Origin of the sequence: Streptomyces sp. NPDC020597 (assembly GCF_044335095.1) — a bacterium.
GTDB lineage: Bacteria > Actinomycetota > Actinomycetes > Streptomycetales > Streptomycetaceae > Streptomyces.
Map to the genome: position 1 here is coordinate 503,849 of NZ_JBIRUL010000003.1, position 47,579 is coordinate 551,427.

A 47,579-nucleotide genomic window follows, 5' to 3' on the forward strand; every position below is an offset into this window, starting at 1 on the left:
GGTCTGCTCGGCCACCGTGCGGAACGTCTCGGCGCCGGGCACCGGCTCCGTCATGGGCAGCGCCCGGAAGACCCAGGTGCGGTAGGACCAGAACCGGAACAGCGTCGCGACCCCGATGCCGACGAACTTGAACACGTTGTTCTGCAGCGGGCTGTCCCAGCCGAAGCCGTACGTCGCGGTGAACAGCAGCCCGTTCTCGATCACCAGGCCGACCGCGCTGAACGCCATGAACAGCGTCAGTTCCCTCGTGCGTCCGCTCTTGTCGCGGTCACGGTAGGTGAAGTAGCGGAACCCCACGTAGTTGAAGACGATCGACACGACGGTCGCCAGCACGCTCGCCCGCACCACCTGCAGATCGGTGAGGTGGCGGACGAGGTTGAACACGCCGAGGTTGACCAGCAGTCCCGCGCCGCCCACGGCTCCGAACTTGGCCAGCTCGTGGACGAGCCTCTTCAGCCCCGAGGAACCATGCGCCATGGTCGTACAGGCCCCCGTCCGGGTTCGGTTTCGTCAACCCAGCCATGCTAACCACCACTCCTGCCGGTTTCCTGTGGTCCCGCTCACCGGACCGTCCCCGAGGGGGCGGATGCGGCGATACGGCGGGTATGAGCAGGTAAAGGCCCCGGTAAGAGGCGCGGGATCCGGCCGCGGCGGCGTGGCCGATACCCTGGGGGCGTGACGTTCCCGGTAGTCGGCATGGTCGGCGGGGGCCAGCTCGCTCGTATGACACACGAGGCGGGCATCCCGCTCGGCATCAGGTTCAAGCTCCTCAGTGACACCCCACAGGATTCCGCGGCGCAGGTCGTGAGCGATGTCGTCATCGGCGACTATCGCGATCTCGACACGCTCCGTGAGTTCGCGCGCGGGTGCGATGTGATCACCTTCGATCACGAACACGTTCCCACCGAGCATCTACGGGCGCTGGAGGCGGACGGCATCCCCGTCCGCCCGGGCCCCGACGCGCTCGTGCACGCCCAGGACAAGGGGGTGATGCGCGCCAGACTCGACGCGATCGGCGTCCCGTGCCCACGGCACCGGATCGTGACCGATCCGGCCGACGTGGCCGCGTTCGCCGCCGAGGGCGACGGCTTCCCGGTGGTCCTGAAGACCGTCCGCGGCGGTTACGACGGCAAGGGGGTCTGGGTCGTCGACTCCGCCGAGGAGGCCGAGGACCCCTTCCGGGCCGGCGTTCCCGTCCTGGCCGAGGAGAAGGTCGACTACGTGCGCGAGCTCGCCGCCAACGTCGTGCGCTCCCCGCACGGCCAGGCCGTCGCGTACCCGGTCGTCGAGTCCCAGCAGGTCGGCGGCGTCTGCGACACCGTGATCGCCCCGGCCCCCGGCCTGGACGAGGCCCTCGCGCTGCGGGCCGAGGAGATGGCCCTCAGCATCGCCAAGGAACTGGGCGTCGTCGGCCACCTCGCGGTCGAGCTGTTCCAGACCCGCGACGGCCGCATCCTCGTCAACGAGCTGGCGATGCGCCCGCACAACTCCGGCCACTGGTCGATGGACGGCGCGATCACCTCGCAGTTCGCCAACCACGTCCGCGCGGTCCTGGACCTCCCGCTCGGCGACCCGCGTCCGCGCGCCCCCTGGACGGTCATGGTCAACGTCCTCGGCGGCGACTACCCGGACATGTACTCCGCGTACCTGCACTGCATGGCCCGCGACCCCCAGCTGAAGATCCACATGTACGGCAAGGACGTGAAGCCCGGCCGCAAGGTCGGCCACGTCAACACCTACGGCGACGACCTGGACGACGTCCTCGAGCGCGCACGTCACGCAGCCGGTTACCTGAGAGGCACGATCACCGAATGAGCCCTGTCGTAGGCATCGTCATGGGGTCGGACAGCGACTGGCCCGTCATGGAGGCCGCAGCCCAGGCCCTCGACGAGTTCGAGATCGCGTACGAGGTCGACGTCGTCTCCGCGCACCGCATGCCGCGCGAGATGGTCGCGTACGGCGAGCAGGCGGCCGACCGCGGCCTCAAGGCGATCATCGCCGGTGCGGGCGGCGCGGCCCACCTGCCCGGCATGCTCGCCTCCGTGACCCCGCTGCCGGTGATCGGCGTGCCCGTGCCCCTGAAGTACCTGGACGGCATGGACAGCCTGCTGTCCATCGTGCAGATGCCGGCCGGCGTCCCCGTCGCGACCGTCTCCGTCGGCGGCGCGCGCAACGCCGGCCTGCTGGCCGCCCGCATCCTCGCCACGCACGACGAGGAACTCCTCGCCCGGATGCGGGAGTTCCAGCAGGAGCTGAACGACCAGGCCACCGAGAAGGGCAAGCGCCTGCGGGCCAAGGTCGAGGGCTCGAACGGCTTCGGCTTCGGGAAGTGACGGGCCACGTGAGCGAGCCGACCTCACTGGCCGCCGCCCGCGAGCTCCTGCGCGAGTTCCCGGTCGCCGACGGCCACAACGACCTGCCCTGGGCGCTGCGCGAACAGGTCCGCTACGACCTCGACGCCCGCGACCTCGACGCCGACCAGCGCGCCCACCTGCACACCGACATCCCCCGGCTGCGCGCGGGCGGGGTCGGCGCGCAGTACTGGTCGGTGTACGTGCGCTCGGACCTGCCCGACGCGGTGCCGGCGACGCTGGAGCAGATCGACTGCGTCCGGCGGCTCATCGCCCGCCACCCGCGCGACCTGCGCGCCGCGCTGACGGCCGCCGATATGGAGGCGGCCCGCGCGGAGGGCCGTATCGCCTCGCTGATGGGCGCGGAGGGCGGTCACTCCATCGCCAACTCGCTCGGCGCCCTGCGCGGGCTGTACGCGCTCGGCGTGCGCTACCTGACCCTCACCCACAACGACAACGTGGACTGGGCGGACTCCGCGACCGACCGGCCGGCCGCCGGCGGCCTGACCGCCTTCGGCCGCGAGGTGGTGCGCGAGATGAACCGCGAGGGCATGCTGGTCGACCTCTCGCACGTGGCGGCGACCACGATGCGGGACGCGCTCGACGCGACGAGCGCGCCGGTGATCTTCTCCCACTCCTCCGCGCGGGCGGTCTGCGACCATCCGCGCAACGTCCCGGACGACGTCCTGGAGCGGCTGCCCGCCAACGGCGGCATGGCGATGGTGACGTTCGTGCCGAAGTTCGTCCTCCAGGAGGCGGTCGACTGGACGGCCGCGGCCGACGACAACATGCGCGCCCACGGCTTCCACCCCCTCGACACCACCCCCGCGGCGATGAAGGTGCACCGGGCCTTCGAGGAGACCCGCCCCCGCCCGGTCGCCACCGTCGCCACGGTCGCCGACCACCTCGACCACATGCGCGAGGCCGCCGGCGTCGACCATCTCGGCATCGGCGGCGACTACGACGGCACGGCCTTCACCCCCGAAGGGCTGAACGACGTCTCCGGCTATCCCCGCCTGATCGCGGAGCTCCTCGACCGCGGCTGGTCGGCCGCCGACCTCGCCAAGCTGACCTGGCGGAACGCGGTGCGCGTGCTGGGCGCCGCGGAGGACGTGGCCCGGGACCTGCGGGCCACACGCGCGGCGTCCCACGCGACGATCGGCTCGCTGGACGGCTGACCCCCTCCGACACACCCCTCCGACGCGGGCGGGGGCGGCCGTCCCGCCCCCGTACCCCCGAACGCCCTGTCCACCGGGAAGAACGCCGCCCCCCGTGCGACGGTGACCGTACTGCTGATCGACGTACGGAGACCGTCATGGCCGACCTCCAGGACGAACTGCGGCCTCTTCCCGAGGCCGGCGAGCTGGACGCCGAGGCGCAGACGGCCCCTTCCCCGGGCTCCCCGTGCACGCGCGGGACGAACGGGACCGGGGAGTCCGGCGCCACCGCGCCGGGGGCCGTCCCGGAGCCGCAGCCCGAGCGGGAACACGGGCCGGAGCCGGGGTCCGAGCAGGAACGGGAGCGGGAAAGGGAGCGGGGGGCGCAGGACAGCCCGTTGGAGCGCGCCCGGGCCCTCCTCGCCGACCACCCCGTCGCCGACGGCTACAGCGGACTGCCGTGGGCCCTGCGGCATCTTCCCTGGTACGACCTCCAGCTCGGCGAGAGCGCCGTCGACACGGATGTGCCCCGGCTGCGGGAGGGCCATGTCGGTGCGCTGCTGTGGTCGCTGCATCCGCCCGAGGGCCTCGCCTCCGAACGGGCCGTCGGCGCGACCCTGGAGCAGCTGGACCACGCCCGGTCGGTGATCGCCGCCCATCCCGAGGGACTGCGGCTGGCGCTCAGCGCCGGGCAGGTCATCGACGCCCACCACTGCGGCCGGGTGGCCGTCGTACTGGGCCCCGCCACGGCCGCGGCGATGGACGGCTCCCTCGGCATCCTGCGCTCGCTGCACACCCTCGGCCTGCGCGTCCTGACCCTCGTCGGCGCCTCCTGGGCGGGTGAGTCGGGGCTGACCCGGTTCGGCGAGGAAGTGGTGCGCGAGATGAACCGGATCGGAGTGCTGGCCGACCTCTCCGGCGCCTCCGACGCCACCATGGGCCGCGTGCTGGCGCTGTCCAAGACGCCGGTGCTGTGCACCCGCTCCGCCGCCCGCGCGCTGCGCCCGCATCCCGGCAACCTGCCCGACGGGCTGCTCGCCGAGCTGGGCGCGGCCAAGGGACTGTGCCTGGTGCCGCTGACCGCCGAGCAGACCGGCCCGAGCGTGCGGGACGTGGCCGACCACCTCGACCACGTCCGCGCGATCGCCGGCCCGGACTGCGTCGGCCTGTCCGGCACCTACGACTCCGGTGCCGCCCACCCGCAGGGCCTCGCCGACGCCTCCGGCTACCCGCACCTCATCGCCGAGCTGCTGGGCCGGGGCTGGCCGGAGACCGACATCGCCCTTCTGACCTGGGGCAACATGCAGCGCGTCCTGCGCACGGCCGACTTCGCGGCCCGGGCGGCCCGTGACCGCAGGGACCCGCCCACGGCGGGAGTCGCGCAACTGGACGGCCGCCAGGACGCCTGACCCGGCGCGGCCCACCCGCCCGGCGCGGCCCACCGCCCCGCGCGGCCGGTGCGGCCTGTGCGGGCCGCCCGGTTCACGCGTCTTCGATGCGGCAGAGGCAGAACGGATGCCCGGCGGGGTCGGCGTACACCTGGAAGCCCTTCTTCTCCCGGTCCTCCAGGTCCAGCGGGCGGGCGCCGAGCGCCAGCACCCGCTCGTGGGCGGCGTCCAGCTCCTCCCAGGTGGCGCCGCCGTCGAGGTCAAGGTGGAACTGCTGCGGGTTGCGGTCCGCGCGCGGCCACTCCGGCGGCGTGTACCCCTCGACCCGCTGGAAGGCGATCCTGGTTCCGTCGGGGACGCGCAGCACGATCCAGTCGTCCTCGCCCTCCTCGCCCTCCCCGGCATCCAGCGAGCCGCTCAGGAGCGCCGCGTAGAAACCGGCGAGCGCGCGCGGATCGGGACAGTCGACGACGACGGAACGGAATCGGGCTACGGGCGGCACGCAAGCCTCCAGGAAGTCAGCACGAGCACAGGCAGAACGGGTGCCCGGCCGGATCGGCGTACACACGCCAGCCGCGCGAGCGGTCCTCCGCGTCCAGCGGCTTCGCGCCGAGGGCGAGCACGCGGCGCTCGGCCGCGTCCAGATCGGCCACCGTCAGGTCCAGATGGAACTGCTGCGAGTGCTCGGGCGCGGGCCAGGCGGGCGGCGTGTGCCCGGGGGCGGCCTGGAAGGCCAGCGACCGGCCGTCGGGCAGTCTCAGGTCGACCCAGTCGTCGTCGCCCTCCGTGCTGCCGCCCAGCACCTCGGCGTAGAAACCGGCCAGCGCGCGCGGGTCGGGACAGTCCAGAACGACGACGCCCAGTTCAGCGAGAGCCATGACGCTCCTCCTCGAGTCGAAGTTGCCTGCTCGCCGGTTACCCCTAGATGGGGGTAACCAGTAACCGTTACCGCATACTCTCGTATCACCGGTAACGTCGCAAGCATGAGTGAGCGATCGGCCGCACCCGGCGACCTGGCCCTCGTCGAGTCCCTGGTGAACACGCTGGACGTCGAGTCCGGCGCCGACGCGCTGGACACCGCGCAGGGCCGGGCGACGTTCGGGATCACCGAGGACGAGGCGGCGCACGCCCGAGAGCTGCGGGAGTCCCTGCGCGCCGCCCTGCTGGCCCACGCGGGCCATCCGCCGCACCGCGCGGTGACCCCGCTGGGCGACCTGCTCGCGGCCGCGCCCCTGCTGGTGACGGTCGACGCCCACGACGGCTCCGCCCGCCTCGCCCCCGCCCCGGGCGGGTCCGCACTGCTCGCCCGTACGGCGACCGCCGTGGCGCAGGCGCTCGTCGAGGGCACCTGGACCCGGCTGAAGGCCTGCGAGGCCGTCACCTGCCACTGGGCGTACTACGACCGCAGCCCGGCCGGGCGGGGCCGCTGGTGCTCGATGCAGGTCTGCGGAGCCCGGGCCAAGATGCGCCGCTACCGGTCGAAGTGACCCGCCGGTCGAAGCGATCCGCTGAGCGAAGCGACCCGCTGGGGGAAGGAGTTCACCGGCCGTCGCACAGGCCGGTGGTGCAGAATGCAGAAAGACGCCGGTTCGGCCGACTGAGCCTCGGCCGAACCGGCGTCGCCTGCACCCCCACACACACATGAGAGGGCCCCCGCAGTCCCCCGCAGTCCTCCGCGGTCTCCCGCAGTCCCCCCGGCGTCCCGTGGCGCCGCGCGAGCGCGCGGGTGTCGTCAGGCCGTCGGGCGGCCCATCCCCCGGTAGGTCCAGCCGGCCTTGCGCCACAGCTCGGGGTCGAGCGCGTTGCGGCCGTCGAGGATCAGCCGGGTCGTCGCCACCTCGCCGAGCGCCGCCGGGTCCAGCTCGCGGAACTCCCGCCACTCGGTGAGGTGCAGCACCGCGTCGGCGCCCCGGACGGCGTCGAGCGCCGAGGGGGCGTAACCGAGGGTGGGGAACAGCCGACGGGCGTTCTCCATGCCCTTCGGGTCGTACACGGTGACCTGACCGCCCTGCAGATGGATCTGCCCGGCCACGTTCAGCGCGGGGGAGTCCCGGACGTCGTCCGAGTCGGGCTTGAAGGTGGCGCCGAGCACGGCGACCCGCTTGCCCAGGAACGACCCGCCCCCCAGCGCCTGCCGCGCCAGCTCCACCATCCGACCCCGCTGGCGCATGTTGATCGAGTCGATCTCGCGCAGGAACGTGAGCGCCTGGTCGGCCCCCAGCTCGCCGGCCCGGGCCATGAAGGCACGGATGTCCTTGGGCAGACAGCCGCCGCCGAACCCGATCCCCGCCCGCAGGAACTTCTTGCCGATCCGGTCGTCGTACCCGATCGCCTCGGCCAGCTTGGCGACGTCGCCGTCGGCGGCCTCGCACACCTCCGCCATGGCGTTGATGAAGGAGATCTTGGTGGCGAGGAAGGAGTTCGCGGACGTCTTCACCAGCTCGGCCGTGGGGAAGTCGGTGACGACGAACGGGGAGCCCTCGCCGACGGGCGTCTCGTACACCTGCCGCAGCAGCGCCTCGGCCCGCTCGCTGCGCACGCCGACGACGATCCGGTCCGGGTGCAGCGTGTCCTGCACGGCGAAGCCCTCCCGCAGGAACTCCGGGTTCCAGGCGAGCTCGGCGTCCTCGCCGGCCGGCGCGAGCTCGGCGACCATGCGGGCCAGCCGGTCCGCGGAGCCCACCGGCACGGTCGACTTGCCGACGACCAGCGCGGGCCGCGTCAGATGCGGGGCGAGGGAGGCGATCGCGGACTCGACGTACGACATGTCGCACGCGTACTCGCCGTGCTTCTGGGGCGTGTTGACGCAGACGAAGTGGACGTCTCCGAACGCCCCCACCTCGGCCCAGTCCTGGGTGAAGCGCAGGCGCCCGCTGGAACCCTCGAACCCGGCGACGTGCCGACGCAGCAGCTCCTCGAGACCGGGCTCGTACATGGGCGTCTCACCGCGCTCGAGCATCTCGATCTTCTCGCGCACCACGTCGAGAGCGAGCACCTCGAATCCCAGCTCGGCCATGGCCGCGGCGTGGGTCGCGCCGAGATAGCCGGTGCCGATCACGGTGATGTTGAGGGCCATGAATGCTCCAGGTGGGGGATGCCGGTCGCTGCGCGCCCGAGCATAGTCGGGGCGTGCGGACGCCCTTCACCGGGCAGATCACGGGGCGGGACCCCTGTCGCCAAGGTCACGTATCACCAGGCTCGGCGACGTTTTAAAATTTGAGTTACTTAACGGTAATTAGCACGGTGACCGCAGCGTCTTTGGAGCGTGAGACACCTTGGCCGGATCGGCTGATTTCGACCTGTACCGCCCGTCCGAGGAGCACGACATGCTCCGCGACGCCATCCGTTCGCTCTCCGAGGCGAAGATCGCGCCGTTCGCCGCCGCGGTGGACGAGGAGGCACGCTTCCCGCAGGAGGCGCTGGACGCGCTGGTGGCCAGCGACCTGCACGCCGTGCACGTCCCCGAGGAGTACGGCGGCGCGGGCGCCGACGCCCTCGCGACCGTCATCGTGATCGAGGAGGTGGCCCGCGTCTGCGTGTCGTCCTCGCTGATCCCCGCGGTCAACAAGCTGGGCTCGCTCCCGGTGATCCTCTCCGGTTCCGAGGACCTGAAGAAGAAGTACCTGTCGCCGCTCGCCAAGGGCGACGCGATGTTCTCGTACGCGCTCTCCGAGCCGGACGCGGGCTCGGACGCGGCCGGCATGAAGACGAAGGCGGTCCGCGACGGCGACCACTGGATTCTCAACGGCGTCAAGCGCTGGATCACCAACGCCGGCGTCAGCGAGTACTACACGGTCATGGCCGTGACGGACCCGACGAAGCGCTCCAAGGGCATCTCCGCGTTCGTCGTCGAGAAGTCCGACGAGGGCGTCTCCTTCGGCGCCCCGGAGAAGAAGCTCGGCATCAAGGGCTCCCCGACCCGCGAGGTCTACTTCGACAACGTCCGCATCCCGGCGGACCGCATGATCGGCGAGGAGGGCACCGGCTTCGCGACGGCGATGAAGACGCTCGACCACACCCGCATCACGATCGCCGCGCAGGCCCTCGGCGTCGCGCAGGGAGCCTTCGACTACGCCAAGGGCTACGTCCAGGAGCGCAAGCAGTTCGGCAAGCCGATCGCCGACTTCCAGGGCATCCAGTTCATGCTCGCCGACATGGCCATGAAGATCGAGGCGGCCCGCCAGCTGACGTACGCGGCGGCGGCCAAGTCCGAGCGCCTCGACTCCGACCTCACCTTCCAGGGCGCGGCCGCCAAGTGCTTCGCCTCGGACGTGGCGATGGAGGTCACCACGGACGCCGTCCAGCTCCTCGGCGGCTACGGCTACACCCGCGACTACCCGGTCGAGCGCATGATGCGCGACGCCAAGATCACCCAGATTTACGAAGGCACGAACCAAGTTCAGCGCATCGTGATGGCGAGGAACCTGCCGTAGTCGTCCGCGCGGGAAGGAAGGCCCCGGGTGTGCCGGGGCCTTCGTCGTACGGCCGCTCAGTCCTCGAGCCCCTCCGAGATCCGGCGCTCGCGCAGTTCCATGATCGCCCGGCGGCGGGCCAGGCGGTGGGTGCGGCGGATCTGGGCTTCCTGGAAACGGCGCTCGTCGCGTTCCGTCTCGGGGAGGACCGGCGGGACCGTGCGCGGCCTGCCGTCGGCGTCGACGGCGGCGAACACCAGGTAGGCCGAGCCGACCTGGGTGGCCGGGGCGGACTCGTTCCAGCGCTCGGCCAGGACCCGCACGCCCACTTCCATCGACGTCCGGCCGGTCCAGTTGACCTGCGCCTTCACATGGACGAGGTCGCCGACGCGGACCGGCTCGAGAAAGGCCATCTCGTCCATCGACGCGGTGACGGCGGGGCCGCCGGAGTGCCGGCCAGCCACGGCGCCCGCCGCGTCGTCGACGAGCTTCATGATCACACCGCCGTGCACCGTGCCCAGGAGGTTGGTGTCGTTGTGGGTCATGATGTGGCTGAGGGTGGTGCGGGACGCCGACGTGGGCTTGCCCGGGATGTCCGGGGTGCTGCCCGACTCCGCTGCGGTGACCTGGTCTGTCATGTCCTCCACCTTATGGTGCGGGGGACAACCCGGGACTTTGTGTCAGCTTGGCAACAGCGGGGCCCTGATTCTCCGACGGCCCTTGTACGGCACACAGCACTGCCCTGCACACTGGTCCGCATGAACGATTGGCCCGAGGGATGGTCCGACAGGGACCGCGGCAACCGGTACGGCGGCGGCAGCGCGAACGCGCAGCCCGAGAGCCCGCGAGTCATGCGGCAGGTGCGCCGCGGCCCGGCCGCGCCGCCGCAGGGCGCCGGCGTCCCGCCGCAGCCGTCGTACGTCAACGGCCAGGGTTACGGCGACTACACCGACGCCCGCCAGACCGGTTACGACAGCGGCTACAACACGGGTCAGGTCTACGGCGACGGCGGCGACGGCGGGGGGAGCGGCGGATACCGCGGCGGTGAGCCGCGGCCCGCGCCGAACTGGCGCCGCCGCATCAAGTGGACGGCGATCACCGTCGTGACCGTGCTGGTCGTGACGGCGGTCGGCACCTACTTCTGGGCCGACGGCAAGCTCAAGCGCGAGGTCGACCTGTCGAAGGTCATCGACCGGCCCGAGGGCGGCGACGGCACGAACTACCTGATCGTCGGCTCCGACAGCCGCGAGGGCATGTCCGCCGAGGAGAAGAAGAAGCTGCACACCGGCTCCGCCGAGGGCAAGCGCACCGACTCGATGATGATCCTGCACGTCGGGTCGGGCGGCGACACCCTGATCTCGCTGCCGCGCGACTCGGACGTGGAGCTCCCGACGTTCGTCGGCTCGGAGTCCGGCAAGACGTACAAGGGCAGCGGCCGGCACATCAAGCTGAACGCCGCGTACGCGACGGACGGCCCCGAGCTCTTGGTCCGCACGATCGAGTTCAACACCGGCCTGCGCATCGACCACTACGTGGAGATCGGCTTCGCCGGCTTCGCGAGCATCGTGGACGCGGTCGGCGGCGTCGAGATCACCATCGACAAGGCCTTCAAGGACAAGTACTCGGGCGCAGACTTCCAGGCGGGCAAGCAGACGCTGAACGGCGAGGAGGCGCTTGCCTTCGTCCGCACCCGTCACGCGTTCGCCGCGTCCGACCTGCAGCGCACCAAGAACCAGCAGAAGTTCCTCGCGGCCCTCGCCCACGAGGTGGCCACTCCCGGCACGGTCCTGAACCCCTTCAAGCTGTACCCGACGATGAGCGCGGGCCTCGACTCCCTCATCGTCGACAAGGACATGGGTCTGTACGACCTCGGGTCCATGTTCTTCGCGATGAAGGGCGTCAACGGCGGCGACGGCACCTCGCTGAACATGCCGATCTCCGGCTCCTCCGGCGGCAACCTCGTCTGGGACAAGGCGAAGGTGAAGCAGCTGGTGAACGAGCTGAACAACGACGAGAAGGTCACCGTCACCGGCAACTGACCGGACCGGACCGGACCGTCCGGACCCACCCGCGTACGAGGACCGGACCCACCCGTGCACGAAGAGGGGCGCCCGCACCGGGCGCCCCTCTCCGTCCTCCGGCGGCGCGGCGTCACATCGTGGCGCCCGCCATCGTGCGGCACATCTCGGCGCAGCGGCGACAGGACTCGGCGCAGCGGATCATCTGGGGATCGTCCGGCATGGCCGTGCACGCCTCGGCGCACATGTCGCACGCCTTGGCGCACATCGCGCACATCTCGGTCGCCATGGGCGAGCGGCGCATCATCATGTCCGCGCACATGCGGGTCGTCTCGGAGCAGTCCAGCAGCGCGCGCATGATCTGCATCTGGGCCTGGCCGCCCATCTGCATGCAGGAGCTCATGGTCTCCTCGCACATGCTGTGGCAGGACATGCAGGCCTCGACGCAGTCCTGCATCTGGCTGCTCATGGCGTTCATGGTTCCGGGCTGGGTCATGGCTCCTCCTCGTGGTGAGGGGCCCGTGCGGGAGTGAGGGGGGCCGGGCGGGCCCGGTGCGTGCCCTTCCGTCCTACGCCCTCCCGCGGACCCTCGCCATCGGGGAGCCCCTGCCCCCGTGATCCGCGTCCTAGCCGCAGCCCACCTCGTCGCCGCGTACGACGGCGAACTCCCCGTGCTCGGCGTCGGCCGCGCGCACGGTGCGCACTCCCCGGAAGTCCGCGCCGGCGGTCACTCTCAGCGTCGGCCCGAGGCCTTTCACGGCCCGCAGTTCGCTGTGCGGCAGGGCGGTGGCGAGGGACTTCGCGGAGCGGTCCCAGCGCGGGTCGTAGGAGACGACCGTGCGCCGGACGGTCGGGTCGGCCGCGCTGACCGGTTGCCCGCTCGTGCGGAAGCCCGTCGCCGCGAGCGCCGCGTCCACCCGCCTGCCGAGTCCCGTGGTGTGCGTGCCGTTCTCCACCTGGACGCGGATCTGCTGCGGCGCGACGTCCACGCGCGCGACCCCGCGGTCGAGCCGCCGGCCGTGTGCGGCGAGGGGCTTGTCGTCGCGCAGGGCGCGGAAGAGGCGCCGCGACTTCACCGGGTCCCACTTCAGCGTCGAGCCGACGCCCTTCACGAGGTACGCCATCTCTCCGACGGGCACGGTGACGAACTCGGAGGAGGACGGGGAGAAGGCGCGCATCGCCCTCCCGAGGTCCAGCAGTTCGTCGGCGCCGAACCCCCGGTCGGCCCGTACCGAGCCGAGCACCGCCCGGGTCACGTCGCGGAACCTCAGCGGGTTGAGCAGGACCCCGGAGGAGGTGGCCCGGTCCAGCAGGGCCGCGAGGAACCGCTGTTGTCGCTTCATCCGGCCGAGGTCGGACGAGGCGTCCGTGTGCCGTGAACGCACGTACTGCAGGGCCTCGCCGCCTTCGAGGGTGTGCGCGCCGGGCTCCAGGTCCAGTCCGGTGTACGCGTCCTTCAGGTGCGTCGCCGTGCAGATCTTCACGCCGCCGAGGACGTCCACGGTCTTCATGAAGCTGGTGAAGTCGACCTCCAGATAGTGGTCGATCTTGACGTGCGTCATGTTCTCGACCGTGCGGACGGTCAGCTGCGGCCCGCCCTCCGCGTACGCCGCGTTGATCCTGATGGGGTGGCCGTGGTGCTCCTTGCCGGTGACCTGGTCGGTGTGCGGCGGCGTCTCGGCGTAGGAGTCGCGCGGGAGGCTGACCACGCTGGCCCGCTCCCGGTCCTCGGAGACGTGCACGATCATGATCGTGTCGGTGCAGTGGCAGGGAGCCCCGCCCAGGCGGTACCGGCGGCGCTCCTTCGCGCTGATCCGGTCGCGGCCGTCGGTGCCGACGAGCAGCACGTTCATGCCGTGGCCGGCCCGCGGGCGGTTCTTCATGTCCTTGAAGGGGTCGACCCGGGCGATGCCGGCGTCGAGGCTGCTGATCACCGAGTGGCCGATGCCCGCGGAGGCGAGCAGCACCACGGAGAGGGTGGTCGCCGCCCGGACGGCCCAGCGGGGGCGCCGTCGTCGGGCGGGGTGAGGGGGCACGCGGCGCTGCGGGCGGGGGCGGCGCGGGATCCGGGGCGGTGTGGTGGGCATACGGGCACCTCCGGGCGGCGGCCGTGGGTGGGGGGAAGCCGTTGGAACGGTAGGCCCATACGATCTGCCGACCGGTGCAGCACACCCGGCGGGGCGGGCGCTGTCCCCCGTTCGCGGTAACGTGAGCCCCCTATGAACGCCAAGCCCGACGTGCAGCTCCCCGCCGTGTCCGTCATCATGCCCGTCCTCAACGAGGAGCGGCATCTGCGCGGAGCCGTCCAAGCGATCCTCGCGCAGGAGTACGCCGGCGAGATGGAGGTCGTGATCGCCATCGGTCCGTCCACGGACCGGACGGACGAGATCGCCGCCCAGCTCGTCGCGGAGGACTCCCGCGTGCACACGGTCCCCAATCCCACGGGGCGCACGCCCGCCGCGCTGAACGCCGCGATCAAGGCCTCCCGCCATCCGATCGTGGTCCGCGTGGACGGGCACGGCATGCTCTCGCCGAACTACATCGCCACCGCGGTGCGGCTCCTGGAGGAGACCGGCGCGCAGAACGTCGGCGGCATCATGCACGCCGAGGGCGAGAACGACTGGGAGCACGCCGTCGCCGCGGCCATGACGTCGAAGATCGGGGTCGGCAACGCCGCCTTCCACACGGGTGGGCAGGCGGGTCCCGCCGAGACCGTGTACCTCGGTGTCTTCCGGCGCGAGGCGCTGGAGCAACAGGGCGGCTACAACGAGGAGTTCATCCGCGCCCAGGACTGGGAGCTGAACTTCCGGATCAGGGAGGCCGGCGGTCTCATCTGGTTCTCGCCGGAGCTGAGGGTGTCCTACCGGCCCCGGCCGAGCGTGAAGGCGCTCGCCAAGCAGTACAAGGACTACGGGCGTTGGCGGCACGTCGTGGCCCGCTATCACGAGGGCTCCATCAACCTGCGTTACCTCGCCCCGCCGACGGCGGTGTGCGCGATGGCCGCCGGGATCGTGGTCGGGGCCGTGCTCACCCCGCTGGGCTTCGTCGTCCCCGGCGGCTATCTGGCGGCGATCGTCGCCGGGTCGCTGCCGGCCGGCCGGGGTCTGTCGGTGAAGGCGCGTCTGCAGATCCCGCTCGCTCTCGCCACCATGCACATGTCGTGGGGCTTCGGCTTCCTGACCAGCCCGAAGGCACTGGCCAGGAAGGTCATCGCGTCCCGCCGGCCGGCGGTCCTCAGCGCGGGGTGAGCGCCGTCCGCGTCCGACGAGCGGGAGCGCAGGACGGCGGCGTCACCGGGTGGACCGGTGGCGCCGCCGTCCTGTCTCCCTGCGTGTCCCGACCTCAGGGGCCGGTCAGCTGCAGTGGAAGTAGCCGTTGCCCGGGACGTGGTCCTGGATGATGTTGTTGCCGCTCTTGTTCCACACGTCGGTCTCGACCGCTATGCAGCGGTCCTTCCCCTTGAAGGTCCAGCTCGCGTAGTAGAGGTAGGAGCCGTCGTCGCCCTTGACGTAGCCGTCCCGGTCCGTCCAGGCGGCCACGGCGATGCGGGTCTTGACGCCGTAGTACGAGCCGCGCTTCACGGCCGCGCCGCAGTTGTTCGTCCCGTCCCAGAACAGGTACGTAGTGGCGTACGTCGTGCCGTTGTAGGTGTTGTTCCAGCTGTCGATCTGGGAGCCGTTGCACCCGTACGTGGCAGCACTGGCGGCCGGGGCGGTGACCAGCGAGTAGCCGACGATTCCCGACAGCATGAGCGCCATCGAGGTGGTCTACGACAAGGGCATGACGTCGTACGCCGCCGCGGACGCGGACTCCTCCGCGGGCGGCACGGCCTACGTGCGGACCGCCGCCTACTGATGCCGGGAAAGCGCCGCCCACAGAGGTGATCGTGTCCGGCCGGGGGCCTGCCGTCAGGTGACGGCGGGCCCCCGTCGTCGTGCGCCCCGCCAGAGGTCGGGGGCGCTCCGGCGCCCGCGGACCATCGCGGTGGCCGGGGCGCCGGCCCCGGCTACCAGCGGTAGGGCGCGTACACGTCCATGCAGGGAGTGCTGTCCGACCCGTTGATGGCGTCGGCGTTGTCCGGGATGTCCCCGGCCTTCGGCGCCGACTTCTTCGGATAGGCCGTCCCCGAACGCCAGTCGGCGCCCACGATGACGGTGACCCCCGAGACGTCGCTGGTCCGTTCCACCGACGTCAGCGGGATGCCCAGCGCCTTGGCGACACGCTGGGCGTCGCCCTCCAGGTCCGCGCTGGGGTAGCGGACGACGGTCCTGTCCATGTCGGGCAGCGCCGAGGAGTCCGCCACCGCCTGTGTGAACCCCTTGCCCACGAGCTGCTGGGCGATCGTGCCGGCCCGCCGGGGCACCGCGGCCTGGGTGCCGGTCCGCGTGCCGTTCTCCACCTGTACGGCGATCTTGTCGTCGGCCGCCGCCGGGTCCTTGGAGACCTTCTCCCCGGTCGTCGGCTTCTTCGTGTCCGAGGCCGTGCCGTTGGCGTCGAACGGCACGTCGTCGCGGATCATCGCCCACACCTTCTCGGCGTCCGAGCCGGCCGGCACCACGTGGTTGCGGTCCTTCGGGTCCTCGACGTTCGGCATCGTCGTCATGGTGATGCGGTCCGTCGGCACCGTCTTGAGCTGCATGCCCAGGTCGTACAGCTTCTTGACCGTGCCGATCTCCTCGGAGACCTTCAGCGACTTCGTGGCCGCCTCGGCCAGGTCCATCAGCCGGCCCGTGTCGGTGAAGACGTTCTGGCTCTTCAGTGTGCGGATCATCGAGTTCAGGTACATGTGCTGAGCCCTGGCCCGCAGGAGGTCACTGCCCCAGGCGTGGCGTGTGCGCAGCCACTGGAGCGCCTGCTTGCCCTCGACGTTCTTCGTACCGGCCTTCATCTTCAGGCCGGAGCCCCCGCGGTCCCACACGTTCTGCTTCACGCAGACCTCGACGCCGCCGATGGCGTCCGCCATCCTCACCACGCCCGAGAAGTCGATCGTCATCCAGTGGTCGATGTAGACACCGGTGAGGTTCTGCCAGGTGGCCAGCGTGCAACCGGCTCCACCGCGGGCCAGCGACTCGTTGATGATGGTGTTGATCTTCGGGTAGGTCTTGCCGGTCTCCGCGTCCTTGCACCTGGGGATGTCGACCCGGGTGTCACGCGGGATGCTCACCACCGCGGCGCTCTTGCGGTCGGCGGACAGGTGAATGAGCATCTGCACGTCGCCCAGGGGCGGGTTGCCGCGGTTGTCCCTGCTGCCGCCCAGCGCCACGTTCTCGTCGGAGTTGCGGCTGTCGGAGCCGATCAGCAGGATGTTCAGCGGCGTCTGCCCGGCCGGGTTGGCCTCGGTCTTCTTCGCCTTCGAGTCGCCGCTGCTGCGCTCGCCCTTCTGGATGTTGCCGTTCAGGTGCTGGTAGTACAGGTATCCGGCACCGGCCGTCCCCGATATCACCACCGCGAGGACTATCGCGGACCAGCGAAGGACCCGCCGTCTGCGCCGTGGCCGGTCGGTTCCGTGCCCCTGTCGGCGTCGTCCGCTTCCGCCGGCGCCGCCCGCCTCGGCCGACGCGCTCCGGTCCTGCGGTGCGAGGGACATCGTGTCCTCGACTGCGGAACCCTCTTCCTGCTGCACCCTGCTCTGCCCCAACTTCGTGCCCCTCCCCACCCGTTATCCGACAGCTGCGTTCCCCGCCCGGAGTCCCCCGGATGGCGAGAGCGCACCCTGTCGGCCCACTCGTTCCGACACCCGTTCGCAACCTGTCAGACCCTTCCAGGCCCGAAGCCGGTTGGCCGCGCATCGGTAAAATCACGGTCCGGCACGGCCGCCCGCATGCTGCCGGATCGACGTGCCGTCGGCACGGCGGTGCCGGTTGTCAGACAGATGTGCGTCCCGAATGGTTGCGTTGCGCGCCGGACGACACCGCCGGGACACCGGCGGCCGGGCGCCCGAAGGCCCCGGCCGGCCGCTCCACGGGACGGGCGAGCGACCCGTGGGTCACTCGTTCCGCCGGCTCAGCTGGCGCACTGGACCTTGTCCGCCGTGGACTTCTGCACATCCGGTGTGGCCACCGTGGAGGAGTTCAACTTCACCCCGGCGCCCTTGAAGTCCTTGCCCAGGATGAGGGTCATCGTCGGCAGCCCCTGGGCGTTGGTGACGCTCTTGCCCGGCTTCAACGCCGCCCCCGACAGGCCCATGATGTCGGCCAGCCGGCGTGCCTGGTCCGCCTGTTCGGGCGCGTACTCGAGGGTCGTCGTGTCCTGGGCGGCCCCCGCGTTGCCCGCGTTCTCGGACTTGCTCACGTCCGCCTCGGTCTGCAGCCAGGTCAGCTCCTCCTGCGCGCTGCCCCCGGGGGCGCCGCCGTTGAGGATCCGCACGCGCACGTCCGAGGCGGCGGACTTCGTGCCCTTCAGGCGCGCGGCGACGGCGGCCTTCTCCTTCGCCTGCTCCTTCTTGACCTCGGTGAAGGACGTGTCGCTCTTGATCATCTGGAAGACCTGGGGCGCACGCGTCTGGTCGACGACGACGGTTGCCTTGACCTTCTCGGCCGGGTTGTCGACCACGGGCACGGTCAGGAACGTGATGTTCTTCGGGGGGACCTTCTTCAGCTGCAGCGCCACGTCCTTCAGCGTGCTGACCTTGCCGATGCCCGTGTCGACGGTCAGCGCCTTCGTGGCGGCCTCGGCCAGACTCACCAGTTTCGTGGGGCTGGTGAGGGTGTCGCTGGAGGACATCTTGCGCATGAGGGAACTCAGGAACTGCTGCTGCACCTTGATGCGGTCGAGGTCGCCCTGGTTGCCGAAGCTGTGCCGGGTGCGCACGAACGCCAGCGCCTGCTCACCCTCGACCACCGACTTGCCGGCGGGGAGCTTCAGCTTCGACTCCTTGTCGTCGACGGAGTGCGCGAGGCACACCTCGACCCCGCCCACCGCCGTCGTCAGCGTCTTCACCGCGTTGAAGTCCGCCATCATGAAGTGGTCCACGGGGATGCCGGTGACCTCCGTGACGGTGCGCATGGTGCAGCCCGCGTCCCGGCCGCCCTGGCCGAGGCTGGTGTTGAAGCGGACGTTCTGCGTGCCGCCGATGTCCTTCTCGCTGCCGTCGGGCTGCTTCGTCGGGCAGACCGGGACGTCGACGATCAGGTCGCGCGGAATGCTCAGCGCCGTCGCGTTCGTACGGTCCTTGGAGACGTGCAGCAGGATGTTGGTGTCGGCGTGACCGACGCTGCCCTTGTCGCCGTACCCCTCGTTGCCCTTGCCCGTGCGCTTGTCGGTGCCGATGATCAGGATGTTGAAGGCCTCGTCCTTGCTGAAGCCGCTCTTGCCCGCACTGCCGACGTCCGTCGTGGTGACGTTGCCTTCGAGGTGCTTGAGGTACAGGTAGCCCGCCCCGGCGACGCCGATCAGGACGAAGGCCATGGTGCCGCCGGTCCACACCAGGATCTTCTTCGCCTTCGACTTCTTCTTCACCGGCCGCCGGCCGCGCCGGTTCGCCGGCTCCTCCGGAGGCGCGCCGCGGCGCCTTCTCGGACCCGGAAGGTCCGAACCCTGCGCCTTCCGGGGCGACGACGACTCCCGGTCGGGCGCCACCGTACGGCCGCGCGCCCGGTCCGGGCCGGCGATCCGGTCCGCGGCGGATCCACGCGGTCCGGGGACGGTCGACTGCGCACCGGAGGCGCCCAGTCGCAGTTCGTATTCGCCGGTGTCCGGGTTGAGTACCCACTGGTCTGCGGGGTCGATGTCGTCCGCCCGCCCACGGCCTTGCGCGTCCACGATTGTCCGAATCCTCCGTCGGGGCCACGCGGCGCCTCTCCCCCCTCGAGGCGCTCGGGTCTCGGTCACTCGGTGCGCGACCCCGGGAAGGACCTCGCGGCCGGGTGCACCGGATCGCTCACACTATCCGCCCGGTTCGGCGTCGGGCGACGGCCGTGACGAAGTCCACGCCCCTACAAGCGGGCAATCCGCCCCATTTCCTGGAACTCCAGTTCCCCGGAAGAGCTCCCCTTGGTAAGCGCTTTACCCGCAGTCGTCCTCGGCGGCGGTGTTCCCGCGGAAGGTGGGAGCGGGCGGAGAGGGTGAAACCCTCCCGTAAGCCGTCCCCTCCGTTCCCTGTCGTCCGTACGGAGCGTGTTCGCCTGACTCCGAAGGGGGTGAGTTCGTGGGAATCTTCTGAGAAACCACGACCGGCGTGTCGGTCCGCAGCCGGTCGAAGAGTTTCCCCGCCTCGGAACGCACCAGTTGGTCACGGTTCGCGTCATGGACATATGACTCACGCGGAACCGTCAGAAACTGAACATTTTCGGTAGGGATGTGCCGCAGGCCGCGCACGAGTTCATACAGACCTCGCAGACTCGCCAGGTCCGGATCGGTGGTGAGCGAGGACGTGGCCGCGTCCAGCAGCGGATACAGCTTCACCGGGTTCAGCAGGACGTCATTGCTCTGCACCTTGTTGACGAGCGCCCCGAGGAATCGTTGCTGCCGGTCCATCCGCTCGGTGTCGCTGCCGTCCCCGAGTGACTTGCGGGCCCGCACGTACCCCAGCGCCTGCTCCCCGTTCAACGTGACCTTCCCCGCGGGCAGCCGCAGCTTGGCGGCCTTGTCGCTGATCGGCGCCTTCAGGCAGACCTGCACCCCGTCCACGGCGTCGACCATGTCCTTGAAGCCGCTGAAGTCCACGACGACGTGATGGTCGACGCGCACTCCGGTCAGCTTCTCCACCGTGCGGATGGTGCAGGCCGAACCCCCGCTCTGGAACGCGTAGTTGAACATGGCGAACGTCGGCTCCGCCCGCTTGCCGTCCCGCCGCAGACACTCCGGCACGTCCACCATCAGGTCGCGCGGCAGCGAGACGGCGGTCGCGCTGCGCCGCCCAGCGGCCAGATGCAGCAGGATCGTGGTGTCGGACCGCTCGGTGCCGGAGTCCCGCCCGTACTTCTCGTTCCCGTCCCCTGAACGCGTGTCCGACCCGATGAGCAGGATGTTCTGTGCGTCCTTCACCAGTGAGGTCGGCCGCTCCTTCGCGTACCGCGCGAGCTCAGCCGCCGCCGCGTCGTCGGGCGTGATGTTCCCGTCGAGCTTCACGTAGACCGCCCAGCCGGCCACCCCGACCCCCAGCACGGCCACCGCCCCCGCCGCCGCCCCGTACCGAAGCCACCGCCGGCGACGCCGCCGCGCGAGCCCCCGCCCGTCGGCGGACGCCCCCGCCCCCGGCCCGAGGGGCCCGCCCCCACCACCGGAGTACGTCACGTCGGATCCACCCCTCCCGCACGAGCGCGCAGAGCTGCTCCCCCGACGATCCCCCGAACCCCCGACCGGGGCCCCCGGAACCGAGCCGAACGAGTGACGCCGACGCCGTCTCGCCGAGGGCGCGCAAATTCAGCCCGTCCGGCGTTTGAGGACGAGGCCCGTTCAGGGCCGACGGCGGGGGCCCGGGGGCGGCAGCCCCCGCACACGCCCGCCGTCGCCGACGTCGACCTATGGCTACCGAGCCGTCGCAGACACCCGCTCCGCCTCGATCCGCCTCGCCACAACCTCCTCGTCGGCCTCCGCCAGGTTCCGGCACAGCACCACCGACCCCCCGCTCGCCAACGGCGCGTAGAGCCCGGCGCTGAGCCCCTCCCAGGTGTCGTAGGGCAGCCCCGACAGCAGTCGCGCCCCGGGCCCCGTCAGGCCCAGCCCCGACGCCTCCGCCCGGGCCCGTTCCACGATCTCCGCGCCGGTGAACTCCGCCCCCGCCACGATCAGCGCGGGCTCCTCGGGATCCACGGGGCCGTAGGGCGCGAAACGGTCCCCGAAGCTCGGGACGTTCACCGCGTAGTCGTCGTACCCCTCCGGAGGGCCGGGCACGAACCGGCGTCCGAGCGGGGCCAGCGACAGCGCGTACCGCTCGCCCCGGCAGGCCAGTCCCGCCTCGAACCGGCCGGGCCCGGCGACGACGACGTCGGCCCGTCCGGGGTCCCCCTCCATGTCCGCGACGGCGCCGACCGAGGCGCACGCCAGCAGCCACACCGCCGTCTGCCAGTGCGCGGGCAGCAGCAGTGCGACCCGGTCGCCGGGCTCGACGGAGAGTCCGTCCTGGAGGAGGTTGGCGGTCTTGGCCACCCAGTTGGCGAACGTGGCCACGGACAATTCGACCCGCTCGCCCGTGGCGTCGTCGTAGAAGGTCACCAGGGGTCGCGCGGGATCGGCGGCGAGCGCGGAACGCAGCAGGTCGGCAGGGGTGCGATCGGTGGCAGTCACCCGCGCAAGCGTACGCGCCGCACGCACCGGCACACCGGTCGCGGGGCCCGCTCCGGGCCACCGGTTCGGCGGAACGCATCCCGACGGTCCGTCAACTTCCCGATGGACAGAAATGTATGACTATGTCCAGGATCGGTGGCATGCGTGGATTGCTTGCTACCTCGATCGGTGTCACCTGTGCGGCGGCTCTCGCCCTCCCGCTGACGCCGCCCGCCAACGCGGCGACGGTGCGACCCGCGCCGACCGCGGAGGCGGCGACCACCGGGACGACCAGGGCCACGAGCCCCGACACCGCGACCACGGGATCCCTTCCCGACCGCCCGGAGCTCCGCGAGCTCCCCGAACTCCCCGACCGCTCCCGAAAACCCGACATCCCAGATATCCCCGACACCCCCGATCTCCCGGGCAGCACCCAGTCGCTGCCTCTGGCTCCCCTCGGCCGCGACCGCGCCCTCGCCGGCGCGGCGGTGGTCCAGGGGCTGCCGCGGCGGGACGTCCGCCACTTCTCCCTCCTCGGCGTCGTCTGGGACGACCCGGCCGCCGAACTGCACGGCCGCGTCCAGGTCCGGATCCGCCGGACCGGCGCCGACGCCTGGTCCGGCTGGCAGGACGTCGAGACCCACAACGCCGACCACGGAGCCGATCCCGGTACGGCCGAGAGCGCCTCCGGGCGGGTCCGCGGAGCCACCGCCCCGCTCTGGGTCGGCGACTCCGACGGTGTCGAGGTCCGCGTCCATCCCGACACCGAACGCCGTACGGAGGACACGGCCCGGGGCGCTCAGACCCTGACGGCCACCGCGCCTCTCCCCTCCGGCCTGCACCTGGAACTGGTGGACCCGGGGGCGGCGCCGCCCGCGCAGGCCCAGGCCGGCCCACCGCACGGCCGCGCGCCGGCCACCGGCACGCGGCGGGCGGGCACCGCCCCCGAGCCCCCGGAGGCGTCGCAGGACCTGGACGATTTCAACCCGGCCGATCCCGCCGATCCGGCCGATCCCGCCGATCCGGTGGACGCCGTGGACGAGGCGGACGCCGTGGACGCGGCGGACGAGGCGGACGCGACCGACACGAAAGCGGCGACCGGGCTGTCCGTCGAGGCGGCCGAGGCCTCCGCCGCCAACGTCGCCCTCGCCCCGCTCGGCGCCGAGCAGATCCCGGCGCTGGACCGTGCGGACACCGAACGCGAACTGCTCGACCTGCGCGGAGCCGAACTGACCGCGGCCCAGCGGGCGAAGCCGTACATCGGCCCGCGCCCGAGCATCGTCACGCGCCGCGGCTGGGGCGCCGACGAGAAACTGCGGGAGAGCGGTTTCCGCTACACGACGAAGGTGAAGGCGGCGTTCGTCCACCACACGGCGTCCGGCAACGGCTACTCGTGCTCGCAGGCCCCTTCCGTCATCCGGGGCATCTACCGCTATCACGTCAGGAGCATGGGCTGGCGCGACATCGGCTACAACTTCCTCGTCGACAAGTGCGGCAGGATCTACGAGGGCCGCGCCGGGGGAGTGGCGAAGCCGGTCCTGGGCGCCCACACCCTCGGGTTCAACTCCAACAGCATGGGGATCGCCGTCCTCGGCACCTTCACGTCCGCCAAGCCGAACTCCGCCACCGTCAACGCCGTCGCCCGGCTGACGGCATGGAAGCTCGGTCTCTTCGGGGCGAACCCCAAGGGAAAGACCTACCTGACGTCCGGGGGCGGCAACCTCTACGCGAAGGGCAGGAGCGTACGGCTGAACGTGATCTCCGGCCATCGTGACGGGTTCGCGACGGAGTGCCCGGGCAAACAGCTCTACGGCAAGCTCGGCTCCGCCCGCTCGACCTCGGCGGGCTACCAGGGCCGCTGACGCACCGACGCGCCGACACACGGAGGCACTGACGGCACCGACGCCCGAGGTACTGACGGCGCCGACGTACCGAAGTACCGACGTACCGAAGTACCGACGCACCGAGGTACTGACGTACCGAAGTAATGACGCACCGAAACGTCCTGGCCGACCGGTTCGCACCCGGTCGGCCTCGTCGTCCGCCGGGACCGGGACACAGGGCCGACGGCCTGCGGGTCGCCGCATGCCGGTCTGCATACACTGGCCGGCCGAAAGACAGTTCGGCCGGTCCCGGCAGGAAGCAGAGACGAAGGTGACAGAAGCGATCCTCCTGGTCGGCGGCAAGGGCACCCGGCTGCGCCCCCTCACGGTGCACACGCCCAAGCCCATGGTCAGGGCGGCGGGAGTGCCCTTCCTCGCGCACCAGCTGGCGCGGGCGAGAGCGGCCGGCGTGGACCACGTGGTGCTCGCGACGAGCTATCTGGCCGAAGTGTTCGAACCGTACTTCGGCGACGGCTCGGCGCTGGGCCTGCACCTCGAGTACGTGACGGAGGAGGAACCACTCGGCACGGGCGGCGCGATACGCAACGTGGCGTCCCGTCTCACCTCCGCCCCCGAGGACCCGGTGCTGGTCTTCAACGGCGACATCCTCACCGGGCTGGACATCGGGCGCCTGGTGACCACGCACGAGACGACGGGCGCGGACGTCTCCCTCCATCTGACCAGGGTGACCGACCCGAGGGCCTACGGTCTGGTGCCCACCGACGAAACGGGCCGGGTCCTCGCTTTCCTGGAGAAGCCGCAGACGCCCGAGGAGATCGTCACCGACCAGATCAACGCGGGGGCGTACGTCTTCCGCCGCGCGGTCATCGACACCATCCCGGCAGGCCGCCCGGTGTCCGTGGAGCGCGAGACGTTCCCGGGGCTCCTCGCGGCCGGCGCCCGTCTCCAGGGCATGGTCGACTCGACGTACTGGCTGGACCTGGGCACCCCGGAGGCCTTCGTCCGGGGCTCGGCGGACCTGGTCCTCGGGCGTGCCCCGTCCCCTGCGGTCCCCGGCCGGTGCGGCGACCGCCTCGTCCTGCCGACGGCACAGGTCGCGGCGGACGCGAAGCTGACCGGCGGCACGGTGGTGGGCGAGGGCGCGTTCGTGGCGGAGGGCGCGCGCATCTTCGGCACGACGATCCTCCCCGGCGCGGTCATCGAACCCGGCGCGGTGATCACCGACTCACTCGTCGGGACCCGGGCCCGGGTGGGCGAACGCTCCGTGCTCACCGGCGCGGTCATCGGCGACGGGGCGGTCGTCGGCGCCGACAACGAGTTCCGCGAGGGCGCACGGGTGTGGTGCGACGCGAGAATCCCGGCAGGCGCGGTGCGGTTCTCCTCCGACCAGTAGGCCCCGGCCCCGAGCCGAGCCCCCGGCCCCGAGCCGAGCCCCCGGCCCGCGCGCGACGCGCCCTCGCCACCCTGCGAAGCGTCCTCTCCCTCTGCGACGTGTCCTCGCCCCTTGTGACGCGCCCGCACCCTCGACGAGCGCCTCACCCTCGAGGCGCCGGGCCCCTCACAACGTCCCGATGTCCCAGCGAGGCATCTTCGGGGCCCGCCGGGCCGGCGTCCGCCCGCTCAACAGGATCAACCGGGCCGCGCGGTGCCGCTGCCCCGCGTACGGCTCCAGCAGTTCCAGCATCACCGAGTCGTCGGCGTCACGGTCCCCGGCCAGCGCCCATCCCACGATCCCCGGCAGATGCAGGTCCCCCACGGTCACCGCGTCCGCCGCGCCGTGACTGCGCTGCACGGTCTCCGCCGACGTCCACGGCCCGATCCCCGGCACCACCTCCAGCCGGGCCTGCGCCGAGGCCGGTTCCATCCGCAGCGACTCCTCCAGCCGCCGCGCCACCCGGACGGCCCGCAGGATCGTCGAAGCGCGCTTGTCGTCGACGCCCGCCCGGTGCCACTCCCACGACGGGATCAGCGCCCATGTCCGCGGCGCCGGCATCACCCACAGCCGTCCGTCGGCCGCGGGTCCGGGCGCCGGCTCGCCGAACTTGCGGACCAGCAGCCGCCACGCCCGGTACGCCTCGTCCGTCGTGACCTTCTGTTCCAGGATCGACGGGATGAGCGACTCCAGCACGAGCCCGGTCCGCGTCAGCCGCAGTCCCGGGCGCCGGTGCCGTGCAGTGGCCACCACGCGGTGGCGGGGCTCGAAGGCCTCCGGCTCGTCCGCGGCTCCGAGCAGCTCCGGCAGCTGCTCCAGCAGCCACTCGGCGCCCGCACCCCACGCCTCGGCGCGCACCGCCCCGTCGCGGGCGGCCACGCGCAACGTGCCCGGCCCTGCGGGGGTGAGGCTGGCCCGCCACACGGACCCGTCCGGCGTCGCCCGGAACGTCGGATCACCCGGACCGCGGCGCAGCGGCCCGAGCACCAGCCCGAGGTCGAGCGGCCCCTCGGGCGTCCAGTGCCGCACCCGCCCCGGCGCGGAAGCCTGCCGGGGCACCCCGGCGGGCACGCCGACATGACCGCCGCGCACGGTGGTGCGGGTGGGCCGGGGAGAGAAGCGTCCTGCCACGAGTGAGGTCCCGGTTCGTACGAGAAGGAGCCGGACGAGAGTATGCGCCGGACGAGAGTATGCGCCGGACGAGGATATGCGCCGGACGAGGATATGCGCCGGACGAGAGGCCGGGGGCCGGGCGCCGGACGGGAGCAAGGGTCGGACGAGGGGGCGGTCAGCGCACCTCGACGAAGTCGGCCACCTCCCGCTCCCCGCGCGCCCGCGGCTCCCCGGCCGCGTGGCCCACCGCCACCGCGCCCATCGGGTCCCAGCCCTGCGGCAGTTCGAGGACCTCCCGGACCACGTCCCGGCAGAACATCGTCGACGACACCCACGCGGACCCGAGGCGCTCGCCGGCCAGCGCGACCAGGAAGTTCTGCACGCCGGCGCCGGCCGCCACCACGAACATCTCCCGCTCGGCCGCGTCCCGCCGGGCGTCCCCGTAGGTGTGCGAGCCGTCCGTCACCAGACAGGGGACGACGAGATACGGCGCGTGGCGCAGGACGTCGCCCCGCCGCACCCGCCTGGCGATGGACTCCTCGGACTTCCCGTCCCTGCGCAGATCGGCGATCCACGCGTCCCGCATGGCGTCCAGCAGTCGGACCCTCGACGCCTGCGACTCGAGCAGCACGAACCGCCACGGCGTGGTGTGGTGCGGCGCCGGCGCGGTGACGGCGGCCGCCACGGCCCGCCGGACCGCTCCCGGGTCGACCGGCTCGTCGGTGAAGGAGCGCACCGTCCGCCGCTGGGTCACGGCCAGCCGGACCGCCTCGGAGGTCCCGAGCCGGAACATGTCGTCGCGGGCGCCGCGCACCATGGCCCGGGCGCCTTCCGCGGCCTGTGCGGACCCCGCCGCGTCGTCCTCGGCCACGACGACGTGCCCGAGTCCGCGCACCACCGCCACGGGGAGTCCCGCCGCCTTGCCCTTCACGAGATCCCCCGCGGCGGCCAGCTCGTCCGCCGTGGCGACGACCGTCGCGCTCAGCGGATTGCCGTACGCGTCCGTGCCCCCGCGCAGGTCGTCCAGCACCCGCACGCCGGCCGCGCCGATAGCGACGTCCGTGAGCCCGGCCCGCCACGGACGCCCGAAGGTGTCGGTGACGATGACGCCGACGTCGACGCCGAGCGCGTCCCGCAGGCCGTCCCGCAGCGCCCGCGCGGACGCGTCGGGGTCCTCGGGCAGCAACAGCACCGTCCCGGAGGGGGTGTTGGAGGCGTCGACGCCCGCGGCGGCCATCACCAGGCCCTGCCGGTTCTCGACGATCCGCAGCGTCCCGCGCCGGGCCACGACCCGGACGGTCTCGGCGTCGATCGCGGCCTCCCGGTCGTCCGCGCGGACGATGCGGCCCTCCGCCTTGGACACGATCTTCGAGGTGACGAGCAGCACGTCCCCGTCGGCGAGCCGAGGCTCGGCGGAGGCGATCAGCTTGGCGAGGTCGTCGCCGGAGCGCACCTCGGGCAGCCCGGCCACGGCCCAGACCCGGTAGCCGTTCTCGACGGACCCGCTCATGCGCCCCGCACCTCCTCCGCCAGCCGCAACGCCTCCCGCGCCATCTGCGCGGTCGCGTCGAGGTCCGTCATCATCAGGGGGACGGCCCGGCAGCGGACCCCGGCCGCCTCGACCTGCCCGACGGAGCCCGCGTCCACCGTGTCGACGAGCCAGCCGTCGAGCAGCCCCGAGCCGTAGTGCTCGGCCACCGCCGCTGCCGTGGACTGCACTCCGACCGCGGCGAGCACCTTGTCGGCCATGCCGCGCACCGGTGCGTCGCCGACGATGGGGGAGAGGCCCACCACCGGCACGCCCGCTTCGGCGATCGCCTCGCGGATGCCCGGCACGGCGAGGATCGTGCCGATCGAGACGACGGGATTCGACGGCGGGAAGAGGACGACGTCCGCCTCGGCGATGGCCTCCAGCACCCCCGGCGCCGGCTTGGCCTGCTCGGCGCCGACGGGCACGACCGCCACCGCCGGCACCGACGCGCGCATCCGCACCCAGTACTCCTGGAAGTGCACGGCCTTGCGCTCGCCGTCGACCTCGACGGCGACATGCGTCTCGACGCGGTCGTCCGTCATGGGGATCAGCCGTACTCCCGGCTTCCACCGGTCGCACAGCGCCTCGGTGACCGCGCTGAGCGGGTATCCGGCGCCGATCATCTGCGTCCGCACGATGTGCGTCGCGAAATCGCGGTCGCCCAGCCCGAACCAGCCCGGTCCGGCACCGTACGCCGCGAGCTCCTCCTTCAGGTGGAAGGTCTCGTCGGACCGCCCCCAGCCCTGCTCCTCGTTGATGCCGCCGCCGAGCGTGTACATCACCGTGTCGAGGTCCGGGCAGACCTTCAGCCCGAAGAGATGGATGTCGTCGCCGGTGTTGCCGATGACCGTGACGTCGGCGTCCTGCGCGGCCTGCTTCAGACCGCGCAGGAACCGGGCACCGCCGATGCCGCCTGCCAGAACCACAATGCGCATGAGGGCAAGTCTCGCAGGCGGCGCCGACGGCCCGCCGCCAGGTTGTGGACGAGGGGCCGCCTGTGGACATCCCGGTCACCCGCCGGTGCACCCCGCCTCCCGCCCCGCACCGGCCGGCGAGGTGCGTGCGGCCGGACTCCCGTCCGGGTCCCCCGTGCCGCTACGCGCCGAGGACGCCCGCGTGGCCCTGCGCGGCGACGGGCGTGCAGGCCACCGCGGACGCGTCGGCCGAAGCGGGTCGCGGCTCGCTGAGCATGGGCATCTCGGTGAGCCCGGGGAAGTACACGTGCAGACTCACCGCGGGTTCCAGCGCGTCGTTGACGACCTCGTGCGCGTACCCGGGCGCGAACACGCGCTGGGTGCCCGCCGCGAGCACGCGCTTGCCGCGGTCCGTGCGCTCGGTCAGCACGCCGTCCAGGACCGTGAGCACCCCGGAGGAACGGCCGTGGTCGTGCAGTCCGCTGCCCTGACCGGGCACCCAGGACAGCAGCCACACCTCGTAGCCGGGACCGGTGCGCAGCCGGTGGTACCAGCGCGTCGTCGCGTCGTAGCGCACCAGGTGCTCCCACTGGGAGCGGTCGTCCGCGAGGGAGCGGGCCAGGCCGACGAACTCGGCCACCGTGGCGGGATGCTCGCGCGGCGCCTGGAGGAGGTGCGGGACTTCGAGGATGTCGCCGGCGATCTGGAGGTCGCTGTCGCTGTTCATGGGGTGCGGTGGTTCCTCGGAGGAAGAGGCGGAAGAGCGTGGGGTCGGCGGGATGCCGTGTACCGTCCGCCCGGATCACGGGTGGATCAGCGAGGCCCTGGTGCGGGCCGGAGGGAGACGGCGGCCGAGTCACGGTGGACTCGCCGGGTGCAGCCGGAGCGCGTTGGGCTCAACAGCTGGAACAGCGACAACAGCTACAGCGAGCGTGGGCAGCACCGTGGGACCCGGCGGAGCCGGTCGAGGTGAGTGCCAAGTTCGCGAGCATGCCCACTAGGACAGCGGCTCACACCTCCACTGTCAACTCGACACCCAGGATGTGGGACGGGGTTCACCTCATCAGGTTCATCTCCGAGGTGAAAGGTTTGTGCACCCCCCGACCGGGACACATGGCGCACATGCCGGGCGCGCGAGCCGGCACGGCGAACCGTGATCGGGCTGTGATCCGCTTCGCTTCCGCGCGCGTGCCGCAACGAGATCGAACCTCTGAACGTCCTACCCGTAGAAGCACCGCGCGGGGCCGACGGCTCTCCGGGGCTTCATCTGCTTGTCAAGGTTTATGCCGATTTGAACACTTACCGCATGGCCTTGGTTCCGCAGAGTGAATAAGGGGCTCAATAGCAGATCTCGGCTTGACTCGCCCGGAGCAGCACACTTGTAATTTCACTCGTGTCGTTCAGCCGGAATCGGTAACGGCCACGTCACGGGGACGCGAAAGACAGAGCGAGGGGCGCACATGACCGAGCTGGTGCAGCAACTGCTGGTCGACGTCGACGACGCGGACGAGGAACTCGGCTGGCAGGAGCGCGCACTGTGCGCCCAGACCGATCCCGAGTCCTTCTTCCCCGAGAAGGGCGGCTCCACCCGCGAGGCCAAGAAGGTCTGCCTCGCCTGCGAGGTCCGCTCCGAATGTCTCGAGTACGCCCTCGCGAACGACGAGAGATTCGGCATCTGGGGCGGCCTCTCCGAACGGGAGCGCCGCCGGCTGAAGAAAGCCGCGGTCTGAGCGCCGCCCGCTGGGCGCAGGAGCGGCGGCACGGCATGCCGGCAGCGAGGCACAGGGGTCCGAACGGCCCGTCGCAGGTGGGTTGTCCACAGGCGGCGGGCCGTCGTCCTGCCCAGCCGATAGTGTGGGCGCTCGTCCGAGACACCCCGCCGCCCCCACACGGCGCAGGCGTCCACCGCAGTCCAGCGAACCGGGGCCCGTACCTCGATGTCCGTGCACAGCCACACGGCAGCCCGCCAAGACGGCGCCGCCACACCTGAGTTCCCGCGTCATGTAGTGACCGCGGTGATCGTCTCCCACGACGGTGCCCGCTGGCTGCCCGACGCGCTCGCCGGGCTGCTCGGCCAGGAGCGCCCCGTCCAGTCCGTCATGGCCGCCGACACCGGCAGCTCCGACGACTCCGCGCGACTGGTCGCCGAAGCCCTCGGCGACGACCGCGTCCTGCACCTCGCCCGGCGCACCGGGTTCGGCCAGGCCGTCGAGGAGGCCCACCGCACGGCCCCCGTCCTCACCCCCGAGGAACTGACCTACCTCAAGCGCCCCAGCGGCTGGGACCCGGTCACCCGCACCTGGCGCGACGACGCCTACGACCTGCCGGAACTCCCTCACGGAGAGCCCGTCCAGTGGCTCTGGCTGCTGCACGACGACTGCGCCCCCGAACCCGACGCACTCGCCGAACTGCTGCGCGTCGTCGAGAACGAGCTCGAACTCGGCCGTGACGACGTGGCCGTCGTCGGACCCAAGCTCCGCGGCTGGTACGACCGCCGCCAGCTGCTCGAGGTCGGCGTCACCATCGCCCACTCCGGCCGCCGCTGGACCGGCCTGGACCGCCGCGAACAGGACCAGGGCCAGCACGACCACGTCCGGTCCGTGCTGTCCGTCTCCACCGCGGGCATGCTGATTCGCCGCGACGTCTTCGAACAGCTCGGCGGCTTCGACCGCCGCCTCCCCCTCATGCGCGACGACGTCGACCTGTGCTGGCGCGCACAGGCCGCCGGCCACCGCGTCCTCATCGCCCCCGACGCCGTCGTACGCCACGCCGAGGCCGCCTCCCGCGAACGCCGCACCGTCGACTGCGCGGGCCGCACCAGCGCCTCCCCGCACAAGGTCGACAAGGCCGGCGCCGCCTACACCCTCCTCGTCAACAGCCGCACCGCCCTGCTGCCCTGGGTCCTGGTGCGCCTCGTCGTCGGCACCGTGCTGCGCACCGTCGCCTACCTCGTCGGCAAGGTCCCCGGACAGGCCGTCGACGAGATCCGCGGCCTGCTGGGCACCCTGCTGCGACCCGAGCGGATCATCGCAGGACGCCGCGCACGCGGCCGGGCGACCGTCGACAAGGACGAACTGCGCCCCCTGTTCCCGCCGCCCGGCGCGACCGTGCGGGCCACCATCGAACAGGCCGCCGGCGACCTCTTCGGCTCCTCCGACCCCGACGCCGTCTCAGGAGCCGGCCGGCACGGCGGCGCCGTCGAGTCCGGCCCCGGCGGCGACGACGCCGAATTCCTGGAGATCGAGCAGTTCGCCCGCCTCAAGCGCATCGCCCGCAAGCCCGGCCCGGTGCTCTTCGTCGTCCTGCTGCTCGTCTCCCTCGTCGCCTGCCGCAACCTCCTCGGCGGCGGCGCGCTCGCCGGCGGCGCCCTGCTGCCCGCCCCGCCCGACGCCTCCGACCTGTGGGCCCGCTACACCGACGCCTGGCACGCGGTGGGCGCCGGCGGCACCGCGTCCGCCCCGCCCTACCTCGCGATCATCGCGACGCTGGCCACCCTGCTCCTCGGCTCGACCGGCCTCGCCCTCACCGTGCTGCTCGTCTGCTCGGTGCCCCTGGCCGGCGTGACCGCCTACTTCGCCTCCCGGCCGCTCGTCGAATCGCGTCTGCTGCGCGCGTGGGCGGCCGTCGTCTACGCCTTCCTGCCCGCCGCCACCGGCGCCCTCGCCGGCGGCCGCGTCGGCACCGCCGTCCTGGCCGTCCTGCTGCCGCTCCTAGCCCGCGCGGGCGTCGCCGCCGGCGGCCTGACACGACGCGACGGCGGCCGCGGCAGCTGGCGCGCCACCTGGGCGTACGCGCTGCTCCTGACCGTCACCACCGCGTTCACGCCGATCGTCTGGCCCATCGCCCTGGTCCTCGGCCTCGCCGTCCTCGCCCTGCGGCGCGGCGACATCACCGCCCACGGCCTGCGCTTCCTGGCCCAGCTCGGCACGCCCCTGCTGATCCTCGCGCCCTGGTCGCTGTCACTGCTGCCGTTCGGCTTCTTCACCCAGGCCGGCCTCGACCACGGCCCGTCGGCCGCCACCGCGCTCGACCTGCTCGGCGCGAGCCCCGGCGGCCCCGGCACCGTCGAGGGCCTCATGCTGATCGGCATCGTGCTGGCAGCGCTGGCCGCCCTGCTCCGCTCCGAACGCCACTTCGGCGTCCGGGGGGCCTGGGCGGTCGCCCTGGTGGGCCTCGTCTTCGCCGTCCTGTCCAACAGGTCCACCTGGGCCGGCCCCGCCACCCTCGTCTACGGCATCGCCCTCCTCGCCGCCGCCGTCATCGGCGCCGAGGGAGCACGCACGCGTGTCGCCGAGCAGAGCTTCGGCTGGCGCCAGCCGGTCGCCGTCCTCATCGCCTTCGCCTCGGCCGCGGGTCCGCTGCTCGTCGCCGCGGGCTGGATGATCGGCGGCGCCGACGGCCCCCTGGAGCGCCGCGACCCCGTCCAGGTGCCCGCCTTCGTCGCCGAAGAGGCCGGCGACCGCGACCAGGCCCGCACCCTCGTCCTCGACAGCGACTCCCCCGCACACGTCGGCTACATGCTGGTCCGCGGCTCCGGCGCGCGCCTCGGCGACGCCGAACTCGCCGCGGCCGACGGCGAGAACGCCCAGCTCGACAAGGTCGTCGCCAACCTCGTCGCCGGCTCCGGCGCCGACCAGAGCGACCAGCTCGGCAAGTTCGCCGTGGGCTACGTCCTCGTCCACAAGGGCGCGCCCCGCGCGGTCGCCCGCGTCCTGGACGCGACGCCCGGCCTGAAGCGGCTCAGCCAGCAGGACGGCAGCGCGCTGTGGCGGGTCGACCAGGAGGTCTCCCGCGCGGCCGTCGTCACCGCGTCCGGCAAGGGCACGCCGGTCCCGGTCGCCGCCGGGCCCGTCGACATCCACACCACCCTCCCCGCCGGCGCCGCAGACCGCGTCCTCAGGCTCGCCGACGCGGCCGCCGACGGCTGGACGGCCACCCTCGACGGCAAGCCCCTCACCCCCACCACCGTCGACGGCTGGGCCCAGGGCTTCGAACTGCCCGCCTCCGGCGGCACGCTGAACGTCACCTACGACGACCCGTTCACCCACACCGCCTGGCTGTGGGCACAGGGCCTGCTCTGCGTGGTCCTCGTCGTGCTGGCCCTCCCCGGCCGCCGCCGCGACGTCGACGACGACCTCCCCGAGGAGGACCTCGTCCCCGCCCAGGCCGTCGAGGGCGAGGGCCGCCGCGCCCGTCGCCTGCGCGCCCAGGCCGAGGCCGAGACCGAGGCCGAAGAGCCCGGCCGGGACGGCGAGTTCCCGGTCCCCCCGCAGGAGGAGCAGCCGCCGGCCCCGGTCCCCCAGCAGCAGTCCTACGGCGACTGGAGCGAACCGGACCAGCCGACCTACGCGGGCGCCGAGTACGGCGGCTACCCGGCCGGCCAGTACCCGGGCGCCCAGCAGTACCCGGCGGGCGGCTACGACCAGCAGCAGCAGTCCTACGACCCCTACCAGGTCGGCCAGTACGAGCCGTACGGCTACGACGGCCAGGTCCCGCAGGCGCCGTACGACCCGAACCACCCCCAGCAGGCCTACGACCCGGCGGCCTACGACCCGACGGCCTACGACCCCTCCGCCTACGACCCCTCCGCCTACGGCCAGGGCGGCTACGACCCCGCCTACGACCCGGCCCAGCACCCCCACGGCACCGGCAACGAGCGCCCCGACGGGAGCCAGCAGTGAACCGCACCACCCTGTCCCTGATCGCCGGCACGGCCGCTCTCGCCGCCGTCACCGGGTTCGCCGCGCTCAACCAGCCCGAGGCTCCCGGGCAGGACACCGCCAGGGCGGCCGCCGAACTGCCCGTGGAGCGCACCAGCCTGCTCTGCCCTTCGCCCAGCACCTCGGATCTCGCCGAGACGTCGTACACGTCCTTCACCCCCGTCACCAAGGGGACCGCCGCACGGGGCACGGCCGAACTCACGGCCGCGGCGGGGAACTCGGCCGCTCCGGCGGACACGGCCGGCGGCAAGACGGGGGACAAGGCGAGCGGCAAGACGGGGGACAAGACGGGGGACAAGGCGAGCGGCAAGAAGAAGGCGGCGAAGCCCGTCGTCGCCCCCAAGGCGCCCGGCACCCCGGCCGTCGGCGTCACCACGGGCGGCGACGCACCCGCGCTCCTCGGCACCGCCGAGGGGAAGTTCGCCCCCGGCTGGACGGTCCAGGAGACCACCGAGGTCGTCGCAGGCAGCGGCCGCGGCCTGCAGGGCCTCACCTGCACCGCGCCCGACACCGAGTTCTGGTTCCCCGGCGCCAGCACGTCCGCCGACCGCACGGACTACGTTCACCTCATCAATCCGGACGACTCCGCCGCCGTCGTCGACGTCGAGCTCTACGGCAAGGGCGGCGCCCTGGCGAGCACGGTGGGGGAGGACATCACCGTTCCCGCGCACTCCAGCGAGCCGATCCTGCTGTCCACGCTCACCCCGGAGAAGCAGGAGGACCTCACCGTCCACGTCAACGTCCGCAGCGGCCGCCTCGGGGCAGCCGTCCAGGCCCTGGACGCGAAGCTCGGCGGCGACTGGCTCGCCTCCTCCACCGAACCGGCCGCCACCCAGGTCGTCCCCGGCATCCCCAAGGACGCCACCGCCGTCCGCCTCATCGCCTACGCCCCCGGCGACGCGGACGCCGACCTCAAGGTGCAACTGGCCTCCGCCTCAGGCCTCATCACCCCGGCGGGACACGAGACGCTGCACGTCAAGGCGGGCATGACGACCTCCGTCGACCTGGGAAACGTCACGCGCGGGGAGGCCGGCTCGCTGATCCTGACCCCGACGGACCGGTCCACGCCGGTGGTCGCCGCCGTACGGGTGCTGCGCGGCAAGGGCGACAAGCAGGAGTCGGCGTTCATCCCGGCAGCCGCCCCGGTCGGCGCGCGCGCGTCGGCAGCCGACAACACCGCCAAGGGCGTGGTCCTGTCCGTCACCGCCCCGAAGGGCGCGGCCAAGGTCAAGGTCACCGCGTCCGCGGGCAGCGGCGGCGGCACGTCCGTCTCCCAGACGTACACGATCAAGGCGGGCACGACACAGGAGGTCCGACCGCCCGTCCCCGCCGGCCTGAAGGGCACGTTCGCGCTGACCGTCGAACCCCTCACCGCCACCCCCGTCTACGCCTCCCGCACCCTGACGGTCACTCAGGAGGGCGTCCAGGGCTTCACGATCCAGACCCTGCCGGACGACCGGGGGACGGTGGCGGTGCCGCAGGCCGACGAGGACATCGCAGTGCTGCAGAGGTGACCCGAAAGGGTGGCTCCGTCCCCCGCAAGGGGGACGCCGGGCGTCGCGACGCTCAGTCCTCGCCGTAGCGCGGATCCACCGTCTCGGGCGTCAGCCCCAGCAGCTCGGCGACCTGCTCCACGACGACCTCGTGCACCAGCGCGGCCCGTTCGTCGCGCCCCTTGGTGCGGATCTCGACCGGGCGCCGGTAGACGACGACCCGCGCCCGCCGCCCCTCACGCGCGGGGATCGTGCCGCCCAGCGGGACCGCCTCGTCGTTCCACGGCTCCGACGCCGCATCCAGCCGCGGCACCTCCAGGACCATGAAGTCGATGTCCGTGAGCTGCGGCCATCGCCGTTCCAGCCGGTCCACGGAGTCCTGCACGAGGTCGGCGAACACGTCGGCCCGACTGGCGGCCAACGGCACCTGGGGCGGTGCGACCGGCCCCCGCATCCCCCGTCCATGGCGATCGCGACGACGGGGTCCTGGGCCGGCGGCAGGGGGCGGTACGGGGCTCTCCATCACTACTGAAGCGTAGTCCCCGCGGTGACCCCGCGCCCCGCCCCCGCACGGCTCCGTCACCCTCCCGCCCGTCACGACCCGTCGCCCTCCCACACGCGCCGCCTGTCGCAGGATGACCATTCCAGCCAAGGTTGGGCTCGAATCCGTATCCCTCCGAGACCGGTGAGCTCATGGCAATTGATGCCGTTTGTGCCGAGTGGTGACCGCGAGCCGACAGGTTCCCGCCCTCAATGACTGGTGTTCACGCAGGTCAGCGGGGTATGACTGAACCGGCGCGTGGGGCGTTTCACAACCCGACACGGTGGAGTGACCTGGTGGAGAGTCGTCGCGGCCCGCTCAAGAGTGCGGTACCGTCCAACATCGTGAGCCCTGTACGTCGCTGTTCGCGCACCGCCTGCGGCCGACCCGCCGTCGCGACGCTGACGTACGTCTACGCCGACTCGACCGCGGTCCTCGGCCCGCTCGCCACCTACGCCGAGCCCCACTGCTACGACCTGTGCGCCGAGCACTCCGAGCGCCTCACCGCCCCGCGCGGCTGGGAGGTCGTCCGGCTCCTCGACAGCTCGGCCCCCGCGCGCCCCAGCGGAGACGACCTGGAAGCGCTTGCCAACGCGGTGCGCGAGGCCGCCCGCCCGCAGGAGCGCGCCGCCGGAGCCGGCGGCGGCCGACGCACGGCGGACCCGATGGAGGTCGCACGCCGCGGCCACCTGCGGGTCCTGCGCTCGCCGGACAACTGAGCAGCCGCAGCCGCCGCTCCCCGAACACCTGGGCCACCCTTCCCGGACGCGCCCGCGCCGCGCACCCCTCGTGAGGCCGGCGAACAGAGCGGCAACCGCTTTCTGCATCGACCCGCGACCGCCCGGCGACCGTCCGGCGCCCACCGCCGCCCGAGCCGCGCCCGACCGGGCATCACCGCACCTCACCCCGGCGGCCCCCCGCCGCGCGCCGAACGGGCCCGGGTAGTTTGTGGTGACCCACAGGACTTCAGGAAGGTTGGCCGTGGCTGCTGATCTGTCGCAGATCGTCAAGGCGTACGACGTACGCGGGCTGGTCCCGGACCAGTGGGACGAGCCCCTCGCCGAACTGTTCGGCGCGGCCTTCGCCCAGGTGACCGGCGCCCGCGCGATCGTCGTCGGCCACGACATGCGCCCTTCCTCCCCCGGCCTCACCGACGCCTTCTCCCGCGGCGCGGCCGCCCGCGGCGTGGACGTCACCCAGATCGGCCTGTGCTCCACGGACCAGCTGTACTACGCCTCGGGCGCGCTGAACCTGCCCGGCGCGATGTTCACGGCCTCGCACAACCCGGCCCGCTACAACGGCATCAAGCTGTGCCGCGCGGGCGCGGCCCCGGTCGGCCAGGACACCGGTCTGACCGAGATCCGCCGACTCGTGGAGCGCTGGTCCGACGCCGACGCCGACGCCGACGCCGGCACCGGCACCGGCCCGGCGCGGGGAACGATCACCCGGGCCGACACGTTGAAGGACTACGCGGCCCACCTGCGCGCACTCGTCGACCTCACCGGAATCCGCCCCCTCAAGGTCGTGGTGGACGCGGGCAACGGCATGGGAGGCCACACCGTCCCCACCGTCTTCGAGGGCCTGCCCCTGACCCTCGTCCCCCTGTACTTCGAGCTCGACGGCACCTTCCCCAACCACGAGGCCAACCCCCTGGACCCGGCGAACCTCGTGGACCTCCAGAAGCGGGTCCGCGCAGAGGGCGCCGACCTCGGCCTCGCCTTCGACGGCGACGCCGACCGCTGCTTCGTCGTCGACGAGCGCGGCGAACCGGTCTCCCCGTCCGCGATCACCGCCCTCGTGGCCGTCCGCGAACTCGCGCGCAACGGCGGCACGGGCACCGTCATCCACAACCTGATCACCTCCTGGTCCGTCCCGGAGACGGTGAAGGAGAACGGCGGCACCCCGGTCCGCACCCGCGTCGGCCACTCCTTCATCAAGGCCGAGATGGCCCGCTCCGGCGCGATCTTCGGCGGCGAGCACTCGGCGCACTACTACTTCAAGGACTTCTGGAACGCCGACACCGGCATGCTGGCCGCCCTCCACGTCCTCGCGGCCCTCGGCGGCCAGGACGGCCCGCTCTCCTCCCTCGTCGCGGAGTACGACCGCTACAGCGGCTCGGGGGAGATCAACTCGACGGTCGCCGACCAGGCCGGCCGCATCGCCGCGATCAGGGCGGCGTACGGCCCCCGCGAGGACGTCACCCTCGACGAGCTGGACGGCCTGACCGTCTCCGCCGCCGACTGGTGGTTCAACGTCCGCCCCTCCAACACCGAGCCCCTCCTGCGCCTCAACGCCGAAGCCCGCGACGAACAGACCATGACCAGGATCCGCGACGAAGTCCTGCGCATCATCCGAGCCTGAGACCGGGGGCCCTGCTCGCCCCTCCACCCCACCCCACCGGCGCCTCCCCGGCCCGCTCCGCCGGCCGCGCCGGACCCCCGCGGCCCCACCCTCACCAGCGGTACGCTGACCAGGCACGTCCGCACCCCGCAGCACACCCGCCCGCGACCTCGACCCGCAACCTCGAAGGGACACCCCATGCCGCTCGAAGCCGGCCTCCTGGAGATCCTCGCCTGCCCCGCCTGCCACGCGCCCCTCAAGGAGCAGGACACCGAGCTGATCTGCACGGCGCAGGACTGCGGCCTGGCCTACCCGGTGCGCGACGGCATCCCCGTCCTCCTCGTCGACGAGGCCCGCCACCCGGCATGACGCGCCCGGCCCGCCCACGCCCGGCGACCTGAGCCCCCGGGCGCACCGCGCCCCCCGCACCCCCGGCCCCGAAACCGACGACGCTCCAGGCGATCGGAGACTGCCGCCATGCTCGACGACTCGCTGCTCGACACGCCGGAGGCCCTCACCGAGGCCGACCGCAGAGCCCTACTGCGCGGCGCAGCCGAAGCCGGCGCCCGCGTCCGCACCGCCGCCCGGCACGCGGCCGAGGCCGGCGTGAACGACCTGGCGCCGGACGGCCGCCCCCGCGCCATCCTCATCGCGGGACCCGGTGCCGCCGCGGTCTGCGTGGCCGACCTCCTGGGCACCCTCGCCGGCGCCGCGTGCCCCGTCATCCGACTCGCGCCCACCGGAGTCGCCCCCGCCGCGGGCGCCCTGCGCTGGGAACTCCCCGGCTGGGCCGGCTCCGTGGACCTCCTCCTCATCGCCACCCCGGACGGCAGCGAACCCGGCCTCTCCCTCCTCGCCGAGCAGGCCTACCGCCGGGGCTGCACCGTCGCCGCCGTGGCCCCCGCCCGCTCACCGCTCAGCGAAGCCGCCGTCGCCGCGCACAGCCTGTTCATCCCCCTGGCGACCGCCCCGTACGAGCAGGACGAGCAGCCTCCCGTGGCCGCGTCCGCGCCCGGGGTCCTGTGGGCCCTGCTCACCCCGCTCCTCGCCCTCCTCGACCGCATCGCCCTGATCGCCGCCCCGCCCGAGGAGCTCGAGAAGGTCGCCGACCGGCTCGACCAGGTCGCCGAACGCTGCGGGCCCGCCGTCGCCACCTACAGCAACCCGGCCAAGACCCTGGCCGCCGAACTCGCCGACGCGCTCCCCGTGATCTGGACCGAAGGGACCTCGGCCGGCCCCGCAGGGCGCCGCTTCGCCGCCGCCCTCGCCGAACTCGCCGGCCGCCCCGCCCTCGTTGCGGAACTCCCCGAGGCCCTCGCCGAGCACAACGCGCTGCTGGCCGGCCCGCTCGCCGCCAGCGCCGACCCGGACGACTTCTTCCGCGACCGCGTCGAGGAACCCCCCGCCCTCCACGCGCGCGTGGTGCTGCTGCGGGACCGTCCGATCGGCGGCCTGACCGCCGCGCCCACCGCCCGCGAGCTGGTCCTCAGCCACGACACGCCCATCAGCGAGCTCGAGCCCGAGGAGGGCGGCGAACTCGTCACCCTCGCCGAACTCATCGCCACCACGGACTTCGCCGCCGTCTATCTGGCGCTCGCCTCGGGAGCCTGACGAGACCGCCGGGCGGCCACCGAACGCCCTCCGGCCGACCGCCCACGCCCGACGCCGCCCCTCCCCACGACCGAAGACCGACCACCGACGACCGACCGACCGACAACCGGCCGACGACGGGCGGGCGGCCGGAGAGAGACCGCATGGACCGCCTCGACAACACCGTCCGCCCCTACGCCTGGGGTTCCCCCACCGCGATCCCGCACCTGCTCGGCGTCGAGCCCACCGGCGAACCGCAGGCCGAGATGTGGATGGGCGCCCACCCCGGCGCACCCTCCCGCACCGACCGGGGCACCCTCGTCGACGTGATCGACGCCGACCCGCGCCGCGAACTCGGCGAACGGACCGTCGCCAGGTTCGGCCCCCGTCTCCCCTTCCTCCTCAAACTCCTCGCCGCCGGCGCCCCCCTCTCCCTCCAGGTCCACCCCGACCTCACCCAGGCCAAGGAGGGCTACGAGGACGAGGAGCGTCGCGGCATCCCCGTCGACGCCCCGCACCGCAACTACAAGGACGCCAACCACAAGCCCGAACTCATCTGCGCCCTCACCGAGTTCGACGGCCTCTGCGGCTTCCGCGCCCCCGCACACGCCGCCGACCTCCTCGACGGCCTCGGCGTCGACTCCCTCAAGCCGTACGTCGACCTGCTGCACGCACAGCCCGAGGAAGCCGCCCTGCGCGAGGTGCTGACCGCGATCCTCACCGCCGACCCCGACGAGACGGCGCACACCGTCACCGCCGCGGCCACCGCCTGCGACCGCCTCGGCGGCGCGTACGCCCCCTACGCCGGCATCGCCCACCACCACCCCGGCGACCCCGGCGTCATCGCCGCCATGCTCCTCAACCACGTCCGGCTCCAGCCCGGCGAAGCCCTGTTCCTCGGCGCCGGCATCCCGCACGCCTACCTCAACGGCCTCGGCGTCGAGATCATGGCCAACTCCGACAACGTCCTGCGCTGCGGACTCACCCCCAAACACATCGACGTACCCGAACTCCTGCGCGTCGTCCGCTTCGAGCCCGGCGACCCCGCCGTCCTGCGCCCCGAAGCCGCCCCCGACGGCGAAGAGGTCTACGACACCCCCACCGACGAGTTCCGGCTCTCCCGCTACGTCCTCGCCGCCGGCGCCCCCGCCCACGACCTCACCCGCCCCACGCCGCAGATCCTGTTGTGCACCGCGGGGTCCGTCCGCGCGGGCGCGCACGCACTGACACCGGGCACGTCTGTCTTCGTCCCCGCGGGGCACAAGGCCGAAGTGAGCGGGGCGGGTACGGTCTTCCGGGCCACGGTCGTCGCGTGATCCCCCTCGCGACGACCTGACGCAGCACCGCCGGACAGGGCTGCAACAATGGCCCCCCGGCAAAGGACGGGCAAAGCCGCAACGGGCCGCGCCCAGCACGGCGTACGCATGAAGGCGAAGGGACAACGCGAACACATGAGCGCGTCAGGCGGCACCAGGGCGATCGTGGCGGCACTCGGCGCCAACCTCGCGATCGCGGCATCGAAGTTCGTGGCGTTCGCGTTCAGCGGCTCGTCGTCGATGCTCGCCGAAGGCGTGCACTCGCTCGCCGACTCCGGCAACCAGGCCCTGCTCCTCATCGGAGGCAAGAAGGCCCAGCGCGAAGCCACCCCGCAACACCCCTTCGGCTACGGCCGCGAGCGCTACATCTACGCCTTCCTCGTCTCCATCGTCCTCTTCTCCGTCGGCGGCATGTTCGCCGTCTACGAGGGCTACGAGAAGATCAAGCACCCGCACGAGATCGAGCACTGGTACTGGCCCGTCGGCGTCCTCGTCTTCGCGATCATCGCCGAGGGCTTCTCCTTCCGCACCGCCATCAAGGAGTCCAACGAACTCCGCGGCAAGCTCTCCTGGTCACAGTTCATCCGCCGCGCCAAGGCCCCCGAGCTCCCCGTCGTGCTCCTCGAGGACTTCGGCGCGCTCATCGGCCTCGTCCTCGCCCTCGGCGGCGTCGGCCTCGCCCTCCTCACCGGCGACGGCATCTGGGACGGCATCGGCACCGTCTGCATCGGGGTCCTCCTCATCCTCATCGCCCTCGTCCTCGCCGCCGAGACCAAATCGCTCCTGCTCGGCGAGTCCGCGGGCCTGGAGGACGTCCAGAAGATCGAGGCCGCGATCGTGGACGGCGACACCGTCACCCGCGTCATCCACATGCGCACCCTCCACCTCGGCCCCGAAGAACTCCTGGTCGCCGCCAAGATCGCCGTCGAGCACGACGACTCGGCCGGCCAGGTCGCCACCGCCATCGACGCCGCCGAGGCCCGCATCCGCGCCGCCGTCCCCATCGCCCGCGTCATCTACCTCGAACCGGACATCTACAGCGAGGCCGAAGCGGCCAAGGGCCCCGACGCCGAGGCCACCCCGGGCGGCCCCGGCCTCCCCACGACCGACCACTGAGCACGCCCCGACACCACCCGACAGGACCCCCGGCGCCACCGGCGGGTCCTGTCGCCGTTCCGCGCCCCGCCCGCCCGCCCGCCCGCCCGCCCGCCCGATCGGTCGGCCGACCGACCGAAGCGATCCGGCTCGATCCCGCTCGATCCGGCTTGATCCGGCTTGATCTGATCGGATCAAGCCGGATTCCACGCCATCCGACCGGACGCGGACTGGGGCCGCCCCGCGCCCGCGGTGTAGCTTGGAACGGAGCCAGACGTCGCTGCTGATGGCGGTCGGGCGGTCCCCAGCGGACCGTCCGAGGGAGAGAGGGCCTCCGACGGACTGCGCTGCGCGCACGCGGGCATGCCTGTGTCCTCCATCGGGCACCCCTGTGTCCGCCGCCGCGCAGACCAGCCGTACCCACACCTCGCCCCGACCCCCGAGGAGCAGCACACCATGACGACTGTCGAAAACCGACAGGACTTCAAGGTCGCCGACCTCTCCCTGGCCGCCTTCGGCCGCAAGGAGATCACCCTCGCCGAGCACGAGATGCCCGGCCTCATGGCGATCCGCAGGGAATACGCCGAGGCCCAGCCCCTCGCCGGCGCCCGCGTCACCGGCTCCCTGCACATGACCGTGCAGACCGCCGTCCTCATCGAGACCCTGGTCGCCCTCGGCGCCCAGGTCCGCTGGGCCTCCTGCAACATCTTCTCCACCCAGGACCACGCGGCCGCCGCCATCGCCGTCGGCCCGAACGGCACGCCCGACAGCCCCCAGGGCGTCCCGGTCTTCGCCTGGAAGGGCGAGACCCTGGAGGAGTACTGGTGGTGCACCGAGCAGGCCCTGACCTGGCCGGACAGCCCCACCGGCGGCCCGAACATGATCCTCGACGACGGCGGCGACGCCACCCTCCTCGTCCACAAGGGCGTCGAGTACGAGAAGGACGGCAAGGTCCCCGCCGTCGACACCGCCGAGAACGACGAGCACCGCGTCATCCTCGAACTCCTCCACCGCACCATCAGCGACGGCTCCCAGAAGTGGACCCAGCTCGCCTCGGAGATCCGCGGCGTGACGGAGGAGACCACGACCGGCGTGCACCGCCTGTACGAGATGCAGCGCGACGGCGTCCTCCTCTTCCCCGCCATCAACGTCAACGACGCCGTCACCAAGTCGAAGTTCGACAACAAGTACGGCTGCCGCCACTCCCTGATCGACGGCATCAACCGCGCCACCGACGTCCTCATCGGCGGCAAGACCGCCGTCGTCTGCGGCTACGGCGACGTCGGCAAGGGCTGCGCCGAGTCGCTGCGCGGCCAGGGCGCCCGCGTGATCGTCACCGAGATCGACCCGATCTGCGCGCTCCAGGCAGCCATGGACGGCTACCAGGTCACCACCCTCGACGAGGTCGTCGACAAGGCCGACATCTTCATCACCACGACCGGCAACAAGGACATCATCATGGCCTCGGACATGGCCAAGATGAAGCACCAGGCCATCGTCGGCAACATCGGCCACTTCGACAACGAGATCGACATGGCCGGCCTCGCCAAGGTCCCCGGCATCGTCAAGGACGAGGTCAAGCCGCAGGTCCACACCTGGACCTTCCCCGACGGCAAGGTGATCATCGTCCTGTCCGAGGGCCGACTGCTGAACCTGGGCAACGCCACCGGCCACCCGTCGTTCGTGATGTCCAACTCCTTCGCGGACCAGACCCTGGCCCAGATCGAGCTGTACACCAAGCCCGACGAGTACCCGACCGGCGTCTACACGCTGCCCAAGCACCTCGACGAGAAGGTGGCCCGCCTCCACCTCGACTCGCTCGGCGTCAAGCTGACCACGCTCCGCCCCGAGCAGGCCTCGTACATCGGCGTCGAGGTCGACGGCCCCTACAAGTCGGACCACTACCGCTACTGAGCCCGTAGCCCCGGTCCACAGCAGCGTAGGGACAGGCCCCCGCACCCCCGTGTCGGGGGCCTGTCCCTACGCCGTCCGGACCGGACGCCGCGGCGCCCCGACCACCCGTCACACCCCAGGACCCCCATGCCCCGCGGCCGGTATTCGCTGTACGACCCGCACGACCACACCCCCCTCGCACACGAGCACTTCCAATGCGCCCCCGGCCCCTCCGGCTGGCGCTACGTTTCACAGCTGACGACGCCCACCGGCGATCACACCGGCTCCGTCGACCTCACTCTCGACGACCTCGGCCGCCCCCTGCGCCTCGAACTCCACGCGCACAGCTGGCAGGTACGCGGCGCCGCCCTGGACGGCGTCACCTGGGTCCGCACCGACCCCACCGGATCCCAGGCCACGGAAGGCAACGTCGCCGCCCACGCCTTCACCGGCACCTCACCCGCCTTCCTCATCGCGACCAGCCGACTCCTGCGCCTGAGCCCCTCCTCCCCGGCGACCCGCGTACGCCTCGTCGCCTTCACCGACCCCGTCCTCGCCCCACGCACCGTGGACCAGTCCTGGTCCCTGCTGAAAAGCGAAGCACACGCCACTGACAACGGCCCCCTGACCGTGGACGAATACCAGGTCACCGCCCTCGACACGGGCGAACAGCACAGCGTGCACCTCGCCGGCGACGTCGTCCTCGCCGCCCCCGGCATCGACCTCGAAGACCTCGAAACACCCCCCTCGGCCTTCGAGTGACCCACAACCCGACCTAGGCCGGCGGCACGAACCCGGTGCCCGACCCCGCAGACCGGTCGACGACAGCCGGCTCCTCCGACGGAACCCCGGCCGCCCCGACCGGCGGGACGTACGACGCCGGCGGACCGTACGCCGGAACCGCACCACCCGCACCCACCACCGGCACGCCCCCGAACGCCCGCCGCGCCTCCCGCACCTGCCGCTCCTGCACGACCGCCGCCAGATACGCGGCCGGCGGCACCCCCTGCGGCACCGGCGCCCCCGTACGCGCCGCGAGCTCACCGGCCAGCCGCGCCGCCATCGCCCAGCCGACCTGCGGATCCAGCTGACCCATCCGCCCCAGGTACTGCCGAACCGCAAGCCACAGCCCGTCCGGCACCGCCGACAGATCGAGACCCTGGAACCGACCCGCCAGCCAGGGCGGCGGCGGCACGAAACCCGACCGCGCCGCGGGCACCCGCTCCCTCACCACCAACGTCCCCGCGAAGACGTCACCGAGCCGCCGCCCCCGCGCCGACACGAGCGAGGCGATACAGGCCACCACCCCGAGCGTCAGCAGAATCTCCACCACCCCGACCGCACCCCGCACCAGCGCGTGCCGGAACCGGATCGGCCCACCGTCGTCCCGGACCACCCGCAGACCACAGGCCAGCTTCCCCAGCGACCGCCCATGACTGAGCGTCTCCACCGCTATCGGCCCGCCCACCAGCACCAGCAGGAACGTGGCGATCGACAGAGCGATCTGCGCCGCATCGTCCAAGGACGCCGTCGTCACCACCACCACGACACTCACGACGACATAGACCGTGACCGCCACCACGAGGTCCAGCAACGTGGCCAGCCCCCGGCTGGGCAGCCTGGCAGGCCGCAGCTCCAACGCCACGGCCTCACCCGTCACCAGCTCACTCACGCCCGGCATCCCTTCCCTGGCCCTCCCCGAGAACCGCCAGTCTGCCAAGCTGAGGGCACTTCGCGCCGCAGTACGACAAGCTGACATCCCACCGCCGGCCGCCGACGAACAGCCGAGGAGCAGGCACACCGATGGACCTCGACGTCTTCGTCTCCGCCCACCGAGCCGAATGGGACCGCCTGGACGCCCTCCTGCGCCGCCGACGCACCCTCACCGGGGCCGAGACCGACGAGCTCGTCACCCTCTACCAGCGCACCGCCACCCACCTCTCCCTCATCCAGTCCAGCGCCCCCGACCCCCAACTGACCGGACGGCTCACCCAGCTCGTGGCACGCGCGCGCAGCACGGTGACCGGCACCCGCCGCGCCTCGTGGCGCGACGTGACGCGCTTCCTCACCCGGGGCTTTCCCGCCGCGGTCTACAGGTCACGGCACTGGTGGGTCCCCACGGCGCTGCTCTCCACCGCCGTCGCCGCCCTCCTGGGCTGGTGGATCGGCGCACATCCGGAGGTACAGGCCTCGATCGCCGCCCCGGACGAACTGCGCGACCTCACCCGGCCGGGCGGCCTCTACGAGACGTACTACTCGAGCCACCAGGCCGCGGCGTTCGCGGCCCAGGTCTGGACGAACAACGCCCAGGCCGCCGCTCTGTGCCTGGTCCTCGGCGTCTTCCTCGGTCTGCCGGTCCTCTGGATCCTCTTCCAGAACATGCTCAACCTCGGCATCGGCGTCGGCCTGATGTCCTCGGCGGGCCGACTCGACACCTTCCTCGGTCTCGTCCTGCCGCACGGACTCCTCGAGCTGACGGCGGTCTTCGTGGCGGCCGGCACCGGACTTCGACTGGGCTGGACCGTCATCGACCCGGGCCCCCGCACCCGGCGCACGGCCCTCGCCGAGGAAGGCCGTGCCGCTGTCGGCATGGCGATAGGCCTCGCCCTGGTCCTGTTCGTCTCCGGCGCCATCGAAGGCTTCGTCACCCCGTCCGGCCTGCCCACCTGGGCCCGCATCACCATCGGCATCGCAGCCGAACTGGGCTTCCTGGCCTACGTCTACGTCCTCGGCGGAAGGGCCGCCCGGTCCGGCGACATGGGTGACGTCGAGGCGTTCGAGCGCAGCGCGACGGTGCCGACAGCCGCCTGATGTGCGACCGAGCCCTATGAACTGCTAGTCTCCTCTTCGCCTCGCAAACACCGTTGACACGGAGTGCGTGAGGAGGTAGATTCGAACAGTTGCCTGGAACTGGACAGAGTCCGGTCGGCAAGGGTTAGTATCTGTCAGCCTCGTGAATCTCTGGATTCCGCAGAGGCCTCTCGACAAGTCGGAAAGCGAATGGCCGGTCAAACCGCCCAGAAACTTCTGATAAAGTCGGAACCGCCGGAAAGGCAAACCGCGAGATAAGCGGGGAACCTGGAAAGCACCGAGGAAATCGGATCGGGAAACGGTCTGATAGAGTCGGAAACGCAAGACCGAAGGGAAACTGCCCGGAGGAAAGCCCGAGAGGGTGAGTACGAAGGAAGCGTCCGTTCCTTGAGAACTCAACAGCGTGCCAAAAAT

At 72.2% G+C, this 47,579-nt stretch carries 40 protein-coding genes (1 of these 40 cut by a window edge); 22 read left to right on the plus strand and 18 right to left on the minus strand.

The window, feature by feature from the left end; all coding sequences use genetic code 11:
- Positions 1 to 477: the 5' portion of a GtrA family protein gene (locus ACH4ZA_RS08395; protein WP_319279902.1), read on the minus strand. Its footprint begins 39 nt before the window's first position; 477 of the gene's 516 nt are visible here — the first part of the coding sequence; the start codon lies at positions 475 to 477; the stop codon falls past the left edge of the window.
- 198 nt (positions 478 to 675) lie between these two features.
- Between ACH4ZA_RS08395 and ACH4ZA_RS08400 the strand changes: the two genes are divergently transcribed.
- From ACH4ZA_RS08400 to ACH4ZA_RS08415, 4 genes are all read left to right on the plus strand, one after another.
- Positions 676 to 1,815 (plus strand): 5-(carboxyamino)imidazole ribonucleotide synthase, encoded by a 1,140-nt coding sequence (locus ACH4ZA_RS08400; RefSeq protein ID WP_319279901.1) that lies wholly within the window; start codon positions 676 to 678, stop codon positions 1,813 to 1,815.
- 20 nt (positions 1,816 to 1,835) lie between these two features.
- Positions 1,836 to 2,333 carry a 5-(carboxyamino)imidazole ribonucleotide mutase gene (gene purE / locus ACH4ZA_RS08405; RefSeq protein ID WP_319279908.1) on the plus strand — a complete coding sequence of 166 codons (498 nt, stop codon included), beginning with the start codon at positions 1,836 to 1,838 and terminating at the stop codon, positions 2,331 to 2,333.
- A gap of 8 nt (positions 2,334 to 2,341) precedes the next feature.
- Positions 2,342 to 3,529, plus strand: a complete 1,188-nt coding sequence (locus tag ACH4ZA_RS08410) for a dipeptidase (RefSeq protein ID WP_319279900.1) — start codon at positions 2,342 to 2,344, stop codon at positions 3,527 to 3,529.
- Positions 3,530 to 3,666: 137 nt separating this feature from the next.
- Positions 3,667 to 4,917, plus strand: a complete 1,251-nt coding sequence (locus tag ACH4ZA_RS08415) for a dipeptidase (protein ID WP_319279899.1) — start codon at positions 3,667 to 3,669, stop codon at positions 4,915 to 4,917.
- A 73-nt stretch (positions 4,918 to 4,990) separates the two neighbouring features.
- Here ACH4ZA_RS08415 and ACH4ZA_RS08420 read toward each other — a convergent pair whose 3' ends face one another.
- A complete protein-coding gene (locus ACH4ZA_RS08420) occupies positions 4,991 to 5,398 on the minus strand; it encodes a VOC family protein (protein ID WP_319279898.1) in 408 nt (135 codons plus the stop codon).
- Between the two features lie 16 nt (positions 5,399 to 5,414).
- Positions 5,415 to 5,774: a VOC family protein gene (locus tag ACH4ZA_RS08425; RefSeq protein WP_319279897.1), complete on the minus strand. Its 360-nt coding sequence runs from the start codon at positions 5,772 to 5,774 to the stop codon at positions 5,415 to 5,417.
- A 105-nt stretch (positions 5,775 to 5,879) separates the two neighbouring features.
- Here ACH4ZA_RS08425 and ACH4ZA_RS08430 point away from each other — a divergent pair, with 105 nt between their 5' ends.
- Positions 5,880 to 6,383 carry a CGNR zinc finger domain-containing protein gene (locus tag ACH4ZA_RS08430; protein WP_319279896.1) on the plus strand — a complete coding sequence of 168 codons (504 nt, stop codon included), beginning with the start codon at positions 5,880 to 5,882 and terminating at the stop codon, positions 6,381 to 6,383.
- A gap of 245 nt (positions 6,384 to 6,628) precedes the next feature.
- Here ACH4ZA_RS08430 and ACH4ZA_RS08435 read toward each other — a convergent pair whose 3' ends face one another.
- On the minus strand, positions 6,629 to 7,972 hold the full coding sequence (locus tag ACH4ZA_RS08435) for a UDP-glucose/GDP-mannose dehydrogenase family protein (protein ID WP_319279895.1): 1,344 nt from the start codon (positions 7,970 to 7,972) through the stop codon (positions 6,629 to 6,631).
- Between the two features lie 199 nt (positions 7,973 to 8,171).
- Here ACH4ZA_RS08435 and ACH4ZA_RS08440 point away from each other — a divergent pair, with 199 nt between their 5' ends.
- The gene (locus tag ACH4ZA_RS08440; RefSeq protein WP_319279893.1) at positions 8,172 to 9,329 is read left to right on the plus strand and encodes an acyl-CoA dehydrogenase; all 1,158 of its coding nucleotides are present in this window, start codon (positions 8,172 to 8,174) and stop codon (positions 9,327 to 9,329) included.
- Between the two features lie 56 nt (positions 9,330 to 9,385).
- Here the strand turns inward: ACH4ZA_RS08440 and ACH4ZA_RS08445 are convergent, their stop codons facing one another.
- Complete coding sequence (locus ACH4ZA_RS08445) at positions 9,386 to 9,946, minus strand: acyl-CoA thioesterase (RefSeq protein ID WP_319279892.1); 561 nt, start codon at positions 9,944 to 9,946, stop codon at positions 9,386 to 9,388.
- A gap of 120 nt (positions 9,947 to 10,066) precedes the next feature.
- Here ACH4ZA_RS08445 and ACH4ZA_RS08450 point away from each other — a divergent pair, with 120 nt between their 5' ends.
- Positions 10,067 to 11,347: an LCP family protein gene (locus tag ACH4ZA_RS08450; RefSeq protein ID WP_319279891.1), complete on the plus strand. Its 1,281-nt coding sequence runs from the start codon at positions 10,067 to 10,069 to the stop codon at positions 11,345 to 11,347.
- A 112-nt stretch (positions 11,348 to 11,459) separates the two neighbouring features.
- Here the strand turns inward: ACH4ZA_RS08450 and ACH4ZA_RS08455 are convergent, their stop codons facing one another.
- Both ACH4ZA_RS08455 and ACH4ZA_RS08460 read right to left on the minus strand, forming a co-directional pair.
- Positions 11,460 to 11,822, minus strand: coding sequence for a four-helix bundle copper-binding protein (locus ACH4ZA_RS08455; RefSeq protein WP_319279890.1), 363 nt, complete (start codon positions 11,820 to 11,822; stop codon positions 11,460 to 11,462).
- A gap of 130 nt (positions 11,823 to 11,952) precedes the next feature.
- Positions 11,953 to 13,413 carry an LCP family protein gene (locus ACH4ZA_RS08460; RefSeq protein ID WP_398428536.1) on the minus strand — a complete coding sequence of 487 codons (1,461 nt, stop codon included), beginning with the start codon at positions 13,411 to 13,413 and terminating at the stop codon, positions 11,953 to 11,955.
- A 132-nt stretch (positions 13,414 to 13,545) separates the two neighbouring features.
- Here ACH4ZA_RS08460 and ACH4ZA_RS08465 point away from each other — a divergent pair, with 132 nt between their 5' ends.
- Positions 13,546 to 14,574 carry a glycosyltransferase family 2 protein gene (locus ACH4ZA_RS08465; RefSeq protein WP_319279886.1) on the plus strand — a complete coding sequence of 343 codons (1,029 nt, stop codon included), beginning with the start codon at positions 13,546 to 13,548 and terminating at the stop codon, positions 14,572 to 14,574.
- A gap of 105 nt (positions 14,575 to 14,679) precedes the next feature.
- Here ACH4ZA_RS08465 and ACH4ZA_RS08470 read toward each other — a convergent pair whose 3' ends face one another.
- The 5 genes from ACH4ZA_RS08470 to ACH4ZA_RS08490 form a co-directional block, all read right to left on the minus strand.
- On the minus strand, positions 14,680 to 15,084 hold the full coding sequence (locus tag ACH4ZA_RS08470; protein ID WP_319279885.1) for a hypothetical protein: 405 nt from the start codon (positions 15,082 to 15,084) through the stop codon (positions 14,680 to 14,682).
- A gap of 248 nt (positions 15,085 to 15,332) precedes the next feature.
- On the minus strand, positions 15,333 to 16,913 hold the full coding sequence (locus ACH4ZA_RS08475) for an LCP family protein (RefSeq protein ID WP_398428537.1): 1,581 nt from the start codon (positions 16,911 to 16,913) through the stop codon (positions 15,333 to 15,335).
- A 416-nt stretch (positions 16,914 to 17,329) separates the two neighbouring features.
- Positions 17,330 to 19,087, minus strand: coding sequence for an LCP family protein (locus ACH4ZA_RS08480; RefSeq protein WP_398428538.1), 1,758 nt, complete (start codon positions 19,085 to 19,087; stop codon positions 17,330 to 17,332).
- 243 nt (positions 19,088 to 19,330) lie between these two features.
- A complete protein-coding gene (locus ACH4ZA_RS08485; RefSeq protein ID WP_319279882.1) occupies positions 19,331 to 20,560 on the minus strand; it encodes an LCP family protein in 1,230 nt (409 codons plus the stop codon).
- Between the two features lie 234 nt (positions 20,561 to 20,794).
- Positions 20,795 to 21,553: a TIGR03089 family protein gene (locus ACH4ZA_RS08490; protein WP_398428540.1), complete on the minus strand. Its 759-nt coding sequence runs from the start codon at positions 21,551 to 21,553 to the stop codon at positions 20,795 to 20,797.
- Positions 21,554 to 21,693: 140 nt separating this feature from the next.
- Between ACH4ZA_RS08490 and ACH4ZA_RS08495 the strand changes: the two genes are divergently transcribed.
- Positions 21,694 to 23,394 (plus strand): N-acetylmuramoyl-L-alanine amidase, encoded by a 1,701-nt coding sequence (locus ACH4ZA_RS08495; protein ID WP_398428541.1) that lies wholly within the window; start codon positions 21,694 to 21,696, stop codon positions 23,392 to 23,394.
- Between the two features lie 292 nt (positions 23,395 to 23,686).
- Positions 23,687 to 24,769: a sugar phosphate nucleotidyltransferase gene (locus tag ACH4ZA_RS08500; RefSeq protein ID WP_398428543.1), complete on the plus strand. Its 1,083-nt coding sequence runs from the start codon at positions 23,687 to 23,689 to the stop codon at positions 24,767 to 24,769.
- A 165-nt stretch (positions 24,770 to 24,934) separates the two neighbouring features.
- Here the strand turns inward: ACH4ZA_RS08500 and ACH4ZA_RS08505 are convergent, their stop codons facing one another.
- From ACH4ZA_RS08505 to ACH4ZA_RS08520, 4 genes are all read right to left on the minus strand, one after another.
- On the minus strand, positions 24,935 to 25,939 hold the full coding sequence (locus ACH4ZA_RS08505) for a DNA-3-methyladenine glycosylase 2 family protein (protein WP_319279875.1): 1,005 nt from the start codon (positions 25,937 to 25,939) through the stop codon (positions 24,935 to 24,937).
- A 157-nt stretch (positions 25,940 to 26,096) separates the two neighbouring features.
- Positions 26,097 to 27,431 (minus strand): coenzyme F420-0:L-glutamate ligase, encoded by a 1,335-nt coding sequence (locus tag ACH4ZA_RS08510; protein ID WP_319279873.1) that lies wholly within the window; start codon positions 27,429 to 27,431, stop codon positions 26,097 to 26,099.
- Positions 27,428 to 28,387 carry a 2-phospho-L-lactate transferase gene (gene cofD, locus ACH4ZA_RS08515; protein ID WP_398428545.1) on the minus strand — a complete coding sequence of 320 codons (960 nt, stop codon included), beginning with the start codon at positions 28,385 to 28,387 and terminating at the stop codon, positions 27,428 to 27,430. Before cofD ends, ACH4ZA_RS08510 begins: the two co-directional genes overlap by 4 nt.
- Before the next feature lie 160 nt (positions 28,388 to 28,547).
- Complete coding sequence (locus ACH4ZA_RS08520) at positions 28,548 to 29,093, minus strand: cysteine dioxygenase family protein (RefSeq protein ID WP_319279869.1); 546 nt, start codon at positions 29,091 to 29,093, stop codon at positions 28,548 to 28,550.
- 733 nt (positions 29,094 to 29,826) lie between these two features.
- Here ACH4ZA_RS08520 and ACH4ZA_RS08525 point away from each other — a divergent pair.
- From ACH4ZA_RS08525 to ACH4ZA_RS08535, 3 genes are all read left to right on the plus strand, one after another.
- Positions 29,827 to 30,096 carry a WhiB family transcriptional regulator gene (locus ACH4ZA_RS08525; RefSeq protein ID WP_020128551.1) on the plus strand — a complete coding sequence of 90 codons (270 nt, stop codon included), beginning with the start codon at positions 29,827 to 29,829 and terminating at the stop codon, positions 30,094 to 30,096.
- 207 nt (positions 30,097 to 30,303) lie between these two features.
- Entirely contained in the window at positions 30,304 to 34,047 is a 3,744-nt protein-coding gene (locus ACH4ZA_RS08530; protein ID WP_398428547.1) for a glycosyltransferase, read from the plus strand.
- Positions 34,044 to 35,600: a DUF5719 family protein gene (locus ACH4ZA_RS08535; RefSeq protein WP_319279865.1), complete on the plus strand. Its 1,557-nt coding sequence runs from the start codon at positions 34,044 to 34,046 to the stop codon at positions 35,598 to 35,600. The genes ACH4ZA_RS08530 and ACH4ZA_RS08535 overlap by 4 nt, the downstream gene beginning before the upstream one ends.
- Before the next feature lie 52 nt (positions 35,601 to 35,652).
- Here ACH4ZA_RS08535 and ACH4ZA_RS08540 read toward each other — a convergent pair whose 3' ends face one another.
- A complete protein-coding gene (locus ACH4ZA_RS08540; protein ID WP_079041240.1) occupies positions 35,653 to 36,102 on the minus strand; it encodes a metallopeptidase family protein in 450 nt (149 codons plus the stop codon).
- A gap of 314 nt (positions 36,103 to 36,416) precedes the next feature.
- Here ACH4ZA_RS08540 and ACH4ZA_RS08545 point away from each other — a divergent pair, with 314 nt between their 5' ends.
- From ACH4ZA_RS08545 to ACH4ZA_RS08580, 8 genes are all read left to right on the plus strand, one after another.
- Complete coding sequence (locus ACH4ZA_RS08545) at positions 36,417 to 36,839, plus strand: DUF3499 domain-containing protein (protein ID WP_319279863.1); 423 nt, start codon at positions 36,417 to 36,419, stop codon at positions 36,837 to 36,839.
- A gap of 262 nt (positions 36,840 to 37,101) precedes the next feature.
- Complete coding sequence (locus ACH4ZA_RS08550) at positions 37,102 to 38,481, plus strand: phosphomannomutase/phosphoglucomutase (protein ID WP_398428549.1); 1,380 nt, start codon at positions 37,102 to 37,104, stop codon at positions 38,479 to 38,481.
- Between the two features lie 177 nt (positions 38,482 to 38,658).
- Positions 38,659 to 38,829, plus strand: a complete 171-nt coding sequence (locus ACH4ZA_RS08555) for a Trm112 family protein (protein WP_319279859.1) — start codon at positions 38,659 to 38,661, stop codon at positions 38,827 to 38,829.
- 108 nt (positions 38,830 to 38,937) lie between these two features.
- Entirely contained in the window at positions 38,938 to 40,071 is a 1,134-nt protein-coding gene (locus tag ACH4ZA_RS08560; protein WP_319279857.1) for an SIS domain-containing protein, read from the plus strand.
- Positions 40,072 to 40,214: 143 nt separating this feature from the next.
- Positions 40,215 to 41,366: a mannose-6-phosphate isomerase, class I gene (gene manA / locus ACH4ZA_RS08565; protein WP_319279855.1), complete on the plus strand. Its 1,152-nt coding sequence runs from the start codon at positions 40,215 to 40,217 to the stop codon at positions 41,364 to 41,366.
- 135 nt (positions 41,367 to 41,501) lie between these two features.
- On the plus strand, positions 41,502 to 42,482 hold the full coding sequence (locus ACH4ZA_RS08570; protein WP_319279853.1) for a cation diffusion facilitator family transporter: 981 nt from the start codon (positions 41,502 to 41,504) through the stop codon (positions 42,480 to 42,482).
- A 435-nt stretch (positions 42,483 to 42,917) separates the two neighbouring features.
- Entirely contained in the window at positions 42,918 to 44,375 is a 1,458-nt protein-coding gene (gene ahcY, locus ACH4ZA_RS08575) for an adenosylhomocysteinase (protein WP_319279851.1), read from the plus strand.
- Positions 44,376 to 44,501: 126 nt separating this feature from the next.
- Entirely contained in the window at positions 44,502 to 45,116 is a 615-nt protein-coding gene (locus ACH4ZA_RS08580) for a hypothetical protein (protein ID WP_319279849.1), read from the plus strand.
- A gap of 13 nt (positions 45,117 to 45,129) precedes the next feature.
- On the opposite strand, the gene ACH4ZA_RS08585 is transcribed toward ACH4ZA_RS08580, so the two are convergent.
- Positions 45,130 to 46,026: an RDD family protein gene (locus tag ACH4ZA_RS08585; RefSeq protein WP_398428552.1), complete on the minus strand. Its 897-nt coding sequence runs from the start codon at positions 46,024 to 46,026 to the stop codon at positions 45,130 to 45,132.
- Positions 46,027 to 46,157: 131 nt separating this feature from the next.
- Between ACH4ZA_RS08585 and ACH4ZA_RS08590 the strand changes: the two genes are divergently transcribed.
- A complete protein-coding gene (locus tag ACH4ZA_RS08590) occupies positions 46,158 to 47,165 on the plus strand; it encodes a stage II sporulation protein M (RefSeq protein WP_398428553.1) in 1,008 nt (335 codons plus the stop codon).
- The last annotated feature ends 414 nt before the right edge of the window (positions 47,166 to 47,579 follow it).

What these genes read in the sequence shown, in the direction of transcription:
- ACH4ZA_RS08460 (WP_398428536.1), bottom strand. Translation starts at nt 13,413, where the DNA reads ATGCCCACCACACCGCCCCGGATCCCGCGCCGCCCCCGCCCGCAGCGC.
- ACH4ZA_RS08580 (WP_319279849.1), top strand. Translation starts at nt 44,502, where the DNA reads ATGCCCCGCGGCCGGTATTCGCTGTACGACCCGCACGACCACACCCCC.
- ACH4ZA_RS08555 (WP_319279859.1), top strand. Translation starts at nt 38,659, where the DNA reads ATGCCGCTCGAAGCCGGCCTCCTGGAGATCCTCGCCTGCCCCGCCTGC.
- ACH4ZA_RS08495 (WP_398428541.1), top strand. Translation starts at nt 21,694, where the DNA reads ATGCGTGGATTGCTTGCTACCTCGATCGGTGTCACCTGTGCGGCGGCT.
- ACH4ZA_RS08520 (WP_319279869.1), bottom strand. Translation starts at nt 29,093, where the DNA reads ATGAACAGCGACAGCGACCTCCAGATCGCCGGCGACATCCTCGAAGTC.
- cofD (WP_398428545.1), bottom strand. Translation starts at nt 28,387, where the DNA reads ATGCGCATTGTGGTTCTGGCAGGCGGCATCGGCGGTGCCCGGTTCCTG.
- ACH4ZA_RS08435 (WP_319279895.1), bottom strand. Translation starts at nt 7,972, where the DNA reads ATGGCCCTCAACATCACCGTGATCGGCACCGGCTATCTCGGCGCGACC.
- ACH4ZA_RS08445 (WP_319279892.1), bottom strand. Translation starts at nt 9,946, where the DNA reads ATGACAGACCAGGTCACCGCAGCGGAGTCGGGCAGCACCCCGGACATC.
- purE (WP_319279908.1), top strand. Translation starts at nt 1,836, where the DNA reads ATGGGGTCGGACAGCGACTGGCCCGTCATGGAGGCCGCAGCCCAGGCC.
- ACH4ZA_RS08530 (WP_398428547.1), top strand. Translation starts at nt 30,304, where the DNA reads ATGTCCGTGCACAGCCACACGGCAGCCCGCCAAGACGGCGCCGCCACA.
- ACH4ZA_RS08570 (WP_319279853.1), top strand. Translation starts at nt 41,502, where the DNA reads ATGAGCGCGTCAGGCGGCACCAGGGCGATCGTGGCGGCACTCGGCGCC.
- ACH4ZA_RS08450 (WP_319279891.1), top strand. Translation starts at nt 10,067, where the DNA reads ATGAACGATTGGCCCGAGGGATGGTCCGACAGGGACCGCGGCAACCGG.
- ACH4ZA_RS08475 (WP_398428537.1), bottom strand. Translation starts at nt 16,913, where the DNA reads ATGTCCCTCGCACCGCAGGACCGGAGCGCGTCGGCCGAGGCGGGCGGC.
- manA (WP_319279855.1), top strand. Translation starts at nt 40,215, where the DNA reads ATGGACCGCCTCGACAACACCGTCCGCCCCTACGCCTGGGGTTCCCCC.
- ACH4ZA_RS08465 (WP_319279886.1), top strand. Translation starts at nt 13,546, where the DNA reads ATGAACGCCAAGCCCGACGTGCAGCTCCCCGCCGTGTCCGTCATCATG.
- ACH4ZA_RS08510 (WP_319279873.1), bottom strand. Translation starts at nt 27,431, where the DNA reads ATGAGCGGGTCCGTCGAGAACGGCTACCGGGTCTGGGCCGTGGCCGGG.
- ACH4ZA_RS08415 (WP_319279899.1), top strand. Translation starts at nt 3,667, where the DNA reads ATGGCCGACCTCCAGGACGAACTGCGGCCTCTTCCCGAGGCCGGCGAG.
- ACH4ZA_RS08455 (WP_319279890.1), bottom strand. Translation starts at nt 11,822, where the DNA reads ATGACCCAGCCCGGAACCATGAACGCCATGAGCAGCCAGATGCAGGAC.
- ACH4ZA_RS08425 (WP_319279897.1), bottom strand. Translation starts at nt 5,774, where the DNA reads ATGGCTCTCGCTGAACTGGGCGTCGTCGTTCTGGACTGTCCCGACCCG.
- ACH4ZA_RS08525 (WP_020128551.1), top strand. Translation starts at nt 29,827, where the DNA reads ATGACCGAGCTGGTGCAGCAACTGCTGGTCGACGTCGACGACGCGGAC.
- ACH4ZA_RS08470 (WP_319279885.1), bottom strand. Translation starts at nt 15,084, where the DNA reads ATGGCGCTCATGCTGTCGGGAATCGTCGGCTACTCGCTGGTCACCGCC.
- ahcY (WP_319279851.1), top strand. Translation starts at nt 42,918, where the DNA reads ATGACGACTGTCGAAAACCGACAGGACTTCAAGGTCGCCGACCTCTCC.
- ACH4ZA_RS08560 (WP_319279857.1), top strand. Translation starts at nt 38,938, where the DNA reads ATGCTCGACGACTCGCTGCTCGACACGCCGGAGGCCCTCACCGAGGCC.
- ACH4ZA_RS08540 (WP_079041240.1), bottom strand. Translation starts at nt 36,102, where the DNA reads ATGGAGAGCCCCGTACCGCCCCCTGCCGCCGGCCCAGGACCCCGTCGT.
- ACH4ZA_RS08590 (WP_398428553.1), top strand. Translation starts at nt 46,158, where the DNA reads ATGGACCTCGACGTCTTCGTCTCCGCCCACCGAGCCGAATGGGACCGC.
- ACH4ZA_RS08430 (WP_319279896.1), top strand. Translation starts at nt 5,880, where the DNA reads ATGAGTGAGCGATCGGCCGCACCCGGCGACCTGGCCCTCGTCGAGTCC.